The organism is Luteibacter sahnii (genome assembly GCF_034063545.1).
Lineage (GTDB): Bacteria > Pseudomonadota > Gammaproteobacteria > Xanthomonadales > Rhodanobacteraceae > Luteibacter > Luteibacter sahnii.
Genome location: NZ_JAQLOK010000006.1, coordinates 1 through 57671, shown reverse-complemented (window position 1 = coordinate 57671; position 57671 = coordinate 1). Strand labels below are relative to the sequence as shown.

At 67.7% G+C, this 57671-nt stretch carries 40 protein-coding genes (1 of these 40 running past the window's edge); 23 read left to right on the top strand and 17 right to left on the bottom strand.

Going from position 1 to position 57671, the window contains the following annotated elements:
- Positions 1-3356, bottom strand: partial view of an ankyrin repeat domain-containing protein gene (locus tag PI246_RS15095; RefSeq protein WP_320552140.1) — the 5' portion only. Its footprint begins 94 nt before the window's first position; only the first 3356 of its 3450 coding nucleotides appear in the window; it begins with the start codon at positions 3354-3356; the stop codon falls past the left edge of the window.
- Between the two features lie 90 nt (positions 3357-3446).
- Positions 3447-3737: a YcgL domain-containing protein gene (locus tag PI246_RS15090; RefSeq protein ID WP_320552139.1), complete on the bottom strand. Its 291-nt coding sequence runs from the start codon at positions 3735-3737 to the stop codon at positions 3447-3449.
- A gap of 215 nt (positions 3738-3952) precedes the next feature.
- On the opposite strand from PI246_RS15090, the gene PI246_RS15085 reads away from it, so the two are divergent.
- Positions 3953-5377 carry an OmpP1/FadL family transporter gene (locus PI246_RS15085; protein ID WP_320552138.1) on the top strand — a complete coding sequence of 475 codons (1425 nt, stop codon included), beginning with the start codon at positions 3953-3955 and terminating at the stop codon, positions 5375-5377.
- Positions 5378-5618: 241 nt separating this feature from the next.
- Here PI246_RS15085 and PI246_RS15080 read toward each other — a convergent pair whose 3' ends face one another.
- The 3 genes from PI246_RS15080 to trxA form a co-directional block, all read right to left on the bottom strand.
- Positions 5619-6989 (bottom strand): glutamate--cysteine ligase, encoded by a 1371-nt coding sequence (locus PI246_RS15080; RefSeq protein WP_320552137.1) that lies wholly within the window; start codon positions 6987-6989, stop codon positions 5619-5621.
- A gap of 190 nt (positions 6990-7179) precedes the next feature.
- Positions 7180-8988, bottom strand: a complete 1809-nt coding sequence (rho, locus tag PI246_RS15075) for a transcription termination factor Rho (protein ID WP_320552136.1) — start codon at positions 8986-8988, stop codon at positions 7180-7182.
- Between the two features lie 155 nt (positions 8989-9143).
- Entirely contained in the window at positions 9144-9470 is a 327-nt protein-coding gene (gene trxA, locus PI246_RS15070) for a thioredoxin TrxA (protein WP_320552135.1), read from the bottom strand.
- A 435-nt stretch (positions 9471-9905) separates the two neighbouring features.
- Between trxA and PI246_RS15065 the strand changes: the two genes are divergently transcribed.
- From PI246_RS15065 to ung, 5 genes are all read left to right on the top strand, one after another.
- Positions 9906-11627 carry a DEAD/DEAH box helicase gene (locus PI246_RS15065; protein ID WP_320552134.1) on the top strand — a complete coding sequence of 574 codons (1722 nt, stop codon included), beginning with the start codon at positions 9906-9908 and terminating at the stop codon, positions 11625-11627.
- A 135-nt stretch (positions 11628-11762) separates the two neighbouring features.
- On the top strand, positions 11763-12440 hold the full coding sequence (gene ftsE, locus PI246_RS15060) for a cell division ATP-binding protein FtsE (protein ID WP_320552133.1): 678 nt from the start codon (positions 11763-11765) through the stop codon (positions 12438-12440).
- On the top strand, positions 12437-13417 hold the full coding sequence (gene ftsX, locus PI246_RS15055) for a permease-like cell division protein FtsX (RefSeq protein ID WP_320552132.1): 981 nt from the start codon (positions 12437-12439) through the stop codon (positions 13415-13417). The genes ftsE and ftsX overlap by 4 nt, the downstream gene beginning before the upstream one ends.
- A 10-nt stretch (positions 13418-13427) precedes the next feature.
- The gene (locus PI246_RS15050; RefSeq protein ID WP_320552131.1) at positions 13428-14270 is read left to right on the top strand and encodes a response regulator; all 843 of its coding nucleotides are present in this window, start codon (positions 13428-13430) and stop codon (positions 14268-14270) included.
- The gene (gene ung / locus PI246_RS15045) at positions 14267-14971 is read left to right on the top strand and encodes a uracil-DNA glycosylase (RefSeq protein ID WP_320552130.1); all 705 of its coding nucleotides are present in this window, start codon (positions 14267-14269) and stop codon (positions 14969-14971) included. The genes PI246_RS15050 and ung overlap by 4 nt, the downstream gene beginning before the upstream one ends.
- 3 nt (positions 14972-14974) lie before the next feature.
- Here the strand turns inward: ung and PI246_RS15040 are convergent, their stop codons facing one another.
- A complete protein-coding gene (locus PI246_RS15040) occupies positions 14975-16399 on the bottom strand; it encodes a sugar porter family MFS transporter (RefSeq protein ID WP_320552129.1) in 1425 nt (474 codons plus the stop codon).
- A 25-nt stretch (positions 16400-16424) separates the two neighbouring features.
- Positions 16425-17057: a nucleoside/nucleotide kinase family protein gene (locus PI246_RS15035; protein WP_320552128.1), complete on the bottom strand. Its 633-nt coding sequence runs from the start codon at positions 17055-17057 to the stop codon at positions 16425-16427.
- Between the two features lie 230 nt (positions 17058-17287).
- Here PI246_RS15035 and rpoH point away from each other — a divergent pair, with 230 nt between their 5' ends.
- From rpoH to PI246_RS15000, 7 genes are all read left to right on the top strand, one after another.
- Complete coding sequence (gene rpoH, locus PI246_RS15030; protein WP_320552127.1) at positions 17288-18148, top strand: RNA polymerase sigma factor RpoH; 861 nt, start codon at positions 17288-17290, stop codon at positions 18146-18148.
- Positions 18149-18217: 69 nt separating this feature from the next.
- Positions 18218-18901 (top strand): response regulator transcription factor, encoded by a 684-nt coding sequence (locus PI246_RS15025; RefSeq protein WP_320552126.1) that lies wholly within the window; start codon positions 18218-18220, stop codon positions 18899-18901.
- A complete protein-coding gene (locus tag PI246_RS15020; RefSeq protein WP_320552125.1) occupies positions 18885-20270 on the top strand; it encodes a HAMP domain-containing sensor histidine kinase in 1386 nt (461 codons plus the stop codon). Before PI246_RS15025 ends, PI246_RS15020 begins: the two co-directional genes overlap by 17 nt.
- Positions 20271-20406: 136 nt before the next feature.
- Positions 20407-23607: an efflux RND transporter permease subunit gene (locus PI246_RS15015; RefSeq protein ID WP_320552124.1), complete on the top strand. Its 3201-nt coding sequence runs from the start codon at positions 20407-20409 to the stop codon at positions 23605-23607.
- On the top strand, positions 23597-24772 hold the full coding sequence (locus PI246_RS15010) for an efflux RND transporter periplasmic adaptor subunit (RefSeq protein WP_320552123.1): 1176 nt from the start codon (positions 23597-23599) through the stop codon (positions 24770-24772). The genes PI246_RS15015 and PI246_RS15010 overlap by 11 nt, the downstream gene beginning before the upstream one ends.
- Complete coding sequence (locus tag PI246_RS15005) at positions 24759-26192, top strand: efflux transporter outer membrane subunit (RefSeq protein WP_320552122.1); 1434 nt, start codon at positions 24759-24761, stop codon at positions 26190-26192. The genes PI246_RS15010 and PI246_RS15005 overlap by 14 nt, the downstream gene beginning before the upstream one ends.
- A gap of 56 nt (positions 26193-26248) precedes the next feature.
- Positions 26249-27646 (top strand): coniferyl aldehyde dehydrogenase, encoded by a 1398-nt coding sequence (locus PI246_RS15000; protein WP_320552121.1) that lies wholly within the window; start codon positions 26249-26251, stop codon positions 27644-27646.
- Positions 27647-27769: 123 nt separating this feature from the next.
- Here PI246_RS15000 and tal read toward each other — a convergent pair whose 3' ends face one another.
- The 3 genes from tal to PI246_RS14985 all read right to left on the bottom strand — a co-directional run bounded on the left by tal (position 27770) and on the right by PI246_RS14985 (position 32498).
- Complete coding sequence (gene tal / locus PI246_RS14995) at positions 27770-28726, bottom strand: transaldolase (RefSeq protein ID WP_320552120.1); 957 nt, start codon at positions 28724-28726, stop codon at positions 27770-27772.
- 91 nt (positions 28727-28817) lie between these two features.
- Positions 28818-30992 (bottom strand): primosomal protein N', encoded by a 2175-nt coding sequence (locus PI246_RS14990; protein ID WP_320552119.1) that lies wholly within the window; start codon positions 30990-30992, stop codon positions 28818-28820.
- 360 nt (positions 30993-31352) lie between these two features.
- Positions 31353-32498: a DUF3667 domain-containing protein gene (locus PI246_RS14985; protein WP_320552118.1), complete on the bottom strand. Its 1146-nt coding sequence runs from the start codon at positions 32496-32498 to the stop codon at positions 31353-31355.
- 125 nt (positions 32499-32623) lie between these two features.
- On the opposite strand from PI246_RS14985, the gene PI246_RS14980 reads away from it, so the two are divergent.
- Together PI246_RS14980 and sppA are read left to right on the top strand one after the other, a co-directional pair.
- Complete coding sequence (locus PI246_RS14980) at positions 32624-34006, top strand: MATE family efflux transporter (protein ID WP_320552117.1); 1383 nt, start codon at positions 32624-32626, stop codon at positions 34004-34006.
- A 52-nt stretch (positions 34007-34058) separates the two neighbouring features.
- Positions 34059-35975: a signal peptide peptidase SppA gene (gene sppA, locus PI246_RS14975; protein ID WP_320552116.1), complete on the top strand. Its 1917-nt coding sequence runs from the start codon at positions 34059-34061 to the stop codon at positions 35973-35975.
- An 84-nt stretch (positions 35976-36059) separates the two neighbouring features.
- On the opposite strand, the gene PI246_RS14970 is transcribed toward sppA, so the two are convergent.
- Together PI246_RS14970 and PI246_RS14965 are read right to left on the bottom strand one after the other, a co-directional pair.
- Positions 36060-36278, bottom strand: coding sequence for a hypothetical protein (locus tag PI246_RS14970; RefSeq protein ID WP_320552115.1), 219 nt, complete (start codon positions 36276-36278; stop codon positions 36060-36062).
- Positions 36279-36325: 47 nt separating this feature from the next.
- Positions 36326-37126, bottom strand: a complete 801-nt coding sequence (locus PI246_RS14965) for an ABC transporter ATP-binding protein (protein WP_320552114.1) — start codon at positions 37124-37126, stop codon at positions 36326-36328.
- Positions 37127-37175: 49 nt separating this feature from the next.
- Here PI246_RS14965 and PI246_RS14960 point away from each other — a divergent pair, with 49 nt between their 5' ends.
- Positions 37176-37958 (top strand): SDR family oxidoreductase, encoded by a 783-nt coding sequence (locus PI246_RS14960; protein ID WP_320552113.1) that lies wholly within the window; start codon positions 37176-37178, stop codon positions 37956-37958.
- Positions 37959-38019: 61 nt separating this feature from the next.
- On the top strand, positions 38020-39258 hold the full coding sequence (locus PI246_RS14955; protein WP_320552112.1) for an Hsp70 family protein: 1239 nt from the start codon (positions 38020-38022) through the stop codon (positions 39256-39258).
- A gap of 12 nt (positions 39259-39270) precedes the next feature.
- On the opposite strand, the gene PI246_RS14950 is transcribed toward PI246_RS14955, so the two are convergent.
- The gene (locus PI246_RS14950; protein ID WP_320552111.1) at positions 39271-39903 is read right to left on the bottom strand and encodes a DUF4124 domain-containing protein; all 633 of its coding nucleotides are present in this window, start codon (positions 39901-39903) and stop codon (positions 39271-39273) included.
- Positions 39876-40820 carry a DegV family protein gene (locus tag PI246_RS14945; protein ID WP_320552110.1) on the bottom strand — a complete coding sequence of 315 codons (945 nt, stop codon included), beginning with the start codon at positions 40818-40820 and terminating at the stop codon, positions 39876-39878. The genes PI246_RS14950 and PI246_RS14945 overlap by 28 nt, the downstream gene beginning before the upstream one ends.
- Before the next feature lie 184 nt (positions 40821-41004).
- Between PI246_RS14945 and PI246_RS14940 the strand changes: the two genes are divergently transcribed.
- Positions 41005-41808 (top strand): AMP nucleosidase, encoded by an 804-nt coding sequence (locus tag PI246_RS14940; RefSeq protein ID WP_320552109.1) that lies wholly within the window; start codon positions 41005-41007, stop codon positions 41806-41808.
- A 107-nt stretch (positions 41809-41915) separates the two neighbouring features.
- Here the strand turns inward: PI246_RS14940 and PI246_RS14935 are convergent, their stop codons facing one another.
- Positions 41916-45035, bottom strand: coding sequence for a TonB-dependent receptor (locus tag PI246_RS14935; protein ID WP_320552108.1), 3120 nt, complete (start codon positions 45033-45035; stop codon positions 41916-41918).
- A 788-nt stretch (positions 45036-45823) separates the two neighbouring features.
- Positions 45824-48880, bottom strand: a complete 3057-nt coding sequence (locus PI246_RS14930; protein WP_320552107.1) for a TonB-dependent receptor — start codon at positions 48878-48880, stop codon at positions 45824-45826.
- A gap of 465 nt (positions 48881-49345) precedes the next feature.
- On the opposite strand from PI246_RS14930, the gene PI246_RS14925 reads away from it, so the two are divergent.
- A complete protein-coding gene (locus PI246_RS14925; protein ID WP_320552106.1) occupies positions 49346-51004 on the top strand; it encodes a Na+/H+ antiporter in 1659 nt (552 codons plus the stop codon).
- On the opposite strand, the gene PI246_RS14920 is transcribed toward PI246_RS14925, so the two are convergent.
- On the bottom strand, positions 51001-51789 hold the full coding sequence (locus PI246_RS14920) for a TatD family hydrolase (protein WP_320552105.1): 789 nt from the start codon (positions 51787-51789) through the stop codon (positions 51001-51003). The genes PI246_RS14925 and PI246_RS14920 overlap by 4 nt on opposite strands.
- A 372-nt stretch (positions 51790-52161) precedes the next feature.
- On the opposite strand from PI246_RS14920, the gene PI246_RS14915 reads away from it, so the two are divergent.
- From PI246_RS14915 to PI246_RS14900, 4 genes are all read left to right on the top strand, one after another.
- Positions 52162-54093 (top strand): S8 family peptidase, encoded by a 1932-nt coding sequence (locus PI246_RS14915; RefSeq protein ID WP_320552104.1) that lies wholly within the window; start codon positions 52162-52164, stop codon positions 54091-54093.
- 140 nt (positions 54094-54233) lie between these two features.
- Positions 54234-54671 (top strand): post-PEP-CTERM-1 domain-containing protein, encoded by a 438-nt coding sequence (locus tag PI246_RS14910; protein ID WP_320552103.1) that lies wholly within the window; start codon positions 54234-54236, stop codon positions 54669-54671.
- Positions 54668-56614, top strand: coding sequence for a PA domain-containing protein (locus PI246_RS14905; RefSeq protein WP_320552102.1), 1947 nt, complete (start codon positions 54668-54670; stop codon positions 56612-56614). Before PI246_RS14910 ends, PI246_RS14905 begins: the two co-directional genes overlap by 4 nt.
- Positions 56615-56799: 185 nt before the next feature.
- On the top strand, positions 56800-57671 hold an 872-nt coding region (locus PI246_RS14900), incomplete at its 3' end, for an ESPR-type extended signal peptide-containing protein (RefSeq protein WP_320552101.1).

The window sequence follows — 57671 nt, the reverse complement described above, 5'->3', positions numbered from 1 at the left end:
AGATGGCGTGCCACGTCGCCTGCCGTGCGCCCGAAGGCGTCGGCAGCGTGGCGGTTCGCACCGCGATTCAGCAGCACGCGCGCGGGTGCGAGCAGGGCATGCATCGCGCTCGCGTGCAGCGCGCTCACGCCGCGTTGGTCGGCGTGTTCCATCGACGCACCGGCGTCGAGCAGTACCGGCACGAGCGCGCCCAGGTGCGTCGCGTCGGCCGTGCTCCCGGGGCGCATGTGCGAGCCGAGCAAAAGCAAGAGCGGCGTGGCACCGTCCTTGTCGGCCTTGTTGACGTCGGCACCGCGAGCGATCAGCACGTCGAACAGGCGGCGCGCGCGCAGGCTGTCGCTGCTGCCGAAGCTGTACTGCGCCGCCGCGTGGAGCGCGGTGTGGCCATGGGCGTCCTCGGCCTTCGCGTCGGCGTTCGCGGCGAGCAGGCGCTCGGCGATATCCGGGTATCCCATCGCGGCCGCCACCATCAGCGCGGTGGTGCCGCCGGGTAGTCGCTGGTCGACATCGACACCGCGCGAGAGCAGCAGCTCGACGACGCCGTCACGACGCGTGTTGACGGCCGCGGCCAGCGGCGTGATGCCAGACGCCGCCGGGGCGGCCGGATCGGCGCCTGCCTCAAGGAGTCGCGCGGCAACGTCGCGATGTCCCGCGCCGGCCGCGCGAATCAGGGCCGAGGCGCCCTTTTCGTCACGGGTATCCACGAGGAATCCGAGTTCGAGCAGCCGCTCCACCGCGTGCAGGTCGCCCGCGGCCGCGGCGGCCGGGAGGTCGTCGGCGCGCAGTGGGCGGCGCGGCGGCTGCCATGCCGGCCAACTCAACCAGCGCTCGACGTCGCCACGCCCGATACCAAGGCCGTAGGGCGTCTCGCCGTTGACGTCCGCCGCTTCGGGATCGGCGCCGTGCGCCACCAGCGGGCGGACGAGCGGAAGCGTATCGCCGCCATGATCCAGTGCCGCGTGCAACGGGGTGCGGCCGCCGAAGTCGCGCACGTTGGGATTGACGCCACGGGCGAGCAGGGCGGCCAGCACACGCGGCAGGCCGCTCGCCGCCGCCATGTGCATCGGGGTCCGCCCACGCGCATCGGCACCGAACGGATCGGCCCCCCCCTCAAGCATGGTGAGCGCCAGCGCGTCGTCGGCACCGTCCAGACGGCACAGGGCCTGGCCGAGCAGGCCCGCGCCCGCCGGCGAGGCGCCAGCGCGCAGCAACTGGAGCAGGGCGTCGGCGGACTGGGGCAGCTGTTGCAGCAAGGCGTCGAACAGGCGGCGGCCAGACGGTTCGTCACCCTCCGGCGAAGCGAGCCGCGCCTCGGCGGACAGGCCGTGATCGAGCAGCCAGGCCCGCGCCGCGTCCAGCCCTGTGCCGGCCAGATCGACGTAAAGCGTGGCCAGTTCGTGCGAAGGCCATTCGCGCACCTTGGTGGCGAAGGTGGAGGCGACCGCCCAATGGCCGAAGCGAAGCGCGTCATGCAGGTGGTGGGGCGAATCGGCGCCCGCTTCGGGTAGCACCGACTCGCTCAGGGAACTGGGCAGGGGGGTATCCGGGTCGAGCAGCGCGACGAAATCCCAGCGCCCCGCCGCGGCGGCGTGATCGAGCGCGCTGCGTCCGTCGGCGCCGGGGTCTTTCGGCCGGGCGCCGAGCGCGAGCAGCGCGCGTACGGTCGCCGCCTTGGCGCGTGGTGACTGGCAGGCGAGGGTCAGGGCGTCACGGCCGTGCGTATCGCGCGGGGTGGCGTCGGCGGAGGCATCGGCCAGGCATTGCACGATACCGTGGGCTCCCGCCCGCGCGGCTTCCATGAGGGCGGTGGTGCCGTGCCGATCGGCGAGGTTCGGGTTGGCGTTGGCCTGGAGAAGGGCACGGACGATCTGCTCGTGCCCTTCGCCTGCGGCGGCGATCAGGGCGGTGCGGCCGCTGGGGCCGGTCGCGTTGACCGAGCCCTTGTGCCGCATCAGCACCTTGACCCCTTCGGCGTCGTCATCGGCGATGCCCGCCGCGGCGACGATGGCCGGTTCCGCGCCGACGGGCGCCGGTTTGGCACCGTGTTCGAGCAGGAAGCGAACCAGTGTCCAGTTGGCCGCGCGCGCGGCGACGGCCAGCGGCGTATCGCCCGCGGCATTGACGGCATCGACCGGCGCGCCGGCATCGACCAGCATCGCCGCGACCGTCGGTTCGGCGCTCAGCACGGCGCCATGCAGCGCCGTGTTGCCTTCGGCATCGGCGCGCGTGGCGTCGGCACCGTTGGTAAGCAGGGTCAGCACCGCTTCGGGGCGTCCGTGCCAGCTGTCGCGCGAGGCGGCGAGCAGCGCAGTGACGCCATTGTGCGCTCGGTCGACCGTCGCGCCCTTGGCGATCAGGGCGCGCAACAGACGGGTGTCCGGCGACAGCGCGGCGAGGGTGAGTACCGGTCGTTGGTCGCGGTCGCCCGGCTCGGCGGCGGTATCCGGGGCGGCCCCGGCTTCCACAAGCGCGACGGCACGGGCGACGTCACCTTTGCGAATGGCCGTGAGCAACTCGCGTTCGCGCACGCCGGGCAGGCTTTCTTCCTGGCTCAGCACCGGGATCGGTGCGGGAGGCGGCGCGGGCTCGTCCATCGCGAGCGTCGGTTCCCGGCGGGATTCCGCCTCGCGCCGGGGTTCGGCCCGGGCGGTGCGCAGGTGACCCCGGCGGTCGCACAGCAGCGCGCGCAGCGTACGGTTGGCGATGACCATGCAGCCCAGCGGCAGCAGCACCACCGCATAGATGCCCAGGGCGGCGATGCGCATCTCCGGCGGGAGTACCCCGTAGAGGCCGGACAGGGCCACGGCGCAGAACGCGAGTACCAGCAGGCTGAAGGCCGATGGCAGGAAATGGCTGAAGAAGCGATCTTCCGCCGACAGATGGCGGCCGAAGCTGACCGAACGAGCCACGGCGGTGAAGATCCATGAGCCGTTACCGCTGTCTTCGGGGTAGGCGTCGTCCCAGAGGAAGAGCAGGCCGAATGCGGGCCAGGTGCGCCACAGGGCGGCCAGCGCCACCACGAGCGTCGCGGCGAGCAGCAGGGCGGCGCCAAGGCTCGGCGCCTGGGTCAGCTTCAGTAGCGGCCACGCCACAAGCACGAACACCACGAAGGTGTAGCCGGTGAAGATCACCACGTTGGCGGCGCCCCGGCGTAACACCGTGCGCAGGTAGCTGGGCTCCGGATCGAAACCGATCGCGTGGCATACCGCGCCCATGGCCAGGGCGTTGGCGAGCAGCAGGGGGATCAGGGTCAGCGGGGAGGCGGTCAGCCCGGCGCACGCGACGGCGGCGAGGGCGGGAAGGAACCAGGGCAGCGCCTTGATCAGCGGCGGTCGACGACGTTTGGGATTGGCCATGCGCGGGAGTATACGAAGCGAAAACGCGGCAGACGGTAACGCGGTGTTAACCACGCCTGCACGGTCGGGAAATGCACTGAATCGGCCAGGTCAGGGTCGGACCGGATCGATCTCACGGTGATGGTTGGGAAGGTTGCAGACGCTCAGCGTCTCGTGGGGTGGTGTCTGGAGGTGCCAGCCCTGGTCGCGCAGATTGGTGAGCACTTTCTCAGCATCGTCGAGCGGAAGCTTTCGCTGCGGGGTGAGTTCGACCTCGAGCGCGAAGCGGAGGTCGCCCAGCAGGAGGGCCAACGGCGGTGGGAGGAGGTCGAATCCCTCGCGACGGACGAGCCAGACATAGGTGTCGGGCTTGCGCAGGCTGGCGTAGACGAAGCAGTGCATGACGGCAGGTCTCGCGGCGGCTCGGCATCACACCCTACCAAAATCCTGCGCCTGCGTGCGCACTAACCTGTCGGCGGTTTCGGCTTTGTTGCGACTGCACTTGCAAAAAATACGTCAAGTCCTCCAAAGTTCGTCGCCGGTTTGTTAAACGCGCGTATGAAAACAGATAAGTTTTCCCCGCAGCCGACACCCCACGAAAAAAAGCAGGAGCCCTCATGCAGATGAACGTCCGTATTCGCCCGCTGGCCGTCGCCGCGCTTTCGCTGGCCATCGCCGGCGCGCTGGTGGCTCCCCAGGCCGCCCACGCCAGTGCCTTCCAGCTGAAGGAAAACAGCGCCAAGGCTCTCGGTCGCGCATTCGCCGGTTCGGCCGCCGCGGGCGACGACGCCTCGGTCATCGTCAACAATCCGGCCGCGATGTCGCTGCTGCAGGGCAACGTGTTCCAGGCCGACGTCACCGGCATCAACTTCAGCACCAAGTTCCGCGGCACGGCCACCGATGCCCAGGGTCGCCCGATCAGCGGCGGCAACGGCGGCGACGCGGGCACCACCATCCCGGTGCCGGCGCTGTATTTCGCCACCCAGGTGAGCGACAAGTGGCACCTCGGCCTGGCCGCTACCGCGCCGTTCGGCTTCAAGACGGAGTACGACGGCGACTGGAAGGGCCGCTATAACGCGGTGAAGTCCGACTTCAAGTCGTTCGACATCACTCTTTCGGCCTCCTATGACGTGACCGACGACTTCGCGCTCGGCGTCAGCGCCATCGCGCAGAAGACCAGCGCCGAACTGACCAGCGCCATCAACTACAACTCCGTCGGCCTGGGCCTGATCCAGCGTGCCGCCGCCGCCGGCCAGATCTCGCCGGCCGTGGCCCAGGCGCTGGCCACCCAGTACGCGACCATCGTGCAGCCGGGTAGCGACGGCGTCGCCCGCATCAAGGGCGACGACTGGGCCTACGGCTGGCAGGTCGGCGGCCTGTGGAAGCTGACGCCGAACGATCGCCTCTCGCTCGCCTACCGCAGCAAGATCAAGCACACGCTGGAAGGCACCGGCAACTTCACGATGCCGTCGAACGTGACCGCCGTGCTGTCGAACCCGACCGTGGGCGCTCTGCTGGGCAGCGGCCAGCCGCCGTTTACCCACACCGACGGCCAGGCCGGCTTCACCACGCCTGCCGTGGCGACCGCCAGCTTCTGGCACCAGGACACCAAGTTCGGCCTGGGCTTCGATCTGTCGTGGACCAAGTGGGATTCGTTCAAGGACCTCACGGTCAACTACTCGAACCCGAACCAGCCGCCGACCAGCGAAAACTACAGCTGGCGCAACAGCTACTTCCTGTCGGCCGGCGGCGAGTACTACGCCACCGACCGCCTGACGCTGCGCGCCGGTGTGGCCGTGGACAGCACCCCAACCTACGACGACACCCGTTCGCCGCGCGTGCCGGACTCCACCCGCAAGTGGCTGGCCTTCGGTATCGGCTACAAGGCGACCGAGCGCTTTGAAATCAACGCCGGCTACGCGCACATCTTCGTCAACAAGGCGCATATCGGTGGTGTGAGCAGCGCGACCAACGATCGCCTGGTCGGCGAGAACGACGACAAGGGCAACCTGCTCTCGGTCTCGGCCAAGTATCAGTTCTGATCGATTCACCGATCAGTGCCTGAAAGGAAAAACCTCCCCGGCGACGGGGAGGTTTTTTTTAGGTTCTTCACGGAAGTCCGGGAACCCTCCCGGCGGTCGATCTTGTGGCCAGGTCGATGGTTGATCCCGCGAGCCGTGGCGCTGTGGAGACCTGGTAGCGCCAGAGCGCGTTGCACCTGGGCGTTTGGCGGTGAGACCCTGGTGTCCACCCTCGTGGCTCGGGCAGATCCGCCCGGTGCGATCAGTAGGCGTATTCCCCGAACACGGGATCCACGTTGCCGTTCCACTTGCCGTGGAACAACTCCAGCTTGGTGTCCGCCTGGGTCTTGCCCGATAGCGCCATTTCCAGCAGCGGTTCGAGATAGATCGACTCGTCGGCGCCGCGCGAACTGCGTATGTCGCGCCGCTTCAGGCCGTGCTCGGCGATCTTGAGCGATTCCAGCGCGAGCTCGCGTACGCTGTGACCGCGGAATGGCAGGGCAAGGGCATGCCTGGGCACACCGTCGCGCAGGGCGTGGCGCTCCGTCTTGCTGAAGTCCTTGACCAGGTCCCAGGCCGCGTCCAGGGCCACGTCGTCGTACAGCAGGCCGACCCAGTAGGCGGGCAGGGCGCAGAGTTGGTTCCACGGGCTGGCGTCGGCGCCACGCATTTCCAGGTATTGCTTCAGGCGCACCTCGGGGAACGCAGTGGTGAGGTGGTCAGCCCAGTCCTTCATATTGGCCCGCACGCCGGGCAGCGCCGCGAGCTCACCGCGCATGAAGGCTTTGAAGTCCTGCCCGGACAGATCGACATAGCGACCGTCGCGGTAGCTGAAATACATGGGTACGTCGAGGATGTAGTCGACATAGCGCTCGTAGCCGAAACCGTCCTCGAAGACGAAATCGAGCATGCCGGTGCGGTCGGCGTCGGTGTCCGTCCACACGTGGGAGCGATACGACTTGAAGCCGTTCGGCTGGCCCTCGGTGAAGGGTGAGTTGGCGAAGAGCGCGGTGGCGATCGGCTGCAGGGCCAATGCTACGCGGAATTTCTTCACCATGTCCGCTTCGGTCGCGTAGTCGAGGTTGACCTGCACCGTGCAGGTACGGGTCATCATATCCAGGCCCAGCGAGCCGACCTTGGGCATGTACTCGCGCATGATCTTGTAGCGGCCCTTGGGCATCCACGGCATCTGGTCGCGGCGCCACTTGGGCTGGAAGCCCATGCCGAGAAAGCCGATGCCGAACGCGTCGGCCACCGAGCGCACTTCCTGGAGGTGGGTGCTGACCTCGTCGCAGGTCTGGTGGATGGACTCCAGAGGCGCCCCGGAGAGCTCCAGCTGGCCGGCGGGTTCGAGGGTGATGTTGGCCATGCCCTTGGTCAGGGCCACCGGCGTGTCGCCCTCGCGGGCGATATCCCACCCATAGCGCTCGGCCAGCCCTTCCAGGATGGCCCGGATGCCCGGACGCGCGCCTTCGAACGGCGGAGGCGTGAGGTCGTCGGTGTAGAAGCCGAATTTCTCGTGCTCGGTGCCGATCCGCCACCGCTCGCGCGGCTTTTCCCCCTCGGCGAGATAGGCGACGAGGTCGTGACGGTCGCCGATGGGCGTGCTCTTGGCGGCGCTGGGAATGGACACGGAACTTCCTTGGCATGGATCGGCGGGGCCGGAGCCGCACAGATGGGGGCGCGCGCGGGCAAGCAAAAGTGTGGCGAGCGTACCAAATGCAGCGTGTGAACCATGGCAAAGGAACGGGGCGTCGAAAAGCGGAAGGCCGCCCGATGGGGCGGCCTTCCGTCTCGTTCGCTGGGCGGACCGGGTGTGCCGGTCAGCGCTTCATCGAATTGAAGAACTCGTCGTTGGACTTGGTGTTCTTCATCTTGTCGAGCATGAACTCCATCGCGGCCAGCTCATCCATCGGGTGGAGAAGCTTGCGCAGGATCCAGATCTTGGCGAGCAGGTCGGGGTCGATCAGGAGGTCTTCGCGGCGGGTGCCCGAGCGATTGATGTCGATCGCGGGGTAGACGCGCTTCTCGGAAATGCGGCGGGAAAGGTGCACTTCCATGTTGCCGGTGCCCTTGAACTCCTCGTAGATCACCTCGTCCATCTTCGAGCCGGTATCCGTCAGCGCCGTGGCGATGATGGTGAGGCTGCCGCCTTCTTCCACGTTGCGCGCCGCGCCGAAGAAGCGCTTGGGACGCTGCAGGGCGTTGGCGTCGACACCGCCGGTAAGCACCTTGCCGGAGCTGGGCACCACGGTGTTGTAGGCGCGGGCGAGGCGGGTGATGGAGTCGAGCAGGATCACGACGTCCTTCTTGTGCTCGACAAGACGCTTGGCGCGCTCGATCACCATTTCGGCGACCTGCACGTGGCGCACGGCCGGCTCGTCGAAGGTGGAGCTGATCACCTCGGCGCGCACCGTGCGGGCGATTTCCGTGACTTCTTCCGGACGCTCGTCGATCAGTAGCATGATCAGGTGCACGTCGGGATGGTTGTACTGGATGGCCTGGGCGATGTTCTGCAGCATCATCGTCTTACCCGACTTGGGCTGGGAGACGATGAGGCCGCGCTGCCCGCGGCCGATCGGCGCGACGAGGTCGAGGATGCGGCCGGTGATGTCCTCGGTGGACCCATTGCCGCGCTCGAGCTTGAACGCCTTGCGCGGGAACAGCGGGGTGAGGTTTTCGAACAGCAGCTTGTTCTTCGACGCCTCCGGCGGATCGCCGTTGATGTCGTCGACCTTGAGCATGGCGAAATAGCGCTCGCCTTCCTTCGGGTGGCGCACGCGTCCGGTGATGTAGTCGCCCGTACGCAGGTTGAAGCGGCGGATCTGGCTGGGCGACACGTAGATGTCGTCAGGGCCGGCCAGGTAGGACTCGTCGGCCGAGCGCAGGAAGCCGAAGCCGTCCTGGAGGATCTCGAGCACGCCCTCGGCCCAGATGCCGCCGCCGGAGCGGGCGTGGGCCTTGAGAATGTTGAAGACGACGTCCTGCTTGCGCTGGCGGGCCACGCCCTCGCGGATGCCGAGGGACTCGGCGAATTCCAGGAGCTGGATCGAATTCTTGCGCTTGAGCTCGGTCAGGTTGATCAGGCGATCGTTGCTGCCGGCGTCGGCGTTCTCGTCGTCGTCGACGGGATAGCCGTTGTTGTTGCGCGGGTGCTGGTAATTGCCGTTATTGCCGCCGTTGCCGTTTCCGCCCTGGCGCTGCTGGTTGCGCTCGTTGCGACGACGACGGCCGCGACCTTCGCGCTGGTCGTTATTGTTGTTGCTGTTGTTATTGCGGTTGGCGTTCGGGCCCTGGCCCGGATTCTGGCCACCCTGGCCCTGCTGCGGCGACGGCGCCTGCGGATTGGGGTTATGGGCCGCCTGCGGGTTGGGCAGGCTGGGCAGCGGCGCGTAGGGCTGCGGCGGCGCGGTGGGCTGGGACGCCTCGCCCTGCGGAGCCAAGGCAGGCTTGGCGCTTAGTGGCAGTTCGCTCTGCGGCGCGGGTGCCGAGGCCTTCACGGGAGCCGGGGTCTCGACCGCGGGCGCCTCGGCGGCGGGTGCCTTGCGGCGGGTGCGCGGACGCGGTTCGGTCGCAGGCGTATCGCCGGCGCCCTTGGCGTCGATGGAGTCTTTCGTTTCGATATCAGACACGGGCAAACCTCACGGGGCGCCGTTGGAAGAAGAATGGGAAGGGGTTCGCAGCGAGGGGGACAAGGGGTGTCCCGGCGAACCCCTAGAGCCTAGCATCGCGTGAGGCGCATCGTAAAGCGCCCCACGCGGCGGCTGGGGTAACGCGTGAAGAGAGGTCAGATCGACTTTTCGATGAGCTGGGCGAGCTGGCTCTTGCCGACGGCGCCGATCTGGGTGCCGGCGACCTGGCCGCCCTTGAACACCATCAGCGTCGGGATGCCGCGGATGCCGTACTGGCGCGGCGTCTGCTGGTTTTCGTCGATGTTGATCTTCACGATCTTCACCTTGCCCTCGTATTCGCTCGCGAGCTGGTCCAGGACCGGCGCGATCGACTTGCACGGACCGCACCACTCCGCCCAGAAATCGAGGAGGACGGGGGTATCCGATTCGAGGACGTCCTTCGAGAAAGCGGCGTCGGTGGTATGGGTGATCTTGTCGCTCACCGTGGTCTCCAGGGGAAAGTAAAGGGGAAAAAAGGCGGGTTGACGACCCTGGCGCCGGCATCGGCTACACTAAGGCGCCCCCAGTCATGGGTCGAACCGGAACGGAAGGTCGTGGCGATAGACGCCCATGGCCCTCATTCCAACCGAACTAGGGGCGCGATTCAAGCGATTCAAGCGGCCGGCGGATGGTTTCCGTTGACATAGGTAAACCGGTTCACGCAGCCGGTTCACCTATGCCAGCGGAAGCCGTCGGACCGGCGCACACCGCCTCCGGCCACCGTGCGCCGGGTGTTTCGACAGGCCGCCGGCACTGGCAACCGGCCGCTCCCGACTCTCCCGTGACGCCGGCCGGAATTCCCTCCGTCCCGTGGTGCTAGCACGCCGCCGGGATGGCGCCGCATCCCGCGGCGCAAGCTTCCAGGCCTTCATCACACCATGTCCGAAACCGTTCTCACCGACGTCTTCTACGAAAACCTCGATCTTCATCCGCTGCTCAAGCAGGGCCTGGCCGCCGCCGGCATCACCCGCTGCACGCCCATCCAGGCCCTTACCCTCCCGGTGGCGCTCACCGGTCGCGACGTCGCCGGCCAGGCCCAGACGGGCACCGGCAAGACCTTCGCCTTCCTCGTCGCCCTGATCGACCGCCTGCTGAAAAACCCCGCCCACGCCGACCGCAAGGACACCGATCCACGCGCCCTGGTGATCGCGCCCACGCGCGAACTGGCGATCCAGATCGAGAAGGATTTCCGCACCATCGGCAAGGGCATCGGCCTGCGCAGCGCGCTTATCTACGGCGGCGTCGACTACGACAAGCAGCGCCAGCAGCTGCGCGACGGGTGCGACATCATCATCGCCACCCCCGGCCGCCTGCTCGACTACCACAAGCAGAACGTCTTCGGCTTCGGCAGCGTCGAGGTGATGGTCATCGACGAAGCCGATCGCATGTTCGACCTCGGCTTCATCAAGGACGTGCGCTTCATCTTCCGGCGCCTCCCGGCCCGCGAGCAGCGCCAGGTGCTGCTGTTCTCCGCGACCCTGAGCCACCGCGTGCTCGAACTGGCCTACGAGCACATGCATGAGGCCGAAAAGCTCGTCGTTGAGACCGAAAACGTCACGGCCGACCGCGTGCGCCAGGTGATCTATTTTCCCTCCAAGGAAGAAAAGATGCCCTTGCTGCTCAACCTGCTCGAAGAGAGCAAGGCCGAGCGCAGCATCATCTTCGTCAATACCAAGGCTGCGGCCGAGCGCATCACCGACCGCCTGAAGCGGCACAACTTCCGCGTCGGCGCCATTTCCGGCGACGTGCCCCAGGTCAAGCGCCAGAAGCTGCTACAGCGCTTCCAGAACGGCGAGATCGACATGCTCGTGGCCACCGACGTGGCGGCCCGCGGTCTGCACATCCCGGCCGTGAGCCACGTCTTCAACTACGACCTGCCGCAGGATGCCGAAGACTACGTCCATCGCATCGGCCGCACGGCCCGCCTCGGTGCGGAGGGCGACGCGATCAGTTTCGCCTGCGACCTCTACGCGATGGGCCTGCCGGACATCGAGACCTACATCAACCAGAAGATCCCTACCGCCTCGATCGAGGCCCGGATGCTGGTGATGCCGGCGCCGCGCCCTCGCGCCGACGGCGTGCAGGACGAGATCGACGATCCCAACGACACGGGTGGCCACGTGCCCACCCGTGGCGCGCCGCCGGAGAAGGGCGGTCGCGGTGGCCCGCGCGGTGGCCGCGGTCCGCGGTCCGGCGAGCGCTCGGGTGAGCGCGCCGGCAGCCGCGAGCGCACGCCGCGTCCGCCGCGAGCCGACGCCCCCGCGCCGACCGAGGTGCCGGTGAAGACCGTGGTGGTAGCCGAGACGGTGTCCGGCCTTTCGGCCGCCGCCGACGCGATGGCCGCCGAATCGGCCCCGAAGAAGCGGCGTCGCCGCCGTGGCGGCCGCGGTCGTGGGCAGCGCGAGGGTGCCGAAGGCGCCACGGTCGCCCCGACGCCGCGTCCGCAGGGCGAGGCGAAGGCTTCCCCGGCCGCCGCCGCGCAGCGTCCGTCGCGCCAGGTCGCCGCGACGCGTCCGGCCAACGCGCCGACGCCGACCGCTCCGACGAAAGAAAAGGTCGGTTTCTTCCGCCGCCTGGGCCGGCTGTTCGGCGGTCGGTGATCCGGTAGCGGAGGGCGTCCGCGCCACCGGCTTTTCGCGTGCCTTGCGCGCGAAAAGCCCCGGTGCGATGCCACTCCCGCAAAACCCCACGCCATCCCGTATCCTTGGACCCTTCACGGGCCAACGGGTAGTGCGGTGATCGGTTTCGATCTGGTGAGCAAACGATACGAGGGCGACCATCAGGCCCTTACCGACGTGTCGTTCCAGGTGGGGGCGGGCGAGATGGCCTTCGTCACCGGTCATTCGGGCGCCGGCAAGAGCACGTTGCTCAAGCTGCTGGCCATGATCGAGCGTCCCACCAACGGCGTGGTCACCCTCGATGGCCAGAAGCTCAACACCGTCCGCTCGTCCGACATACCCCGCCTGCGCCGCAAGCTCGGCATGGTCTTCCAGGACCATCGCCTGCTGCTGGACCGCAGCGTGTTCGCCAACGTCGAACTGCCCCTGGTGATCGCCGGCGTGTCGCCCGCCGACCGCGGTCGGCGCGTGCGCGCCGCCCTGGAGAAAGTCGGCCTGCTCAGTTACGAAAAGCAGCTGCCCTCGGCGCTCTCCACCGGTGAGCAGCAACGGGTCGGCATCGCCCGCGCGATCGTCGCCAAGCCCGCCGTGCTCATCGCCGACGAGCCCACCGGCAACCTCGATCCGCAACTGGCCCTGGAAATCATGAGCCTGTTCGCGGAGTTCCAGCAGGTCGGCACCGCCGTCCTCGTCGCCAGCCACGATCTCATGCTGATCAAGCGAATGAAGAAACGCGTCGTCGTCCTCGATCACGGCAAGCTGGTGGCCGACGTGCCCGCGACGGAGGTCCTGTGAACGCCGTCCGCGAACCCCGCCGCGCCCCCGAGCCGGACAAGACCCGCCGAAGCGGCCCGCACAAGGTCGGCGCCTGGCGCGAACACCACGCCTGGAGCCTGTCGATCAGCCTGCGCCGGCTCGGCGCCCGTCCGCTGGGCACGTTGCTCACCGTCGCGGTGATGGGCGTGGCCCTCGCCCTGCCGCTCGCCTTTTACCTGCTGCTCGGCAACGTGCAGCGCATGGGAGAGGCTCTGGGGCGCAACCAGACCATCAGCGTGTTCATGAAGCCCGGGCAGAACGCCGGCATGGCCGAAACCGCGGCCTCGGCGCTGCGCGGTCGTCCCGAGGTCGACGAGATCGCCGTGCGCACCCCGAAGGACGGCCTCGACGAACTGGCCGAAGTGCAGGGCTTTTCGGGCGCGCTGCAGTCGCTGGATGCCAATCCGCTGCCGTTCGTGTTGTCGGTCAAGCCCCGGGCGGGGCTGACCGCCGACGAGGTCGCCCGCCTGGTCGACGCGATGAAGAACACCCCTGGCGTCGACATGGTGCAGGACACCGGTTCATGGCGACAGCGCCTCGATGCCCTGCTGGGCGTCGGCACGCGAGCGGTGACCCTACTCGCCCTGCTGCTCGGCATCGCGGCCCTGTTGGTGGTGGGCAACACCATTCGTGTGGACATCATGAGCCGCAGCGAAGAAATCGGTGTGCTGCTGCTGATCGGCGCGAGCCGGCCCTTCGTCCGTCGGCCTTATCTGTATGCGGGCGCGTGGTTGGGTTTCCTGGCCGGCGTGTTCGCCGTGGTGCTGGCCGTGGTGCTCGAACTGGCCATGGCCGGCCCGATCGGGCGGCTCACGGCCGCCTACGACGGAAGCGTGAGTTTCGGGGGCTTGCCGGCCTGGTTGCTGCTGGCCGTGCCGTTTACGTCGGCCGTGCTCGGCTGGGTCGGGGCGCGTCTGGTGAGCGCCCACCTGATCCACCGCATGGCGTCAGCCTGAGGGAGGGCGCATGGCCGCCGACATCCACGTGAACACGAACAAGGGCGCGACGCCGCGCATCCTGGTGGTCGATGGATCGAAGGTGGTGCGCCAGTTGATTTCCCGGGTGGTGCTGGCCGAGGTGCCCGAGGTGGACATCGTCGGCGTCGCCACGGGCGCGGAGGCGCAGGGTGAGTTGCAGCGTGGCGTGTTCGACGTCGTCACCATCGCCCTGCGGCTGTCCGACATGGATGGCCTGGAACTGGCGCGCTACGTTCGCGAGTCGGCTCCCCAGATCTACATGCCCATCGTGGTGGTGTCCGGCGACGTGGAGTCGCGTCTGCAACGTCGCGAGATGGGGGAGTACGTCACCGATTACTTCGACAAGTCGCTCGGTTTTGAGGCCCTGGGTGAATTCATCCGCGGCTACGTCGCCCCGGAGGGCGGTGCCGAAGGCGAGGTGCTCTACGTCGAAGACAGCCGTGTGGTAGCCCTGGCCACGCGCCGCATGATGGAAAAATACGGCCTGACCGTGCATCACGTGATCAGTGCCGAAGAGGCGCTCGCCCATCTTCGCGTGGCGCGCGGCCGGGGCGACGTCGGCGCCGACGTGGTACTCACCGACGTCAGCCTCAAGGGCGAGCTGACCGGCGGCGACCTCGTCGAACGCATCCGCAACGAGTTCGGCTACGGCAAGGGCCGGCTGCCGGTGCTCGTCATGACCGGCGATGAAAACCCGGCCAACCAGGCGGCGCTGCTGCGGACCGGCGCCAACGACCTGGTGGTCAAGCCCGTGGAAGAAAAACTCCTGATCACCAAGCTGCTGTTCCAACTGCGCGTCGCGCGGCACGTGCGCGAAAGGACCCACGCATGAACGACCGCGTCCGGCTGGAGCCGTCGTGGAAAGAACGCATCGGCGCCTACCTCGACCGGCCCCCGATGCAGGCCCTGTCGCATTTCCTGCGGGAGGAGAAAGCGAAGGGCAAGGTCATCTACCCGCCGGGGCCGGAGATCTTCAACGCCTTTACGCACACGCCGTTCGACCGGGTGCGCGTGGTCATCCTCGGCCAGGACCCCTACCACGGTCCAAACCAGGCGCATGGCTTGAGTTTTTCGGTGCGGCCGGGCGTGCGCGTGCCGCCGTCGCTGCAGAACATGTTCAAGGAAATCCACGACAGCCTCGGCATCGCGCCGCCCGACCATGGCTGCCTCACGCCATGGGCCGATCGTGGCGTGTTGCTGCTCAACGCCGTGCTCACGGTGGAGGCGGGCCTGGCCGCGTCGCACCAGGGCAAAGGCTGGGAGGGTTTCACGGACGCGGCCATCGACTCGCTCAACCGCGAACGCGAGGGGCTGGTCTTCCTGCTGTGGGGCAGCCATGCACAGAAAAAAGGGCAGCTCATCGACGGCACGCGGCACTGCGTGCTGCGCAGCGTGCATCCATCGCCGTTGTCGGCGCATCGCGGCTTCATGGGCTGCGGGCACTTCGCCAGGGCCAACGCTTACCTGGTCTCGCGCGGCGAACCGCCGATCGACTGGTCGCTGCCGCGCCGGGCCGACTTGCCGCACGTGTAGGCGTCAGCGCGTCGGCGCGAGCCGCTTCCGCTGGTACGGATAAAAGCGATGTTCGCGCAACTCGTGTTCGATCTCTTCCAGGCTCTTGCCCATCGTCTCGGGCACGAGGAAGTAGATGAACACCAGTGAGCCCAGCGAAATCACGGCATAGAGCCAGAACGTGTGCGTCGCGCCCAGCCAGGTCACCAGCGAGAGCGTGGTGAGCGTCACCGCCAGGTCGAAGATCCAGTGGCTGAACGCGCCCAGGCTCGCGCCCTTGCCGCGTACGAACAGGGGGTAGACCTCCGCGTTGACCAGCCAGATGCACACGCCGAAACCGCCGCAGTTGAGCATCATGTAGGCGGCCAGGCAGCCCACCGTCACCCAGCGGCTGACGTCGTTCGTGGGGCCCTGGCCCTGGAACAGCCAGCCCATCACGACCAGGGCCACGATGGAGCCGGGGATCATCCAAAGCAGGTAGGTGCGTCGGCCGATGCGGTCGACGAGTACGCTGCCGATCACCGTCATGATCACCACCAGCACGGTGCTCGCGCCGGTGCCCAGCACGGCGGCCTGGTCGGAGAAGCCCGCCTTGGTGAGGATGGTGGGCGCGTAGTAGATGAGCGCGTTGTTGCCGGTGATCTGCGAGAACATCGAAATGCCCGCGCCGACGATCACCGCGGGACGGATCCACGGCTTGGCGAGATCCTTCCAGTGGCCGGTCGGTTCTTTCTGCGCCACGGTCTGGATCTCGGCGACCTCCGCCCGCGCGGCCGCGGCGTTGCCGCGCACCCGTTCGAGCACGCGCAGGGCTTCATCCTTGCGCTGCTCGGCAACGAGCCAGCGCGGGCTCTCCGGGAGAAATGCCATGCCGCCCAGCAGCACCACCGCCGGCACCACGCCGAGCCCGAACATCCAGCGCCAGTGCTCGCCGAGCGCGAAGCCGGTGAAATAGGCCACCGTGATGCCGAACACCACCATGAACTGGAAAAGCACCACCATCTTGCCGCGGTGCTTCGGCGGGGCCACCTCGGCGATGTACACCGGAATGATCTGGGTGGAACTGCCCGCGGACAGGCCGAGCACGAAGCGGGCGGCGATCAGCCAGCCCACGCTCGGCGCCAGGGCCGAGGCGATCGAGCCGATGGCGAAGATCGTGCCCACGAAGATCACCATGCGCCGGCGCCCCAGCCGGTCGGAGAACGGCCCCGTGGCGAGGCAGCCGAACAGCGCGCCGAAGATGATCGCACCGGTGACCAACTGCTTGGTGGTGTCGTCGAGGGCGAACTGCCGCCCCAGGCCGAGCAGGGCCACGCCGATCACGCCGGTGTCGTAGCCGAAAAGAAGGCCGCCGAGGGCCGCGATCACCGCGATGCCGACGACGATGCCGGTGGAGGCCGGGGCGGAAGCGGCGGAAGCCGCCGATGGGTCTGGAGTTACCGCGTGCATGCAAGGCTCCCGGGTGGCTGAGGTGTCATGGCACCGAACGGGCATCGAGACGGACACGCGTGTCCGCCCGGTGCGCCGTCGCGGCGATGCGACGGGCGTTCGGCTCGTCGGTCCGTTCGATCCAGTCGAGCGCGGCCTGGCGGTCACGCCCGTAGCGCATGTGCCGTTCGAGCAGTTGGGCGCGCCGTGGGGCGTCATCCACGTCGACGAACCACACCTCGTCGAGCAGCCCGCGCACGCCGGCCCAGGGGCCGTCGTCCATCAGGAGGTAGTTGCCCTCGGTGATGACCAACGGGACCGCCGCCGGGACGGCGATCTCGCCGGCGATGGGCTCGTCGAACTCACGATGGAACGCCGGCGCGTAGACCGTCTCGCCGGGCACCGGGGAGCGCAGGCGGCGGAGCAGGGCGACGTAGCCGGCGGCATCGAAGGTATCCGGCGCGCCCTTGCGCGTGTCGCGGCCGAGGCGGGCCAGCTCCGCGTTGGCGAGGTGGAACCCGTCCATCGGCACGCCTACAGCCCGGGCGCCCAAGGCCCCCAGAAGCCATCCGGTCAGGGTCGATTTACCCGCGCCGGGGAGGCCGGCGATGCCGAGGAGGCGGCGACCTCCCTGAGCGAGAAGGGCATCGAGCCGGTCGCGTGCGTTTGGATCGATCATAAGGCCGACCGTAGCACCGCGCCGGGTGTGCCGTCGATGAAGTCGATCAGACGCCGCCGTCATGTCGGCAAGGGTATATTCCTCCTGAACCAGTCAGTACAGCTATTGACCCCGAAGGGCTATTTCTGTACTATGTCGTACAGATAAAGCCGAAGCGAACTTCGGCCGGGGTTAGCAGTCTCACATCGGGACTGCTAATCTGCCCCAAGACCTTTCAGGAGGCTCCACACATGTCCCAAGCCCTCGCCACCCGTAACTACGGGCTCCCGAGCGTCGTCGGCAGTCTGGATTCCTACATCGCGGCCGTCCATCGCATCCCGGTGCTCAGCCTTGACGAGGAGCAGACGCTGGCGCGGCAGTTCCACGACGACGCCGATCTGGACGCCGCCAAGAAGCTGGTGATGTCGCACCTGCGTTTCGTGGTCCACGTGGCCCGCGGCTACAACGGCTACGGACTGCAGCTGTCCGACCTCATCCAGGAAGGCAACATCGGCCTGATGAAGGCGGTGAAGCGTTTCGACCCGGACCAGGGCGTGCGCCTGGTGAGCTTCGCGGTGCACTGGATCCGTGCCGAGATGCACGAGTTCATCCTGCGCAACTGGCGCATCGTCAAGGTGGCGACCACCAAGGCGCAGCGCAAGCTGTTCTTCAACCTGCGCAAGAGCAAGAAGCGCCTGGGCTGGATGAACGCCGAGGAAGTCCGTGTGGTTGCCAACGACCTGGGTGTGCCGGAAGCCACCGTACGCGAGATGGAATCGCGCCTGTCCGGTCGCGATGTGGGCTTCGAGGCTCCGGCCGACGCCGACGATGACGACAAGCCGGCCCCGGCCGCGTTCCTGGTCGACGAAGGCGCCGACCCGTACGACAACCTCGCCGAGGCCGACGCGTCCAGCAACCAGATGGGTGCCCTGTCGTCGGCCCTTGCCAACCTCGACAACCGGTCGCGTGACATCATCCAGCGCCGCTGGCTGGCCGAAGACAACAAGGCCACCCTCCAGGACCTCGCCGACGAGTACGGCGTGTCCGCCGAGCGCATTCGCCAGATCGAGGCGAACGCGATGAAGAAGATGCGCGTGGCCATCGCCGCCTGATCGGCGGAAGGCGTACTATCCGGCAACGGCCCCCTCGGGGGCCGTTTTCCGTTGGCAGGAGACATCAGGATGCCCAGGGCCCTGGTCATCGAAGACGATGAAGTGACCGCCCGCGATATCGTCGCGGAACTGGACGCACACGGCGTCACCGCCGACTGGGTGGCGAACGGCCGCGAGGGGCTGGCGCGCGCGCTTGCCGATGGCTACGACATCATCACCCTCGATCGCATGCTGCCCGGCATGGATGGCATCGACGTGGTGTCCGAGCTGCGCAAGCGCGCGGTCGACACGCCGGTGCTCATGATCAGCGCGCTCTCCGACGTCGACGAACGCGTGCGCGGCCTGCGCGCCGGAGGCGACGACTACCTCACCAAGCCGTTCTCGCCCGACGAACTCGCCGCGCGCGCCGAGGTGCTGCTGCGCCGCCGACAGCGAGCCGGTCGGGACGAGGTGCGCCTGCGCGTGGGCGATCTCGAGCTCGACCTCGTCCGGCACAACGCCCTGCGCCATGGCCAACCGCTGACGTTGCTGCCCACCGAATTCCGCCTGCTCGAGTTCCTCATGCGCAACGCGGGCCAGGTGGTCACGCGGCAGATGATTTTCGAGCACGTGTGGGGATTCCATTTCGACCCCGGCACCAACGTGATCGACGTACACATCGGCCGCCTCCGCCGCAAGATCGACGGGACGGGGCAGGCGCCGCTCATCCGCACCGTGCGCGGCTCGGGGTACACCCTTGCGGCCGCTGACTGACGCCTGGCGCTCCGCCACCTCGCGCCTGATCATCATCTACGGCGCGCTGTTCGCGATATGGTGCGTCGTGCTGCTGGGCGTGGTCCAGTGGGAAGCCTCGCGTTACCTGTCGAGCGTGGTCGACCAGATGCTCGCCGCTCGCATCCGTTACCTGGAGCGAACCGAGCCGGCGCGGCTTCGCGATACCGTGGACGCCGCGGGAGCGATCGACTCGCAGGGCTACATGTGGGCGGGCCTGTTCGACGCCCAGGGCCACCGGCTGGCCGGCAGCATCGCGCACATGCCCCGGGAGCTCACCGAAGACGGCGTGGCCCGTCCGCTCAATGCGGGGGTGGCCGATCTCACCCGTGTCGGGGATGCGCAGGCGCACCATGGCACGGCCCGGACCCGCGCCGTGGCGCGCACGCTGCCCAATGGCGATCGCCTGGTCGTCGCGAAGGAAAGCACGGCCATCGACGGCATCGGCGTGATCATCCGCCGCGGCGTGCTCTGGGGACTCACCCTTACCCTGATCCCCGGCCTGCTCGGCGGCATCCTTATCGCTCGCGGGCCCGCTCGCCGCGTGCGCGCGATCCAGCAAGCGATGGCGCCGATCCGCGAGGGTAACCTCAGCGTGCGGCTGCCCGTGGGACGGGCGAGCGATGAAGTGGATCTCCTCGCCGCCACCGTCAATGCCACGCTGGACGAGATCGAGCGGTTGCTGGGCGAGGTCAAGGGTGTCACCGACAACATCGCCCACGACCTGCGCACGCCGCTGACGCGCATGCGCACGCGCCTGTACCGCCTGCAGCAGCAGTTCGAGGGGCGTCCCGAAGCCGCGCAACTCGACGACTGCGTCGCGGAGATCGACACCGTGCTGGCGCGTTTCCGGGCGCTGTTGCGCGTGTCGGAGCTCGAGGACCGCCAGCGCAGCGCGTGCTTCGAACACATGGATCTCGGCCTCGTGCTGCGTGACGTCTACGATTTCTACGCGCCCGTGGCCGAAGACCGGCGCCAGGTGTTCGAGCTCGATATCGGCCCGTTGCCGTCGCTGCGTGGCGATCGGCAGCTGATGTTCGAAGCGCTCGCCAACCTGGTGGGCAACGCCATCAAGTTCACGCCCGACGGCGGAGCCATCCACCTCGTGGCCCTCACGGCGTCGACGGGCGACGCGCGCATCGACGTCGCCGATACGGGCCCCGGCATCCCGCCCGACGAGCGCGAAGCGGTGTTCCGGCGGTTCTATCGCAGCGACGATACCCGTTCCAAGCCCGGCTGCGGCCTCGGACTGGCCATCGTCAGCGCGATCGTGCGCCTGCACGGCTATTCGTTGTCGGTGGGCGGCAATGAGCGGGGCGCGGTGTTTTCCGTCACCTGTCCGGCGGCCTGAAACGGACGGCCAAATCGCTGGCGCACATGGGTTTTTCGGCCTGACGGTCGATAACTAAACAAATCTTAACTACGACCACGGGTTCTTGCGCGCGAAAATTCGCGGCGACGCAACATCGCGCACGGAATCCGTCTCCATGATTGGCATCGTCCGGATCGCTCTCACGCGGCCGTATACCTTCGTCGTCCTCGCCCTGCTGATCCTGATCGTGGGACCGCTGGCGGCGATGCGCACGCCGACGGACATCTTCCCCGACATCCGGATTCCGGTCATTGCCGTGGTGTGGCAATACAACGGCCTGCCACCCGACCAGATGGCCGGCCGCGTCGCATCGCCGTTCGAGCGTGTGCTCACCACCACCGTGAACGACGTGGAACACATCGAGGCCACGTCGATCCAGGGCTTCGGCATCATCAAGATCTTCTTCCAGCCCACGGTGGATATCCGCACGGCGAACGCGCAGGTCACCGCCGTCGCGCAGACGCTGCTCAAGCAGTTGCCGCCGGGCACCACGCCGCCGCTGATCCTCAACTACAACGCCTCGACGGTGCCGATCATCCAGCTCGCGCTGTCGGGCAAGGGCTTGACCGAACAGAACCTCGCCGACCTAGGCCTGAACATCATCCGTCCGCAGTTGACGTCGGTGCCGGGCGCCGCGATTCCGTATCCCTTCGGCGGCAAGACCCGCCAGGTGCAGATCGACATCGATCCGCCGGCGTTGCAGGCGCGCGGTCTTTCCGCGCAGGACGTCGCCAATGCCCTCGCGGCGCAGAACCTCATCACGCCGGTGGGTACGCAGAAGATCGGCAGCTACGAGTACACCCTGCAACTGAACAACTCACCGTCCGACATCGAGGCGCTGGGCAACCTCCCGGTCAAGAGCGTCAACGGCGCGACGGTGTTCATCCGCGACGTGGCCCACGTGCGCGACGGCTCGCCGCCGCAGACCAACATCGTGCACGTGGACGGCAACCGTTCGGTGCTGATGACCGTGCTGAAGAACGGCTCCGCCTCCACGCTCGCGATCATCCAGGGCATCAAGGATCGCGTGAAGGCGATGAAGGACGCCTTGCCCGACACGCTGGAGGTCGCGCCCATCGGCGACCAGTCGCTGTTCGTCAGCGGCGCCATCGCCGGCGTGGCCCGCGAAGGCGCCATCGCCGCGGCGCTCACCAGCCTGATGATCCTGCTGTTCCTGGGCAGCTGGCGCTCCACGGTCATCATCGCCACCTCGATTCCGCTGGCGATCCTGGGCTCCATCGCCTTGCTTTCGGCCTTCGGCGAAACGATGAACATCATGACCCTCGGCGGCCTCGCGCTCGCGGTGGGTATCCTCGTCGACGATGCCACGGTGACCATCGAGAACATCAACTGGCACCTGGAGCACGGCAAGGACGTGGAGACCGCGATCCTCGACGGTGCGGCCCAGATCGTGACGCCGGCCTTCGTCTCGCTGCTGTGCATCTGCATCGTGTTCGTGCCGATGTTCTTCCTCGAAGGCGTGGCCCGGTTCCTCTTCGTGCCGATGGCCGAAGCGGTGATGTTCGCGATGATCTGTTCGTTCATCCTCTCGCGCACGCTGGTGCCGACGATGGCGAAATACCTGCTCAAGCCGCACACGCACCAGGATCCGCACGGCGATCACGGCGCGCCGTCGCGCCATCCGCTGGTGCGTTTCCAGCGCGCGTTCGAGGCGCGCTTCGAACGCATCCGCGAGAGCTACCACGGCCTGCTCGCCCTCGCGCTGGCGCACCGCAAGGGCTTCACCATCGGCTTCATGGCGTTCGTGCTGCTGTCGTTCCTGTTGGTGCCGATGCTGGGCCGGAACTTCTTCCCCTCGGTCGACTCGGGCCAGATCCTCATGCATGTGCGCGCGCCGGTCGGCACCCGCGTGGAGGAAACGGCCAACCTCTTCGCCGCCATCACCAAGCAGGTGCGCCGGATCATCCCGCCCGACGAATTGGGCGCCGTGGTGGACAACATCGGCCTGTCGTCGTCGGGCATCAACAACACCTACAACAACACCGGCACGATCGGCTCGCAGGACGGCGACATGCAGATCTCGCTGAAGGAAGATCACCGGCCCACGGCGGACTACGTGCGCCAATTGCGCGAAACGCTGCCGCGCCGTTTCCCCACGGCGACGTTCTCGTTTCCTCCAGCCGACATCATCAGCCAGATCCTCAACTTCGGTTCGCCGGCGCCGATCGACCTGCAGATCCGCGGACCCAACGTCGCCGCGAATTTCGCCTATGCCTCGAGCCTGCTGCGGGACATCCGCCGGGTGCCCGGCGTGGTCGACGCGCGCATCCAGCAGTCGCGGTCCAACCCGGGCTTCGACGTCGACGTGGATCGCAGCCGCGCGCAACAGGTGGGTATCAGCGAACGTGACGTCACCAGCAGCCTTGGCGTCAACCTGGCTGGCTCCAGCCAGATCGCGCCGACCTTCTGGCTCAATCCGCAGAACGGCGTGTCGTATCCCATTGTGATGCAGACACCGCAATACAGCATCGACAGCCTGCCCGACCTGGCCAACGTGCCGGTCAGCCCCAGCGCGGGCACCGGCGGGTCGCAGATCCTCGGCGGCCTGGCGAGCTTTCGACGCACCGCCACGAGCGCCGTGGTGAGCCAGTACAACATCCAATCGATGGTGGAGATCTTCGCCACCACGCAGGATCGGGACCTGGGCGCCGTGGCGGCCGATATCCAGCGCATCCTCGACGCGCACAAGAAGACGTTGCCCAAGGCCTCCAGCACCGCGCTGCTGGGCCAGGTGCAGACGATGAACAGCGCCTTCGCCGGCCTGATCTTCGGCCTGCTCGGCGCCATCGTGCTGATCTACCTTCTGATCGTGGTGAACTTCCAGTCGTGGAGCGATCCGTTCGTGATCGTCACCGCGCTGCCGGCCGCGATCGCCGGCATCGTGTGGATGCTGTTCGCCACGCACACCACGCTGTCGGTGCCGGCCCTGACCGGTGCCATCATGTGCATGGGCGTGGCCACGGCCAACTCGATCCTCGTGGTCAGTTTCTGCCGCGAGCGACTGGCCGAGACCGGTGACGCCACGCAGGCGGCGCTCGAGGGCGGCTTCGTGCGTTTCCGTCCCGTGCTGATGACGGCGCTGGCGATGATCATCGGCATGGCGCCGATGGCGCTCGGGCTGGGCGAGGGTGGCGAGCAGAACGCGCCGCTGGGCCGCGCCGTGATCGGCGGGCTCATCTTCGCCACCACGGCCACGCTGTTCTTCGTGCCCATCGTCTTCAGTCTCATCCATGGCCGTCGCGGCCACACCGCTTCCCACCCGGCGAACGTTTCCGGAGAGCCCCATGTCGTCTGACACCCTGCACACCCCGCCGCCGCGCCGGCTCCGCCTGGCCGGCATCATCGCCGCGATCGTCGTGCTCGCGGTGGTCGTCGCGGGCATCGCCACCCGCGCCAGCGACGCGCACAAGCTCCGCGCGTGGACCGACGACCAGGCCGTGCCCACGGTCAACCTGGTGGCCGCCGAAGGCGGTCAGGGCGGTGGGCACCTCAACCTTCCCGGTCGCCTGGAGGCTTACGCGCGTGCACCGATCTTCGCTCGCACCAGCGGATACCTGAAATCGTGGAAGGCCGACATCGGCACCAAGGTGAAGGCGGGCGACGTACTGGCCGAGATCGAAACGCCGGACCTCGACCAACAACTGCTCCAGGCCAGGGCCGACCTCGCCAGCGCTCGCGCCAACGAGGCCCTTGCCCAAACCACCGCGAAGCGCTGGCAGGCGATGCGCGACTCCGACTCTGTGTCCAGGCAGGAAGTCGACGAAAAGACAGGCGACTACGAGGCCAAGCGGGCGCTGGCCCAGGCCGCCCAGGCCAACCTCGAGCGGATCCAGGCATTGAAGGGTTACGCCCGCCTGGTCGCGCCCTTCGATGGCACCGTGACGGCGCGCGAGACCGACGTCGGCGCGCTGGTCAACGCCGGCGGCGGCGGGCAGGAACTGTTCGTGGTGTCGGACACCCGCAAGCTGCGGATGTACGTCAACGTGCCCCAGAACTACGCGCCGTCGGTGCGCACCGGCGCCACGGTCGACCTCACCGTGCCCGAATACCCCGGCCAGACCTTCAAGGGCACCGTGGAAAGCACGTCCGAGGCGATCAACGCTGCCTCAGGCACCACGCTGGTGCAGGTAGCGGTGGACAACGCCGACGGCAAGCTACTGCCGGGCGGCTACGCGAGCGTGACCTTCGACCTTCCGGCGAACGCCGCCCTGGTCAGCGTTCCGGCCAGTGCGCTCGTCTTCGACGAAAAAGGCTTGCGGGTGGCCGTGGTCGACCCGCAGAACAAGGTGCGGTTCAAGACCGTGACCATCGCCCGCGACTTCGGCAAGACGGTGCAACTCGCGTCGGGCCTCTCGGCGGGCGAGCGGCTGATCGAAAGTCCGCCCGACGGCCTGGCCGATGGCGACAGCGTGCGCGTGAACGCCACGGCCCCGACGAGCGACGACCATGCCAAGGCGTAACGGATCGCCGCGCCTTCGCACGGCGGCGGCGTGCGTGCTGTCGCTCGGCCTTGCGGCATGTTCGCTGGCGCCGACCTACAAGGCACCACAGGTGCCGGTCGCGGCACACTACGCCAACGCCGATTCGCCCTGGGTGACGGCGACGCCGGCCGATCACATCGACCGCGACGCCTGGTGGACGGTCTACGGCGACGCGCGCCTGAACGACCTGCAGGCCCGCCTGATCGCCAGCAACGCCTCGCTCGCCGCCGCGCTGGCCCACTACCGGCAGGCCGAAGCCTTCACCCGCCAGGTGCGTTCGGGCCTCTTCCCCACCGTGGGCCTGAATGCCAACGGCCAGCGTGACCGCGAATCCGACACGCGTCCGCTGCGCGGCGCCACGTCGCCGACCTATTACAACTCGTACACCCTTGGCGCCCAGTTCGACTACGAAGTCGACTTGTGGGGGCGCGTACGCGATACCGTCGCCGCCGGCACGGCCGAACAGGCCGCCTCGCTCGCCGACCTGGCGTCCGCCCGTCTGAGCCTGCAGGCGCAGCTGGCCGACAGTTATCTTCAGCTCAACGGTTTCGACCGGCAGATCGCGGTGCTCGACGAAAGCATCGACGCCTTCGGCAAGGCCCTGCAACTCACCCAGTCGCGGCACGACGGCGGTATCGCCTCCGGGCTCGACGTCGCCCGCGCGCAGACGCAGGTGTCGAACGCCCGGTCGCAGCTTACTCAGGCGCGGGCGCAGCGTGCGATCGTGCTGCACGCGATCGCCGTGCTTGTGGGCGACTCGGCGTCGACGTTCCAGCTCGCCACCGACGACACGAAGGTCGGCGTGCCGACCCTCCCCCTCGCGGTGCCGTCGACCCTGTTGCAGCGGCGTCCTGACGTTGCCGCCGCCGAGCGCCGCACCGCGGCCGCCAACGCTCGCATCGGCATCGCGCGGTCGGCGTTCTTCCCGCGGCTCACCCTCGATGGCCAGGGTGGCTGGCAGAGCTCGCGCTGGGGCGACATCGCCACCGCACCGAACCGCTTCTGGTCGATCGGTCCGTCGTTGCTGCTCACCGCCTTCGACGGGGGGCTGCGCAAGGCGCAGGTGGCGTCGGCCAAGGCCGCCACCGACGAAGCGGGCGCCCGGTACCGCGACGTCGTGCTCAACGCCTTCGCCCAGGTCGAAGACAACCTCACGTTGCTGCGCGATCTGGGCACGGCGCTGACCGATCAACGCGCGGCCGCCGAGGCGGCGCAGCGTTCGGTCGATCTCTCGCTCAATCGTTACCGCGAGGGCGCCGTCGGTTACCTCGACGTGGTGCAGGCACAGACCACGGCGCTTGACGCCAAGCGTAGCGTAATCGACCTGGAGACGCGGCAGCTGCGCGCGAGCGTGCAACTGATCCGCGCCCTGGGCGGCGGTTGGTCGGCGGGCGCCTGAGCAGGGCGGCCGTCGGCCGGGATCGCGAGGCCGCGGATCGGTGCTAGCCTTCGCGCATGCACGATATCCTCGCCCGCCAGCGTCACGCCCAGCAAAGCGACGGTCCGCCCAGCGCGGCGCTTCGCATCGACCGTCTCGACCGGGCCATCGGCCTCCTCGTCGATCATGCCGACGAGATCGCCCACGCGTTGCGCGACGACTTCGGCCATCGGTCGGTCGAAGGCTCGCTGGTCACCGACGTGGCGGCGTCGATCGAACCGCTGAAACACGCGCGTTCCCACGTGCGCTCGTGGATGCGGCGCGAACGCCGCCGCGTGTCGCCATCCGCGCTGGGCCTGCTCGGCGCGCGAGCATGGGTGGACTACCAGCCCAAGGGCGTGGTCGGCGTGGTGTCGCCGTGGAACTTCCCGTTCAACCTGACGTTCGCGCCGCTGGCCGGCATCCTCGCCGCGGGCAACCGCGCGATGATCAAGCCGTCGGAATTCACGCCGCGGTCGTCCGAGCTCATGCGCCGCCTGATCGCGCAGGCGTTCGACGCCAGCGAGGTCGCCGTGGTCGTCGGCGGGCCGGAGGTCGGGCAGGCGTTCACGGCGCTGCCGTTCGACCATCTCCTGTTCACCGGCGCGACCTCCGTTGCCCGTCACGTGATGCGCGCGGCGTCGGAACACCTGGTGCCCGTCACGCTCGAACTCGGCGGCAAGTCGCCCGCCATCGTCGCGCGTGACGCGGATCCCGACCTCGCGGCGGCCCGGCTCATGTTCGGCAAGACGCTCAACGCCGGCCAGGTCTGCGTGTCGCCCGACTACGCCCTGGTGCCCCGCGAACGCGTGGACGCCTTCGTGGCGGCGCTTGAACGCGCGGTCAGGCGTATGTTTCCCACCTTGCGCGACAACCCCGATTACACCGCGATCGTCAACGAGCGCCATCACGGCCGCCTGCGTGGCCTGCTCGACGACGCCGAGCGCCAGGGCGCGACGCTGCGCTGGCTGCACCCGCAACACGACATGCTGGGCGCGCAACGCATCGCGCCGGTCGCGATCGTCGGTGTCCACGACGGCATGGCGGTGATGCAGGACGAAATCTTCGGACCGCTGCTGCCCGTGCTGCCCTATGACGGCATCGACGACGCGATCGCCCAGGTCAACGGCCGCCCACGGCCGCTCGCGCTTTACTACTTCGGCGACGACGCGGCCGAGCAGGAGCGCGTGCTGTCACGTGTCACCGCCGGTGGCGTCACCCTCAACGACACCGTGATGCACCTGACGATGGACGACCTGCCGTTCGGCGGCATTGGTCCGTCCGGCATGGGGGCGTACCACGGCATCGATGGCTTTCGCACGTTCAGCCATGCGCGCGGCGTCTACCGCCAGGCACGCCTGGACGTCACCCGTCTGATACGTCCGCCCTATGGCCCGCTGATACGGCGCATCCTGCGCACCCGCATCAAGAGATAAACGCGTTTGGCTTCGCGCGAGCGCAACGCCGGAAGCGAAGCGGGCGCGGTACCGGCCCACGCCGCCCCAACGCAAAGGGGCCGCCGAAGCGACCCCTTTGCGTAACCCGTGAAGCGATCCGCCTTACAGCTTCGCGCCCAGCAGTTCCTCGAGCTTGCGCTGATCCACGGCGAACTTACGGATGCCCTCGGCGAGCTTGTCCGTGGCCATCGCGTCTTCGTTGTGGCCCCAGCGGAACTTGGCCTCGGTGAGCTTTTCCTTCGGCGGCTCGGCCTTCGCGCCGGTGTCCTTCAGTGCCTGCGACAGGTCGGCGTCGGTGCCGTCCAGTTCCTTGAGCAGTTCCGGCGAGATGGTCAGGCGGTCGCAACCGGCGAGGGCCTGGATCTGTCCGATGTTGCGGAAGCTCGCGCCCATCACCACGGTCTTGTAGCCGTGGGTCTTGTAGTAGTCGTAGATGCGGCGCACCGATTTCACGCCCGGGTCTTCCTCCGGGGCGTAGACCTTCGTGTCGGTGTTGGCGACATACCAGTCGAAGATGCGGCCCACGAACGGCGAGATGAGGAACGCGCCGGCCTCGGCGCAGGCCACGGCCTGCTCGAAGCTGAAGAGCAGGGTCATGTTGCAGTTGATGCCTTCCTTCTGCAGCTTCTCGGCGGCCTTGATGCCTTCCCACGTCGATGCCAGCTTGATCAGCACGCGCTTGGGATCGACGCCGACGTCCTTGTACATCCCGATCAGGCGCTTGGCCTTGGCGATGGACGCGTCTTCATCGAACGACAGGCGCGCGTCGACTTCGGTCGACACGTAGCCCGGCACGATCTTGAGGATCTCGCGGCCGACGAGTACCGCAAGGCGGTCGCCCGCGTCGACGAGCTGCTGGCTGCGATCGTTGCTCTGCTGCTTCGCCCAGGTCACGGCCTCGTCGATGTACTGGGCGTACTCGGGAATGCCGGCCGCCTTCAGCAGCAGCGACGGGTTGGTCGTCGCATCTTCCGGCTTGAAGGTCTTCATGGCGGACATGTCGCCGGTATCGGCGACGACCTTGGTCATGGAGCGAAGTTGTTCGAGCTGGCTGGTCACGTTGTCGATTTCCGTTACCTGGGGAGAAGGGCATTGTCGCGCCGTGGGGCGGCGGCGAACAGGGAGCGTCCGATCTTACGGGGTCAAGCGTTCAATAGAGGTCGATGGGGTCGACATCAAGTGACCAGCGCACTTTTCGCGCGCTTGGCAAGGTCGTGAGCGCGTGTTGCCACGGGCGCAGGAACGCATGCAGCACGGGCCGCGAGTGCGCCTCCACGAGGATCTGTCCACGATGGCGTCCCGCGCGCAGGGGCATCGGGGCGGGCATGGGGCCGGCCACGCGCAGGTCGCCCGGTTCGCCGATGGCGGCGTGGGCCTCGGCGAGGAAGGCGTCGACCTCCCCCCGGCCATGGGCCTCGGCGCGTAGCAGCACCTGGTGACCGTAGGGGGGCAGGTCGAGCAGGCGGCGCTCCGCGAGCAGGCTCGAGGCCACCGCCGCGTAGCCGCCGCGGAGCAGGGCGTGCAGCATCGGGTGGTCGGGGTGGTGGGTCTGCAGCAGCACGCTGCCGGGCTTGTCGGCCCGGCCCGCCCGCCCGGCCACCTGCACCACCAGCTGGGCCAGCCGCTCGCTCGCCCGGAAGTCGACGCTGTGCAGGCCCTCGTCGACCCCGACGATGGCCACCAGGGTCAGGTTGGGCAGGTCGTGTCCCTTGGCCAGCATCTGCGTGCCGACGAGAATCGCCGGTCGACCCTCGCGCAGGCGCTCCATGATCTCGCCGAAGGCGTCGCGGCGGCGGGTGGTCTCGCGGTCGATACGCACCACCTCCACCCCGGGAAATCGCTCGGCGAGGGCTTCCTCCAGCCGTTCGGTTCCCTGGCCCTGCGGACTGAGGCTGGCGGAGCCGCAGGAGGGGCATGCGGCGGGAATGCCGAGCACGTTGTCGCAATGGTGGCAGATCAACCGCCGCCGACCGGCATGCAGGGTCATCGGCCGGTCGCAACGGGGGCAGTCGGCATGCCATCCGCAGTCGTGGCAAAGCAGCACAGGTGCGTAGCCGCGGCGGTTACGGAACACCAGCGCCTGTTCGCCTCGACCGACGCACTCGGCCACGGCGCTGAGCAGCGTCGGCGACAGGCCGTGGTCGAGCCGCTGCGCGCGCATGTCAACGATGCGTACCTGGGTGGCGCGCGTCGCGCCCGGACGGGCGCGAAGCAGCAGCTGCCGGTAGCGCCCGGCTTCGACGTTGCCCAGCGTCTCCAGCGACGGCGTGGCCGAGCCCAGCACCACCGGTACTCCGTGCGCGCGCGCCCTGACGAGCGCGAGATCGCGGGCGTGGTAGCGGAAGCCGTCCTGTTGCTTGTAGGACGCGTCGTGTTCTTCGTCGACGATGATCAGCCCCGCGCGTGGCAGCGGGGTGAACACCGCCGACCGCGTGCCCAGCACCACCTTGGCGGTGCCGTTGCGCGCGCGCAGCCAGGCCCTGGCGCGCTCGCCCTCGGCGAGGTTGGAGTGCAGCACCTCGATGGTGACCCCCAGCCGCTCGCGCAGCCGGCGCACGGTCTGGGGCGCCAGGCCGATCTCCGGCACCAGAAGCAGCGTCTGCCGACCCTGGGCGAGGGCACGTTCGATCAGGGCGAGGTAGACCTCGGTCTTGCCGCTGCCGGTGACGCCGTCCAGCAGATAGGGCTGGAAGTGGTCCAGGCCCTCGGCGACCGCCGCGACCGCCGCCGCCTGCTCGTCGCTGAGCCTCGGTCCCGGCGACGGATCGGCGGGCGGCAGGGGTTCATCCCATTCGTTTTTCTCGACCAGTCCCGCCTCGAGCAGGCGCCGGGCCGCGGGCCGCCATTCGGGCAGGGCCAGGCCGAGTTCGTCGGCGGCGCGCGGCCCGTGTTGCAGGGCGTCGAGCAGGGCCGCCGAACTGCCGCGTCGCGTGCCAGCCTCGTGGCTTTCGCGCCCGTGCGGGGTGAGCGACCAGACTTCGCGTCCGGTGGCCGGCAACGGTCGCGGCTCGCGCAGGGCCAGCGGCAGGGCGTTGGCGAACGCCTCGCCCGGCGCACCGGCCCAGTAGTCGGCGGCCCAGGACAGCGTGGCAAGCAGCTCGGCGTCGAGCAGGGGCGACGCGTCGAGCACCTCTAGGGCCCGCTTGAGCCGACGGGCGCCTACCGCCGGCTCGGCGGCCGGATCGATGACGATGCCGACCATCTCGCCCTTGCCGAACGGCACGCGGACGCGGGAACCCGCCTCGGCGATCCGCCCCTCGGGAGGGAGGTAGTCGAAAAGGGTCAGCAGGGGTACCGGAAGGGCGACGCGGAGGACGGGGTTCATGCCAGCCCTAGTTTATAGGGCTATGCCGATAACGCCGATCAATGATTAACCCCAGGGACATGGGCTTGGGCTCACAAGACACCTCCAGAAAGAGGAATGAAAGGTAAGTGCCCGCCCTCGGACGCTTTTCCGGCTTATCCACAGGAGCTGTGGATAAGTCTGTGGATGAGGGTCGGATGGGAGGGTTCCAGACCGCACGGTTGGGCCCTGCGGGTTAGCTTGCGTACATTTTAACCAAGCTGAAATATTCCATGTTTTCATGTACTTGGAAATGCGTTGCTAAACGGGCTCACAACAACTCCGCAAAACCTTGACAAACGCGAAGGGGCTCCGCCTGCCTGTGCACAACCCTCGGTACGGTCAATGGGCGAGCCCGATGAACATGGCCACCGTGAGGGCAAATCCAAGGAGCCAGAAATAGACCAGGCCTATCAATATGTACTTCAGGATAGTCATGCTCCATCCCTGTCGGTACACCCGTTTCTGCATCAGCAACAGGTAGGCCGGCATCCACAGGAACACGGCCCACTGCACCAGCGCGATGCCTTTCCCGGCGATCGGCACATGCGGTGCCAGGGCCCCCCGGGCCAGGCCCAGCAGCACCAGCACCATCAACGACAGGAACAGAAACGCGTGGCTGTGCAGCGCGACGATGATGTGTTCCATGTAAAGCCGGCGGCGCAGCAGGTAGAACAGCTTCAGCACCAGCGCGAACACCGGCACCATCACGAACATCGTCTGCGGCAGCACCCCGAAGACGCCTTCGATGATCCGGTGCAGCGCCTCGGTCCCCGTCTCGCCGCCCGCGGCCACCTGGTTGACGTTGGTCTTGAGCCGGGCGAGCGACTGATCCAGCCGTGCGTTCATCGACGCGGGCAACCAGCCGATCGAGACGTGCCAGTCGCCGTCGAGCATGGCCTGGTCTTCTTCCGTGTCGGCCTTGACCAGGGGCGTACCGGGGCTGGCCGAGGGATCCTTCAGTTCGGCCAGACGTGCGTCGGCCTGGGCGCGGATGGCCTTCTCGCCGGTACGGAAGCCGGCCCTGGCGGCCTCGGGAAGGTTCGGTTCCTGCGCGGCCTTGCGCAGGCTCGCGGCCTGGGTCGCATACAGGCGTTCGACCTCGGCAGTCGTGGTGGCTTTGGCGAACGGCCCGGTCTCGTTGCCGATGCCGTGGAAGCCCGCGGCGGTGTCGTTGATCACCCCGTGCACGAAGAAAAACGCTAGCAGGCAGAAGACGAACATGAGCCGGAATGGGGCGATGTAACGCACCCGGCGTCCGGCGAAATACTCCAGGGTAAGAAAGCCCGGACGGGTGAACAGCGGCGGCACCGTGTGCACGATGCGCTCGTCCATGTGAAAGAAGATGTCGCCCGCGTCTTCAAGCATGTGCGACATCGGGCGCAGCACGCTGTGCACCGACTGACCGCACTCGTGGCAGAACTCGCCCTGCAACGCCACGCCGCAATTGGCGCAGTAGCGCGCCGGCGCCGGTTCCAGCTCCTTCATCGCCTGATACCCCTGTGTTTTCCCCGCGCGGATGATGGCACGGCCGGCGTACCGCGGGGAGCGTCGCGGGGCGTTTTTCCCGCGTACCGGCTACAATGGACGGCCTTTTCCGTGCGTTTTCTGCCATGTCCATCGACCGCGCCCGCGCGCGTCGCGAGATCGGCGCCACCTTCCGCCTGGCGCTGCCCATGATCGCGGCGCAGCTTTCCGCCATCGGCACCAACGTCGTCGACGCCGTGCTCGCCGGCCACCAGGGCGCGCATACCCAGGCGGCGGTGGTGACCGGCGCGAACATATGGGTGCTGGCCATTGTCACCGGCATCGGCACGATGATGGCCGTACCGCCCACGGTCGCCCAGCTCGACGGCGCCGGACGCCGTGGCGAGGTGGGGGCCACCTTCCACCAGGCGCTCTACATCGCCTGGGGCCTGGGTCTCCTGCTCGGCATCGGCGTGTGGCACGCGTCGCCGCTGATGGCGGTGTTCGGCGTGGTGGAATCCATGCGCCACGACGTCACCGCCTTCCTGCACGCCATCGCCTTCGCGGCGCCGGCGCTCACCACCTATTTCGCGCTGCGCGGGTTGTCGGAGGGGCTGTCCATGCCCCGGCCCTCGATGTACTTCAGTTTTGGCGGGCTGGTGGTGCTGGCGCCGCTGGGCTACGTGCTGATGTACGGCAAGCTGGGGTTTGCACCGATGGGCGCGCGCGGCAGCGGCATCGCCACGGCCATCGTGCTCTGGCTCGAAATGCTGGGTTTCGGCATCTACGTGCTGCGCCACCGCAACTACCGCGACCTCGGCCTGCGCGAGCGCATGGCCCGGCCCGATCCGAAGCAGATCCTCCAGCTGTTGCACGTCGGCGTGCCCATGGCGGTGACCTTGCTGATGGAGGCGGGTCTCTTCGTCGCGGTCGCCTTGTTGATCGGTCGCCTGGGCGAGACCGTGACGGCCAGCCACCACGTGGCCCTCAACGTGGCCTCGGTGGCGTTCATGATCCCGCTTGGCCTGTCGATGGCGATCACCGTGCGCGTGGGCAACGCCGTGGGGCGCCGCGACGCGCTGGCCGTGCGCTACGCGGGGCTGTCGGGCATTTCGCTGGTGCTGGTGACGCAGTTCCTGTCCTCGGGCGCCATGCTGCTGTTCGCCCGGCCGATCGCCGCGCTCTACACCAACGATCCGGCGGTGATCGACATGGCCTCCCGGCTGCTCGTGCTGGCGGGCTTCTTCCAGTTCTCCGACGGCATCCAGGTCGCCTCCAACGGCGCGCTGCGCGGCATGAAAGACACCCGGGTGCCGATGGTCATCACCCTGTTCGCCTATTGGGGCGTGGGCATGCCGGTGGGCTGGTGGCTGGCGTTCGGGCATGATCTCGGCGCACGGGGCATGTGGATGGGGTTGATCGCCGGTCTGAGCATGGCGGCCATCCTCCTCTTCGCCCGCTTCTGGCGATCCAGCGCCAGCGGACGTTGGCCGGACGACTCGGCCGCGCCCCTGCCTTTACACACGTGATGCTCATGGGCCGACGCGCTACGCTCGGCCCAACCTTCAAGGAATACGCTCCATGCCGGATCGCCTCGACGCTACGCCCCCGCCGCTGCCGGCATCCCCCAGGCCCGTGCCGCCCCGGCGTCGCGGTGGTTTCGGCGGGTTCCTGCGCTCGCTGGGCCGCGGCATCAATCTCGTGCGACTGTTCGTCCTGAACGTGTTTTTCTTCGGACTGCTCGCGGTGTTCCTTATCGCGATCTACGCAGGCAGCCGCACCCATGCCGTCGACGACAAGACCGTGCTCGTGCTGGCGCCCGAGGGCCAACTGGTGGAGCAGTACAGCGCCGATCCGCTGTCGCGGGCCATGGGCAAGCTGTCCGGCGATGGCGTGAAACAGGTGCAGGTGCGTGACCTGGTCCGTGCCATCGACGCCGCGGCGACCGACGCGCGGGTGACCCGCATCGTGCTGCGCCCGGACAAACTCGGCGCCGGCGGCTTCGCGGCCCTGCGCGAGGTGGGTGCCGCGCTCGATCGCTTCCGTGCCGCGGGCAAGCCCGTGCTGGTGTGGGCGTCGAGCATGGAGCAGGGGCAGTATTACCTCGCCGCCCATGCCGACAAGATCTACATCGATCCGCAGGGCGGCGTTATGGCCACCGGCCTCGCCAATTATCGCCTGTTCTACAAGGATCTCCTGGACCGCCTCGGCGTACAGGTGCACCTGTTCCGCGTGGGCCAGTTCAAGAGCGCGGCCGAACCGTTCATCCTCGACCATGCCTCGCCGGAGTCGAAGGAAGCCGACGGTTACTGGCTGGGTGGTCTGTGGAACACCTGGATCAACGAGGTCGCCACGCTGCGGCATATCGACCCGGCCGCGCTGCGCGCCGATGTCGACGGCTTCGCCGAGCGCGTTCAGAACGCCAAGGGCAACCTCGCCGATCTGGCGAAGGACGAAAAACTCGTCGACGGCATCGCCACCGAGCAGCAATTCGTGCGCATGCTGCGCGACGAGGGCGTCCCGGCGGGCAAGAAAGACCAGGGCTTCCGCCAGGTCGATCTCTCTGGCTATTTGGCCGCGACAGGCCTGGCCAACGCCGACGTGCTGCAGACCTCGCCGGGCGTCACCGTGGTGGTGGCCGAGGGCGAGATCACCGGCGGCAAGCAACCGCAGGGTTCGATCGGCGGCGAGTCCACCGCCGCTTTGATCCGCGCCGCGCGCCAGGACCACCGCACCCGTGCGCTGGTGCTGCGGGTGAACTCGCCCGGCGGCGAAGTGTATGCGGCCGAGCAGATCCGTCGCGAGGTGGAACTGACCCGCGCGGCCGGCATTCCGGTGGTGGTGTCCATGGGCGACGTGGCCGCGAGCGGCGGCTACTGGATCTCGATGAACGCCAATCGCATCTACGCCGAGCCCAACACGATCACCGGCTCGATCGGCATCTTCGGCATGTTCTACACCGTACCCGATACGCTGGCGAAGATCGGCGTGAAGAGCGACGGCGTGAGCACCGGCGGCCTCGCCGGGGCCTTCGACATTACGCGCCCGCTCGATCCCCGGGTTGGCGTGCTGATCCAGAGCATCATCGACAAGGGCTACCGTGACTTCGTCGGTGGCGTGGCCAAGGCACGCGGCAAGACGTTCCCCGCGATCGATGCGATCGCCCAGGGCCGCGTCTGGACCGGCGAACAGGCCATGCAGCGCGGGCTTGTCGACAAGCTTGGCGGCCTGGACGACGCGATCCGCGATGCCGCACAGGAGGCGCACCTGGGCAAAGACGTAAACGTGCGTTACGCCGAGAAGCCGATGGGTGCGTTCGAGCGTTTCCTCACCAACGTCGGCGACAGCGACGAAGCCCGGGTGGCCATGTCGTTCGGCATTCGCCTGCCGACGTGGGTGGCGCAGCTGCCGCGCATGGCGCCGGAATTCGCGCTGTTCCGCACCGCCCAGGCGGGCAAGCCGAATGTCTACGCGTACTGCTTCTGCTCGCCGCGTTGATCCGGGCATCGTCCCTTGGCGGCAGCGGCGTCGTTCGCGCCGCTGCAGACGGAGGGTTCGCGGGCGTAGCCCGTTTCTGAACGCCTACTGCTCCTGCGCTTCGATCGCCTTGCGCTGATCCTCCGCCTGGCGGTCGACCGTTTTCTGCACGTCCCGGGCCTTCTGCTCCTGGGCTTTCATGCCGTCCCACGGTGTCGTTACGGCGGCCGCCGCCTTCGGCGTGGGCGGCTGCTCGGGTTGCGGCGGCTTGGAGCAGGCCAGGCAGGCCAGGGCGAGAAACGACGGCAGCACGAAGCGTTTCATGGCGGTGATCTCCATGGGGAACCCGCAGTCTCTATCTCCGGGGCCGCTCAGCGCAATCGCGCGCCGTAGAAACCGTCGGCTTCATCCACGCGCGTCGGCCAGCCGAACAGCGCGGAGAGCCGTTCGTCGGCGATGAGCCGGGCTTTCGGCCCCTCATCGAACAGACGCCCGTCCCGAAGCATCACCACGTGCCCGATCTCCGGCACGATCTCTTCTACGTGGTGGGTGACGAGCAGCAGCGTGGTGCCCTCGCGGGCGAGCTGGCGCAGCAGGTCGAGAAAACGTCGGCGCGTGCCCGGGTCCAGCCCCGCGCAGGGTTCGTCCAGGAGCAGCGCGCGCGGCGAGTGCGCGAGCGCCCGTGCGATCAGCACCCGGCGCGCCTCGCCAGTCGACAGCGTGGCGACGTCGCGGTCGGCCAGGTGCCTGGCCTGCACGCGGTCGAGCGCCTGCATCGCACACTCGCGCATCGCCGCGTCGACCGCGTGATCGAGGCCGAGCGTCAGCGCGGCGAAAAAACCGGAGAGCACCGCGTTCAGTGCCGTTTCGTGCGTGGCCTCGAACTCACGCCGCAGGTCCGACGACACCACGCCGAGCAGTGCCCGCAGCTCGGCCACGCTCCAACGCTCGCGACCGAACACGCGCAGCACGGGGGAGCCGTCGTCGTGCACGAGCGGGTAGATTCGTCGTTCGATCAGCTTCACCAGTGTCGACTTGCCGGAGCCGTTCGGTCCGAGGATCGCGGTGTGCTGGCCCTGCGCGATGGCGAGGGAGATGTCGTCGAGCAGCGCCCGGTCGTCGCGGCGTACCGTCGCGCGATCGACGACCAGCAGGGGCGTGCGGATGTCCATCCGTCGAGCTTAACCCGATGTACCATGACGCGGACATCCGGAGCCTTCCATGCATCCACGACTCTCCCACTGGCGGCTCGATGGCCGCACCGCGCTGGTGACCGGCGCAAGCAAGGGCATCGGTTACGCCTGCGCCCGCGAACTGGCCGCGCTCGGTGCCGACGTGCTGCTCATCGCGCGCGACGGCGACGCGCTTGAAGAGGTGTGCGACGAACTGTCCGAGGAATGTCCCGACGTCGAGGTCATGGGCATGGCCGCGGACCTCACCGATGCCGAAGACCGGCTCGCCGTGTTCGACTGGATCGCCGACCTCGACGTCGAGCTGTCGCTGCTGGTGAACAACGTGGGCGGCAACCTCGTGAAGCCCACGCTCGACTACACGTCGGACGACTACCGCGGCATTTTCGAGCTCAACGTGTTTTCCGCTTACGAGATGTGCCGCCTCGCGCAGCCGCATCTCGTGCAGCATGCGAACGCCGCCATCGTCAACGTGGGCTCGGTCTCGGGCATCGTGCACGTACGCACGGGTTCGCCCTATGGGATGACCAAGGCGGCGCTGCACCAGCTCACCCGCAACCTCGCCTGCGAATGGGCCGAGGACGGCATCCGGGTCAACGGCGTCGCACCGTGGTACATCCGCACCCAGCGCAGCGAGCCCGCGCTGGCCGATGCCGAATACCTCGACGAGGTGCTCGACCGCACGCCCATGGGGCGCATCGGCGAGCCCGAGGAGGTTGCCGGCGTGGTCGCCTTCCTCTGCCTGCCGGCCTCCGGTTACGTCACCGGCGAGATCGTCGCGGTCGACGGCGGTTTCCTGCGTTACGGCTTCTGAAGTGGACACGGCGGGACGGGGCGGTCAGAATCGCCCGCCCCGTAGGCTATCCCCCACCGGCATGAACATCGGTATCGACTTCGGCACGAGTTATTCCGCCGCCGCGACCTTCGTCGGCGGCACGCTCACGCCGATCCGCTTCGGCGGCGCGGGCCAGTTCCGCAGCGCCGTGTTCTTCCCCGAGGTAGTGCCCGATCCGGCCGACATGCGGCGTCGCCGCGCCGAGTCGGCGGCCGCCACCGTCGAGGGGTTCCGCGACGCGTTGTTCGGCGAGGAGGCCGTGGAGGCCTACCTCGAATACGGCGACGGCAACCTCATCGAATCGCCGAAGTCGATGTTCGGCTACCGGATGGACCCGCAGGTACGCCGGGTGATCGTGCACATCGCTACCTACATCCTCGAACACATCCGGCTTGCCGCCAGCGAGCAGCTGGGTGAGACGGTGCGCACGGCGGTGATTGGACGTCCGGTGCATTTCCGCAGTTCGATGGGCGACAAGGGGTCGGAGCAAGCGGTGGCGATCATCCGCGAAGCCGCCACCGCCGCGGGCTTCACGCAGGTGTCGTTTCTCGAAGAGCCCGCCGCCGCCGCGATGCATTACCACAAGCAGCTGGCGACCCGCCAAACCGCGCTGATCGTCGACATCGGCGGCGGCACCACCGACGTCGCGTTCGCCGAGTTGGGCGGCGACACCCTGCCGCGCATCCTGCGCACGTGGGGCCTGGCCAAGGGCGGCACCGACCTGGACGTCAACCTGAGCATGCGAAGCTTCATGCCGCTCATGGGCAACAACGTCACGCGCGTGCCGGTGCACCATTTCGTCGAGGCGGCGAGCGTGCACAACCTGCCCAAGCAGCGCGAGTTCCGCCGGCAGGATTACCGCTTCATCGACGAGCCCTGGCAGTCGCGCCTGCGCGCCCTGCAGGAGCCCGGCGCCACCACGCGCCTGAACCAGACCGCCGAACGCAGCAAGATCGACCTATCCAGCGGCGACGCGACGCAGGCCGACCTCGGTTTCCTCGAGCGTGGGCTGGGCGCGGCGGTCACGCGGGATGACCTCGACCAGGCGGCCGAGCCCTTCGTCGAGCGGGTGCAGCGCCTGCTCGCCGAGGTGCGCGACGCGTGGCCCGGGGAGCCTGCGAGCATTTTCCTCACCGGTGGCACCTCCCGTTCACCGATCGTGAAGGAGGCCGTGCGGGCGAGCTTTCCCGACATTCCCCTCGTGCACGGGGATCCGTCGCTGGGCGTCGTCTCGGGACTGGCGGTGGCGGCCACCGAACTGGCGCCACCGTCCACCTGATCCGCCGGGCGCTCAGGGACAGGCGCGCAGCTGGTCGCGCAACTGCGCGTCCTTCGCGTCGAGCGGGGCGCGCTGGCTTTTGAAGGCATTGCGTATCGCACGCTGGTTCGCCTCGGCCTCGTCGCGCAGCGCCGCACAGGTCTCCGCGCCGCTGAGCCGCCGGCAGCGGTCTTGCACCCAGACATAGTTGCCTTGCGTGGCCGAGGCGTAGTCGGTATGCCGGTTGAGTTCGGGGGCGGACCCGGCGGGCACGTCGGCCGCCAGGGGACCGGACACGGCGCCCAGCACGCCCAAGGGCGCCAGGTAAAGCGCCGGATCGCCGTTGTCGCTGAGATAGGGTTTGCCGTCGGTGGCGCGCACGCACCCAAACAGCCGGGGCAGCGGCGGCATGGGCCGCGCGGGCGCCGGGTCGGACAGGCGCTCCGGCGCGTCGACAGCCGCCGTCCGCGGCGCCGGTGTGGATGCCGCGGGCGCGGGATCGTCCAGGTGGATCACCGCCTGGCGTTGACCGCGCGCGCAGGGCGACTGCTGGTAGACGGTCTGCCCGTTCGCCAGGCACTTGTAGACCGTCGCGGCCGACACACCGGCGACCCCGTCGGCGACCGCGATGGCGGCGATCAGAACGAGGCGGTATGGTCTTCGCATGCCAGCCCCACCGTCAGCGCGCCTTCGCCGACGTTGACCATGCCGGTGATGCCCATGGGGGTTTCGAGCATCTCCACGCCCGCGTCGGCGCAAGCGCGCACCAGTGCCGCGTAGCCGGGCAGGTCGCGCATCACGTCCAGGTCGCCGCCGTAGCTGAGCGACAACGACGGCACCAGGAGCCCCGCCTGCACCCGACGGGCCGCGTAGTCGAACAGCGACTGGGCGCCCTGCTCGAAGCCGCGCACCTTGCCCACGGGGCCGGTCTCACCGCGATGCGCCCGGAGGATGGGCTTGATGTCCAGCGCCGTGCCGAGCATCGAGGTGAACAGGCTGACGCTGCGATCGCCCTTGCTGCGCGCCCGCGAGCGCAGGTAATTCAGGTCGCGCGGCAGCAGGTAGCCGTAGCTGGCGTCGGCCACGCGCGCCGCGCGCTCGCGCACCTCGGCGGGCGAGCGGCCCTCACGGATCATCCGGGCGGTCTCGGCCACCATCGGGCCGGCCCCCGCGAAGATGTTGCGCGAGTCCACCACACGCATCAGGAACGGCCCGGAGCGCCCGGCCGCCTCGCGGATGGGGCGGTAGTTCTTGAGGATGGCGAAACTGGCCCGGATCACGGTGTCGTGGATCGGGCTACGGGTGGCCATGATGGTGAGGCAAACCACGCAGTCGTATTCCCCGACCATGCGTTCGAGGAACAGCTGCTGGACGTCCTCGGCGGTGGCCGGTTCGGTGTCCGCCGCATGGCTGCGGTCACCCAGCTTGCGCGCGATGAAGCGGGCGATCTCCGCCGGCGCGCGGTCGTCGAGGAAAGACTCCCCGTTGACGTTGACCTTGATCGGCATCACGGTGATGCCGTTGTCTTCGATGAAACCCTGCGGCACGTCGCACGCCGCGTCGATCGCCATGCCGATGCGCATCCGGCACCCTCCCCGTAGACGACACCCGGATGCGCCCTTCGCGCCCGGCCACGTGCCTGGCACGGATGCTACACTCGCACGAATCACTTGGCACCTCGCCGGCGTGGCGTCGCCGGTAACCCCGCCGTCGGCCACCCATCCAGGGCGATACCCGGCCGCCGGCGCCAGCGCGTTCCGGATTCCCATGAAAACCAAGCTCGAGATCGTCTCCAACTGGCTGCCGCGCTACACCGGCACGCCCCTGGAGGCCTTCGGCCAGCACATCCTGCTGACCAACTTCGGCCACTACGTCGAACGCTTCGCCCAGGACCACGGCGTGGAGGTGCGCGGCCGTGACCGGCCCATGCCCAACGCCACCGCCGACGGCATCACGCTGATCAACTTCGGCATGGGCAGCCCCAATGCCGCCACGGTCATGGACCTGCTCAGCGTCATCGAGCCCATGGCGGTGCTGTTCCTGGGCAAGTGCGGCGGCCTCAAGCGCAAGAACGCCATCGGCGACCTGATCCTGCCGATCGCGGCGATCCGTGGCGAGGGCACGTCCAACGACTACCTGCTGCCGGAGGTGCCGGCACTGCCCGCGTTCCAGTTGCAGCGCGCGGTGTCGACGATGATCCGCGACCTGGGCCACGACTACTGGACGGGCACCGTCTACACCACCAACCGGCGCGTGTGGGAGCACGACGAGGGCTTCAAGGACTACCTGCGCCGCACGCGCAGCATGGCCATCGACATGGAAACCGCCACGATCTTCGCGGCGGGCTTCGCCAACCACATCCCCTGCGGCGCCCTGCTGCTGGTCTCCGACCAGCCGATGATCCCCGAGGGCGTGAAGACCGAAACCAGCGATGCGGCGGTCACGGCCAACTTCGTCGAGCGCCACATCAAGATCGGCGTCGAGGCGCTGAAGCTGGTCCGCCGCCACGGTCGCAGCGTGAAGCACCTGCGCTTTGCCGACGACGCCGACGGCGACGCGTCGATCCTCTGAGCCTGGCGCAAAAAAAGACCGCCCGTGGGAGCGGGCGGTAGTTCCGGGGAAATTTGCGAAGGTGGCGCGCCGTCACGGCGCGCCCCTCGGTCTTGTTGTGATGCGGATCAGAGCGAGAAGTCGTACTCGGCCGACAACTGCACGTAACGCGGCGTCTGGAAGCCGGTCGGGATCTTGTACGTGCTGCCCGACAACGACGCACCGCTGCCGTCTTCGCCCACTTCGTTGATCGTGGTGGTGTGCTGCTTGTTGAAGATGTTGAAGACGTTCGCCGACACCGTCAGGCCCTTCGCCCAGGCGGGCTTGTAGGACGCGTTCAGGTCGATGTTCCAGTAGGTCGGCGTGCGGCCGACCGAGCCGCGCTTCATCACCATGCCGTCGCAGTACAGGTAGGCACCCGAACCGTAGCCGCCGTTGACCTGGCCGTCGATCGGATTCAGGCCGTAGCAGTTCTCCGGACGACCGGTCTGGAACACGCCGTTGGCGCCCACCATCCATTCGTCGGTGATCTGCCACGCGCCGTACACCTTGAGGGTGTGCTTACGGTCGTTGGGCAGGTAGCCGTTGGTGCCGGCCATGATTTCCGGATAGTCGAACAGCTCGGTGGTGCCGGTGTCGGCCTGGCCGTTGCTCGAGTCCACGCCGCCTTCGGAGTTGCCGCGCAGGTGCGACCAGACGTACGACGCCTTGAGGTACCACACGTTGTCGAAGTTGCGTTCGGCGGTGAGCTGCAAGGCCTCGTACGAGCGCTTGTAGCTGGGCTCGCCGATGTCGTTGCCGGACAGGTTGATGTTGTAGAGCGTGCCGGTGGCGTCGAGCGGCGTGCGCAGCGTGACCTTGCTGCCCGGGTTGAAGATGTAGCAGCCCGGGATGTTGGAGAACGGCGGCGTCAGGCTCGTCGTGTCCAGGTTGGTGCCGTAGGTGGCATTGGCGTACTTGGCGATCGGGCGGAAGTCGCACGAGTCGTCGATGCCCGTGAGGATCTTGCGGTAGATCGCCTTGGCGCCGAGCGTCCAGTCACCCACCTGCTGCTGGGCGCCGAGGATGAACTCACGCTGCTTGAACGGCTTGAGGTCCTGGGTGGCGACCGACTGCGGGTTCGGTACCACGCCGGCCTCGCCGTTCTGGTACACCGGCTGCGTGCGCGCCGGGAAGGCGGCGGCGTAGCCGGGCGGCAGGGGGCCGAGGCCGATCGGTGCGCCGGTCTGCGGGTCGGTGCCCTGGTAGCTGAAGTACTGCTGCTGGTAGATCGACGCCGAGGCGCCGCGCAACGCGACGTTGCCGTCCAGCGGCAGCGAGTAGTCGCCGGCGCTGCCGTAGATCTTCAGCGTGGAGTCGCCGTGCACGTCCCACGAGAAGCCCAGGCGCGGCTGCCAGCTGTGCACCTGCTTGACGTAGGTCTGGCCGAGGCTGTTGGTGTTCTCGAAGCCGTCGTTGCGCACGCCGATGCGCGCCATGAAGTTGTCGGTGACGTGCCACTCGTCCTGCAGGTAGTACGACTTCTGCGTGATCCCCACCTGGGCACCCGTGGCGAAGATCGTCTGCTGCACGACGTTGTCCGACGGCGCCGTGGTCGGGGCGTAGCCGAGGATGCTCTGCGGGATCGACGAGTAGGTATAGAGCGCACCGCCCTCGTAGGACGTGCCGGTCGAGGTCGCGAAGTGATCCCGTGCCCAGCCCGCCTTCAGGTCGTGATCGCCGAGGTGGTACTCGAAGTCGATGCGGCCGGCGTTGCGCTTGTCTTCGCCGTCGGGCGTATTGAGCGAGCCCGCGAAGCCGCAGTGCGGCAGGGCCGGCGCGCTGCCGCTGGTCACCGGCGTACGGTTGTCGGTGATGCCCGGGCAACCCGGCGAGTTGGCGGCGTCGAAGATGTTGCCGTCGTACGTTTCGACGATGCCATTGGCGGCGGTGGCGAAATTGGTGCGGCGGCTCTTGTTCTTACCGTACTGCGCGGTGATCGTGAAGTCGTCGGTGACGTAGCTGGTGTACTTCAGAATGTTGGTCATGCCGCCGGTCTTGTCGTAGACCTGGCCGAGGTAATCGCCCCGCTGCGGCTGGTTGTTCGCATCGTACGAGTAGCCGTAGACGCGCTGCGACTCGGTCTGCGTGTCGCTGAAGCCGGTGTATTCGAGGATGTTGCTGTCGTTGATGTTCCAGTCGAGCTTGACCAGGTAGGTCGGCGCCTTGAACGTGGTGCGGTTGTAATTGCCCGAGCCGTCGGCGGGGCCGTAGTACGAATCGTTGGTGCGCGTGCCGCCGACGAGGGCGAACATGAACAGCTTGTCCTTGATCAGCGGGCCGCCGAGCCAGGCGTTCCAGCGCTGGCCGAAGTCGGTCGCGCCGCCGCTGTTGTTGTTGCCGATCAGGAAGTTCTGGTTATGGCGGTCGTTGCGGTACAGCGTGCCGTTGTTGAGGTAGACGTTCGGCTGCTGCGACTGGAGCTGGTACGGGTTCCAGGTGTAGTCGACGCCGCCCTTCCACTCGTTCGTGCCGCGCTTGGTGTTGACCGAGATCACGCCGCCGGTGGAGTTGCCGTAGAGCGCGTCGTAGCCGCCGTCCTGCACTTCCTGCGAGTCGATCGCTTCGAACGGCACCTGCGAATAACGCAGGCCCTGGAAGAAGTTGGTCAGGTTGAAGCCGTTGACGTAGTAGCTGTTCTCGGCCACCGAGGCGCCGCCGAACGAGGCGAGGTTGCCGAACGCGGCGTCGCCACGGGTGGCACCCGGCGCGAGCAGGGCGACCGCGGTCTGGTTACGCGCGATCGGCAGGGCCTTGATCTGGTCGGAGGTCAGCACGGTAGTCGTCTGCGCCGAGGCCACGTCGATCGGCGGCAGGGCGTTGGCGCGCACCGACACCGTGCCAAGGTCCTGCGCGCTGGCGGCGGACGCGCCGGCCGCGCTGGATGCGAGGTTCAGGTTGAAGCCCTGGCCGGCGACGACCTGCACTTCGCGGGTCTGCGTCTGGCCGTTCGTGCCGGAGGTCACCTTGTAGGTGCCCGGCGGCAGCGACACGATGTTGAAGCGTCCATCGCTGCCCACGGTGGCGGAGCGGCTCACGCCGTTGCCCGTGTTGGTGGCCGTGATGGTGGCACCCGGTTGGGCGGTGCCGAACACGCTGCCTGAGGTGCTTTGCGCCATGACCTGGCCGGACACGACGCCCAGGCCCAAAGCGATGGCGAAAGCAAGGGAACGCCGCGCGGCGCTCCGGTACGAATAACGCGAATCCATGAATCGTCTCCCCGAAAATTGGTGCAAGTCACCGCGCATACCCGGCAAGGTGCGCGGCAGTGTTCTCGTCTGGCCGTCCCAAGCCCCCTCGCGGCATGGCTGCGCTCCACGCGTGCCGCCGCCCGTGCCGGTTAACGAAACCGAAACAAGCGTGCTGAAGCTACGCGCGGTGGTGGGAGCGACTCAATGCCAGAAGCATGAACGAAAGAGATTGCGGGGATTGCGCAGTATCCGTTCGCAAGGGTGACCGCCCTTTTTTTGCGGCGTTACGTAAGCCCATGCGTGAAGCCCCGGCGAAAAGCCAAGGAATTGCCCCGTGGCTTAACCCTATGATGAAACAAGTTTCATCATCGAAATTAGTTATTGCGGTGGGTGTTCGACGAAAAGCCGGTGTTCTTGCGGTGTTCCCGACAAAAAGTTCGTCACGGACGTCCGGGGACCCTCCCGGCGACCTTATGGCGCGGAGGGTGGTTCGATCCCGCGAGCCGTGGCGCTGTGGCGATCTAGTAGGGCCAGAGCGCGTTGCACCTGGGCGTTTCGTGGGGAGACCTTGGTGTCCACCCTCGAGGCGAAGTTCCGTACAAGGGAGCGGTCGTCCTTGTCGAACGCGGGGGACTGTCCGGGCAGCGAGAGTGGACACCGAAGGCTCCGACCTCACCGTCCGAGCCGGCCGCGCGGCCTGCATCCATGCGACATCCCCGCACTTGCGCGACCAACTCAAAAAAAGGCCGCCCGTGATGGGCGGCCAATATCTGGGGAAACGTACTGCGTTTTTTCGTTATGCGATGTCAGAGCGTGAAGTCGTAACGGGCGCCGAACCGGACGTAGCGTGGATCCTGGAAGGAGCGGGCACGCTTGTAGTTGGGGTTGGGCAGGCCGGACGCCGTCTCTCCGGTTTCGAAATACTGGGTCGCGCGCTGCTTGCCCAGGATGTTGAAGACGTCCATCGTGAACGACAGCTTGTGATCGGCGAATGCCGGCTTCCAGGCCGCGCTCATGTCGAGCGTGTAGGTCCACGGCGTGCGGCCGAACGTGCCACGCTTGGCCGGTTCGCCGTTGCACCAGAAGTAGTTGTTCTTGTAGTTGAACGGGTCGCCACCCGCCGAGCTCGGGCGCAGCCCCAAACAACTGACCGGGTAGCCCGACGCGATGCGGGTCACCGTGGAGAACTGCCACTCGTCGGTCGGCGCGAACGTGCCGTACACGCGCAACTGGTGCTTCTGGTCGTTCGGCAGGTCGCCGTTCGTGTTCTCCATGATCTCCGGGAAGTCCCAGCTCTCGGTGGTCGACACGTCCGCCTGCACGATATTGGAATCAAGCTGGCCTTCGGAGTTGCCGAAGCTGCGCGAGTACGTGTAGTCGACCTTGCCATACCACTTGTCGCTGAACTGGTGCTCCAGGTACAGGTCGATCATGTAGTAAGAACGCTTCGCCTTGGGCTCGCCGATGTCGGCGGCGGTCAGCGGCACGCTGAGGTACTGGCCCGGGGTCGGTGCCAGCGTGAAGGTATTGGCGCGACCCGGGTTGAACAGCCAGCAACCCGTGCTGGCGGCGATACCGGCGGCCACCTGGGCGCTGAGGCCGTTGCGATCGCCCCAGGCCTGAAGCGGACGCGGATCGCAGGTGTCGTCGATCAGGCTGCGCAGCCGGCGATACATCGCCTTGGCGCCGCCCGTCCAGTTGTCACCCAACTGCTTGTCGAAGCCCAGGATGTACTCGTCCTGGTAGTACGAATGCAGCTTCTGGGCCGACACGGTCTTGGCGTCGGGCGGGGTGCCGTTCGCGCCGTTGTTGAAATAGACGCCCGACCACGGGCCCTGGCCCAGGCCGGTCGGCACGCCGGTCACCGGATCGATGCCGGTGAAGCTGAAGTACTGGGACGGGTAGCTGGACGGGCCGGCACCACGCACCGCGACGGAGGTGGGCAGGCCCAGGTGATAGCGACCCGCGTTGGCGTAGATCTTCAACGTGCTGTCGCCATAGACGTCCCACGACGCGCCCAGTCGCGGATCCAGCTGGTGGCGGGCGTTCGCGTAAGCCTGACCCGCGCCGTTGTAGTTCGTGAACTGCTCGTTGCGCAGGCCGATGTAGCCATGCCAGCGATCGGTGATCTGCCAGTTGTCTTCGACGAACTGCGAACGCTGGTTGGTGCGGGCCGAGGTGCCCGTCGAGAGCGCGGTGGACTCCACGAAGTAGCCGTTCGGGAAATCGGCGGGGTTGTAGAGGGCGGGACTCAGGCCGAGGCTCGTGAGTCGGTCGCGGATCGCCTGTCCGTCACCCAGGTCGTTATAGTTGTAACCCGTGCCACCAACGGGCACCGCACCCCAGGTCGCGCGGAGCACGTAGTTATCCATGCCGGCGCGCAGATCGTGGTCGCCCAGGCGATACTCGATCGACGCGCTCCAGCCGCGCGTGCTGTCCTTGGATCCCGGCAAAAGGGACGTCGTCGCGCCGACGGTACAGCCGGTCTGCGGGTTGCCGGCGAACGCGACGCGGTTATCCGTGATGCTCGGGCACGCCGTGCCGGAGGCCGACGTTACCGTCTGCTGATGGTCCGAGTTCGAGCGCCCGTACATCGCGCTGAGGGTGAGGTCATCGGTGATATAGCCGGTGTAGTGGCCGATGTACGTCTGGCCGCCCGGCGTACCGTTGGTCTGGGTGCCGTTGTAGTTCTTGGTGTACTGGTGGCCGAGATACGGACCGCGACCCGTGGTGTAGTTGTAGGCGTAGATCGACGAGTCGGTGGTCTCGGTATCGCCGATGCCGGTGAACTCGAGGATGTTGTTATCGGTGATGTTCCAGTCGATCTTGCCCAGCCAGCGGCTGATCTTGCTGGTGTCGCGCTCATCGTCGCTGACGGTGGTTGGGCCGGTGTATTTGCCGGTCTGCTTGATCCAGTCGGCGGCGGCGAAGAAGAACAGCTTGTCCTTGATCAGGGCGCCACCGAGCGAGCCGGAGTACTGCAGGTTGTCCTGGTCGCGCTGCGCGTAGAGGTTGCCGCGTTGATACGGGGTGCCGTCGCGGAGGTTGACGTTGCGCGGCTGCTGCTGCAGCTGGCTCGGCGACCACAGCACCTGGATGTCGCCCTTCCATTCGTTCGAACCGCGCTTGGACACGACGTTGATCACGCCGCCGGTCGAACGGCCGTATTCCGCGCCGTAGCCGCCGATGAGCACCTGCTCCTGGTCGATGGCGTCGTAGGGCAGCTGGCGCGAACTCACGCCCGTGAGCGGGTTCGTCGCCTGGAAGCCGTTGATGTAGTAGGCGTTCTCCGAGGCCGATGAACCGCCGAAGGACAGCGCGTTGCCGTAGCCGCGGGCTGCCGGCGTGGTGCCGGGGGCGAGCAGCGCGACCGAGCTGATCGACGTGCGTGCGATGGGCAGCTTGTTGAGCTGGTCGGCGGTGAGCACGGTGCGCGAGTCGACCGAGCTGACGTCGATGCTGGGCAGGGCGTTGGCGGTGACCTGCACGCCGCCCAGATCCGTCGGGCTGGCTGAGGCCGTGGCGGCCGCGAACGACACCTCGGTGCCCTGGGCGATCTGCGTGGATACATTCTTGTGCGAGTCGACAACGGCGCCGTTGTGCATCAGGCTGACCGTGTAGTTGCCGATGGGCATCGAGTTCGCGCGATAGCGGCCGCTGGCGTCGACGGTGATGTCGCGGCGCAGGCCGGTGTCGGTGTTTTCGATGTGCACGACGTCACCCGGCGTGGCCGAGCCGAAGATCGAGCCGGTGGCGTTGCTCTGTGCGGCGGCGCTGCCGGCGCCACCGATGGCGACGGCGATGGCGGTGGCGAGGACGAGTCGTCGCCGGTGGCGAGCGAGCGGACGTGTGATGGACTGCATGGGACCTACCCTCCTGGAAACGTGTGGACGAAGCGACCCGCATCCGCGCGGCACGCGGACGTTCCACCCTCGCGGGCGGGACGGGTCACGGGGTTGGAAAAGCGTCTCAAGCGCCGTTCGCCTCTTCGTGGGCACACGGCGTAAGACGTCAAGGCAAGCGGACGGGCGCGCCCTGTGCGGTGGGTAGGAGCCAAAGCGGGTGTGGCATGTCGGTTCTCCCCAAAACGAGCAAACGCCGGATGGCGAAAGCCGGTTAGCGTGTTCACCTGCCCCTGGAACACGCGTGGCCGACGGCACCGAATCGATGCGTGAAAATAACGTAAACCCCTGTTACTCAAGGGAACAATAAGAATAAGTCCTAGGCAGGTTCTTGCGCCTCATGGCAAGATATTGCGATATCTCGCGACGTCGCGGCCTTGCGCGTGTTCCTTGCCGGATCGACTCACTCCGCTTAGCGTCAGGCGCATGGAACTCGTCATCACCCTTCTCGTGCTGTTGCTCGTCGTGGCCTTGTCCGGTGCGCTCGTGCGCGTGCTGCCGTTCCGGTTGCCGCTGCCGCTGATACAGATCGGCCTGGGTGCCTTTCTCGCCCGGCCGCTGGGCGTGCGTCTGGACTTCGACCACGAACTGTTCTTCCTGCTGTTTATCCCTCCGCTGCTGTTCGCCGACGGCGCCCGGATTCCCAAGCGTGAGTTGTTCCACCTGCGCGGACCGATCCTCGCGCTGGCGGTGGGCCTGGTGTTCTTCACCATCGTGGGCATCGGCTACTTCGTGCACTGGATGATTCCGCCGGTGCCGCTCGCGGTGGCGTTCGCGCTCGCCGCGGTGCTCTCGCCGACCGATGCGGTGGCGGTGTCGTCGATCACCGGCGGCACGAAACTGCCGCCTCGCCTGGAGCACATTCTTTCCGGCGAGGCGTTGCTCAACGACGCATCGGGCCTGGTGGCGCTGCAGTTCGCCGTGGCCGCCGAACTCACGGGTCGTTTCTCGCTGCCGGGCGCGGCGCTGGATTTTTGCCTGATGTCGGCCGGCGGTATCGCCGCGGGTATCCTCGTGGGCCGCACCTTCGTGTTGTTCCGCCGGCGGCTGGTGCGCTGGAGCGACGAGGTCGATCCGGCGAGCCAGGTGGTGATGCTCCTGCTGTTGCCCTTCGCGGCCTACCTGCTTGCCGAACACTTCGGCGCGTCGGGCATCCTCGCCGCCGTCGCCGCGGGCATGACGCTGAGTTTTACCGACGTCGGCAAAGGCAGCTACGTGGCGACGCGCATGCAGACCATGGCGGTGTGGTCGATGGTCGAGTTCACCTTCAACGGCCTCATCTTCCTCCTGCTCGGCATGCAGCTGCCCGGCATCGTCGGTGGCGCGAAGCTCGATCTGGCCCAGGCGGGCGGGGGCGAGCTGTGGTATCTCGCCGGCTACGTCGTGGCGATTACCCTGGCCCTCGTGGTGCTGCGCTTCGTCTGGGTGTGGGTGTCGCTGCGTTTTTCCTTCGTGCGTGCACTGCGCAAGGGCGAGACGCGTCCCAAGGTCGGCACGCGGCTGGTCTGGACGACGGCGCTCGCGGGCGTGCGTGGCGCCATCACGATGGCGGGCGTGTTGTCGCTGCCCCTGATGAAAGACGAGGGCGTGCCGTTTCCCACGCGCGAGCTGATGATCTTCCTCGCTTCGGGTGTGATCCTGTGCACGCTGGTGTTGGGCGCCATCGGGCTGCCGTTGCTGGTCCGCGGCCTTCGGTTGCCCGGTGAAGACCCGCGCATACGCGAAGAGCGCAAGGCACGCGCGCTTGCCGCCGAGGCCGCGTTGCGCGGTATCGGCGAACACCACAAGCGCGTCGAGGCGGAAGGTGACGAGCATGCCATCGCGCTGGCGTCGCGCGTGGCGGCGCGGATCATGGGCGACTACCAGCAGCGCCTGGAAGCCGCCGGCGAGGAAGGCGAGGTACCCGAACGGGCGCGCGCCGAAGCCGGCACTGAACGCACGCTGCGTCTGGTCGCCTTACGCGCCGAACGCGACGAGCTGCGCGCGTTGCGCCGTCGCCACGAGATCAACGACGAAACGCTGCGTACGCTCGTGCACGAAATCGATCTGGCCGAAGCGGCGCTTGTCGGTCTGCACCCCGGCTAGGCCAGGCCGAAGAATCGTTCGGCCGTGCGCGTGGTCGATTCGGCCAAGGCCTCCGGCGATTCGCCGCGATCGCGCGCGACCTCATCGCGGATGTGCGCGAGGTACATCGGTTCGTTGCGCCGGTCCTTGGGCATCGGGCGTAGCGTGCGAGGCAGCAGGTAAGGCGCATCTGTCTCGATCATCAGCCGGTCCGACGGGACGCGCTTCACGAGCTCGCGCAGGTGTGCGCCGCGGCGTTCGTCGCAGATCCATCCGGTGATGCCGATGTGGCAGTCCAGGTCGAGGTAATCGCGCAGGGCATCGCCGTCGTCGGTGAAACAATGCACCACCGCGGCCGGCACCCGGTCGCGATAGTGCCGCAGGATGGCGATGAAATCGGGGTGCGCGTCGCGCTGGTGCAGGAACAGCGGCTTGCCCACCTCGACCGCGATCGCCAGCTGACGTTCGAACACGTCGCGCTGTACGTCCCGGGGCGAATAGTTGCGGTTGTAATCGAGCCCCGTCTCGCCGACCGCGCGGACCTCGGGTTCGGCCACGAGCTGGCGCAGCACCTGGTCGGTGGCCTCGTCGTAGTCGATCGCATGGTGCGGGTGCACCCCGGCGGTGGCGAACAACCGCCCCCCGCTGCGCCGGGCCAACGCCAGGGCCTGCTCGCTGCCCTCGCGCGACGCGCCGGTCACCACCATGCGTCTTACCCCGTGGGCGCAGGCCCTTTCGAGCACGGCGTCAAAATCCTGACGAAAGGAATCGTGGGTGAGGTTCGCGCCGATGTCGATCAAGTCCATGATTTGCTTTGCTTTGGGACGAGGGTTGGAAGGGCGTTCGCGCGCGTTATCCGCGCGCAACATTATGAATTTAAACGCATAGATGCTTGTGCATCGAGTCTTTACGCAACTTTTCGCCTAGGCCATCCGGAAACGAAAAAAGTTACCGTCAAAAGATTGACGTTCGTATTTTCGTGCTGTTAGGTTCCAGAGACGGTCGTCATGAAGACGACGTCCAGGGAGCGCGTGCAGGGGAAGAAGACCTTTCGGCAGGGGTTGCCCAAGCGGGCATCCAAGGGAAGGCGACCGGCAACCGGTCGTCTGCCATCAGCACCAGCAGCAGGGGTAGTGCATATGGTAATTCGCAATCGCGCGAGGATGCTTGTCGCCTCGATGTTTCTGGGCCTCGTGCCCGCCGCCGCATTCGGGGCCGACACGGCGTCCGTCGGCAAGATCAACGTCTCGAACCTTCGTGCGCCGGGCGGCTACGACCGCTTCATCGTCACCTACCGTGACGGCACCCGCGAACGCACCAGTGCGTCCGCCGCGACCCAGGCGGTCTCGGCCGCGCTGTCGCGAACCTCGGCCACGAGTGCCTCTCTTCGCGCAGGCCAGGGCATGGCGGCCATACAGGCGACCTACGCACGCAAGCTCGCCACCGGCGCCGACCTGGTGCGCACCTCCCGCAAGCTCTCGCGGACCGACGCCGATGCGCTGATCCGCCAGATCGCCGCCGATCCGGCGGTGCGCCACGTCGAGGCGGACATCATCATGCGCCCGGGCGATGACATCCGCGCGACGGCGGTCAGCCCGTTCGTCCCCAACGACGCCAACTACCAGCGCTACCAGTGGCACCTGCGCCCGGCCGACGGCACGTCCGAAAAGATCGGCAGCGACACCACGTCGTTCGCCAACCTCGGCGGCAGCAACGTGGCCAACGCCTGGAACCTCGCCGACGGCGAGGGCGTGGTCGTGGCCGTGCTCGACACCGGCATCACCCAGCACCCCGACCTCGACACCTCGCTCGCCGACGCGGGTTACGACTTCATCACCGACGCGTTCTACTCCGGGCGCAGCACCGACGGGCGCGTACCCGGCGGTTGGGATCCGGGCGACTGGACCACCGAAGACAAATACCTCGCCGCCAACGGCGGTTGCATCGACCCGTCGCAGGGCGACCAGCAGGAAGACTCCAGCTGGCACGGCACGCACGTGTCCGGCACGGTCGCCGAGCTTACGAACAACGGTACCGGCATGGCCGGTACCGCGTACCGCGCCAGAATCCTCCCGGTGCGCGTGCTGGGCCATTGCGGCGGCCTGAGTTCCGACATCGCGGACGCGATCGTCTGGGCCGCCGGCGGTCATGTCGACGGCGTGCCCGACAACAGTCACCCGGCGCAGGTCATTAACATGAGCCTCGGCGGCCGCGGCACCTGTGCCGCTGGCGACGTCACCGCCGATGCGATCGCCATGGCGGTCTCCCGTGGCACCACCGTCGTGGTATCGGCCGGCAACTCCAACGCCGACGCCGCCAACTACTCCCCGGCGGGCTGCCCGGGTGCGATCGCGGTCGCGGCCAACGGCATCGCGGGCAAACGCACCTTCTATTCGAACTACGGATCCACCGTGGCGCTGTCGTCGCCCGGCGGCGGCGTCTATGCGAACGACGGATCGTCGGGCACGCAGATCTACGCCGGTTTCGTCTGGCAGGCGATCAACGACGGCGCGCATGAACCGGGCGCCCCGGGTTACGGCGGCTTGGCTGGCACCTCGCAGGCCGCGCCGCATGTCAGCGGCACCGTGGCGCTGATGCTGTCGGCGATGAAGGGCGCGGGTCTGGCCGCACCGACGCCGGCCCAGGTCCGCAGCCTGCTCACGTCCTCGGCCAAGCCGTTTGCGTCCACGCCGGACAAACCGATCGGCAGCGGCATCGTCGACGCCTACGCCGCGATCAACAAGGCGCTGGGCAACGGGGGCGGCGATCCGGGCGAACCCGGCGACGCCACTGTGCTCGCCAACGGCGTGCCGATGACCGGCCAGCGCGGCGCGGCCGGCACGACGGTCGCCTATCGCATCGACGTACCCGAGGGCGCTCGAAATCTCGCGCTTCGCACCTACGGCGGTAGCGGTGACGTCTCGATCTACGTGAAGGCGGGTGCGATGGCGTCGTCCTCGAGCTACGACTTCACGTCGGCGAAGCCGTCGATCAACAGCGAAACGGTCATCGTCGCCCGACCGGCGGCAGGCACGTGGTACGTCACCGTCGACGCCGGCGGCAAGGCATTCGCCAACGTCACCGTGCAGGCCAGCTTCACCCGGCCATGAGCGACACCGGTCGGCGGGTTCGCCCGTCGACCGCGGCCGCGCGAGGGGACGTGGCCGCGATGTCTTGCGCCGGCGAGGGGGTCTTCGCCGGTGGGCGTGCAGGGAGGGGTCCCGACGCCGCAATGAGGGAGGTAAAGGTAATGACTTCACGAACAGTGGCACAGGCCGTCGGCCTCGTGCTGACGGGCATGTTCATCTCCGTGGGAGCGGCGCACGCCGCCGACACCCCGTCCGCGCCCACCGCGCCGCGCGCCGTAAGCGCCGGCGTCCAGGTCGCCATCGACCCGGTCACGCACCAGTTGCGGGCGCCGACCGACGCCGAGCGCGCCGCCTACGCCAAGGCATTCCAGGAGCGCCAGAGTCGCATCTCGGCCTTCGCCACGCAGCCGCGCACGCGGGCCGACGCGACCAAGACGTTGCGCACCGTCGATTTCGGCAACGGCATGCGCGGCAAGGCCGTCAAGCTGCCGCAGGAAATGATGAGCAGCGTGGTCGCCACGCGTAACGCGGACGGCACGATCAGCATCCATCACGACGGCGACGACAGCGCCGCGAAGGCACCGGAGGCCACCCGATGAATCGTCGCGGACTTCTCTACACCGCCCTGCTCGCGGCCGGACTGCTCGGCGCGATCAACGCGAGTGCCGCCCAGATCAAGATCGTCAACCAGGACGTCGGCACCGGCCAGGGCTTCGACGACCGGACGCCGGCCACGCCGATCGGCGGCAATCCCGGCACCACGTTCGGCCAGCAGGCGTTCAACGTCTTCCTGTTCGCCGCCGAGATCCATGGCGCCTACCTCAAGAGCAACGTCACCATCGTCAACAACGCGACCTTCGAGCCGCTGGAATGCGATGCCACCGGTGGCGTGCTCGGTTCGTCCGGACCGGTGTCGGTCTTCACCTTCGATAACGCCACCGGCAACGTCCCGGCCAATACCTGGGTGACCGGCGCCGAAGCCGACTCGATCGCCGGTGAAGACGGCGACCCGGGCAATGCGGACATCCAGAGCCAGTTCAACGGTGCGCTCGGTTCGCCCGGCTGCATCGAGGGCTCCAAGTGGTACATGGGCCTCGATCATCAGGTGCCCTCGGGCCAGATCGACTTCCTCAACGTGGTGCTGCACGAGATGTCGCACGGCCTGGGTTTCCTCGGCCTGGACAGCCTTTCCACCGGCCAGCCGTTCCAGGGCAAGCCGGACATCTACAGCTACTACGTCAAGTACAAGGGTACGCCCTGGTACAGCCTCACCGATGCGCAGCGTGTGTCGGCCTCCACCGACGATGGCAACCTCGCCTTCACCGGCGCGACCGTGATCGCCGAAGCGCCGCTCGCGCTGGCGCAACCCGACGTCTATCGCGTCAGCGCGCCGGCCGCCGCCGTGGGTGATTATCCTTACGCGCAAGCGAGCTTCGGCCCGCTCGCCACCGCCTCCAACTTCGCCGGCAGCGTCGTCCGCGCCGTGCCGAACGATGGCTGCTCGGCGATCACCAACGCCGCCGACATCGCGGGCAAGGTCGCGCTCATCGATCGCGGCAGCTGCGATTTCACGGTGAAGGCGCTCGCCGCGCAGACCGCCGGCGCCAGTGCCGTGCTGCTGGCCAACAACCAGGCCGCGGCGGTCACGCCCGGCGGCACTCCCGCCTCGCCGGTCAACATCCCGGTGATCCTGGTCAACCAGACCGCGGGCAATACGCTCAAGGCCAACCTCTCCGGCCTCACCGGCGCGGTTGGCAAGGGCAACGGCCTGGCGGGTACCAACGCCGACGGCGTGCAGATCTACGCGCCCGCGCAGCTGGCGCCGGGTTCGTCATTCTCGCACTACGACACCCGTCTTACCCCGAACGCGATCATGGAGTACGCGATCAGCCAGGATCTGCGCGGCGAGATCGACCTCGACCTGGGTCCGGCGCTGTTCAAGGACATCGGCTGGGGCATCGACTACAGCAACCAGTTGCTGCTGACCTGCGATACCGGCATCCCGCGCGTCGTGCCGGGCGGCATGATTATCGGCGCCAACGTGATCGCCAACGCGAAAATCCTCGCTGGCAGCGCCGCCGACGTGGGCGCGTACAGCACCGCGGTACGTAACTACGCCTCGCAGCTCGCGGCGAACGGCCTGGTGACCGCCGACCAGGCCAGCAGCCTCAACGCGTGCCTGTCCGACGATCAGGTCAAGGCCCAATACGCCGCCTGGGGTCCGCCCTCGGCACCGTCCGCCATCGCGCTGGGCAACAACACGGCGTTGAACGGACAGAAGGGTGCTGCCGGTGCCACCACGGCGTATTCGCTCGACGTGCCGGCCAACGCGAAGTCGCTGAGCCTGCGCACCTTCGGCGGCACGGGCGACGTGTCGATCAGCGTGACCGACCCCTCGGGCAAGGTGACCACGCCGGCGAATCGTCCGGGCAACTCCGAGATGTATACGGCCACGAAGCCGGCTTCTGGCACGTGGACGCTCACCGTGAAGGGCGAGAAGGCCTACACGAACGTGAGCGTGCTCGGTACGTACGTGAAGTAAACGCGCCACGCGAAGGGGCCCCGCCGGACGGGGCCTCTTCCGCCGCCTTCGGCGGCAAGGGGCAAAGGGGAACGGTTCTGGACGGCATGTCCGCCGCGCGAAGGCGACGGACCGGCGGCGGGCCGCGCACGGCGCGGCACGCGCATCTATTCGCTCATGAGCGGGCACTGGGAGGAAATTTTGTCGTGAATACCATCTATAGCAAGGTTTGGAACAAGTCGCTGGGCATGCTCGTCGTCGCCTCGGAATTCGCCCGGGCCAACGGCAAGGGCGGCTCCACCCGTCGCACGCGTGCCGCGATGGCGGCGCTACCCCTGGCCGCCGGCATGCTGCTGGCGCTGGGTAGCGCGCCGGCGCAGGCGGGCGACGGCAGCAACGTGTGCGGTGGATACCTGCTTGGCTTGCAGGGCAAGTCGCCCGTCGCCAACGGCAAGGATGCGTTCGCCTGCGGTACGTCGGCCAAGGCCGGTGGTGCCTACAGCACCGCCGTAGGCACGAAGGCCCGCACCAACGACAACGGCACCGCGCTCGGCTATGACGCTCAGGCCACGGGCGCATGGTCGACGGCGTTGGGACAGTCCTCTCGTGCGAGCGGTACCGATAGCGTCGCCGTCGGTGAGTCATCGGTGGCAAGCGGTTCAGCCAGCGCCGCGTTCGGTACCGACGCGCAGGCGACGGCGAAGAATTCGGTGGCGCTGGGCGAAAGCTCCATCGCCAACCGCGCGAACACGGTCTCGATCGGTTCGGTCAATGCCGAACGTCAGCTGACGAATCTCGCGGACGGTACGCAGGCGACCGATGCGGTCAACAAGCGCCAACTCGATACGGTTTCCGGTAACGTGGCGGGCGTGTCGACGCGTGTGGACACGCTGTCGCGATCGGTCGACGCGGTGTCGGGTCAGGTGGGGCAGTTGAGCGACGACGTGGCCGATGTCGCGCGCTATCACCAGGCCACCGGCCTCGGCGATGGCACCGACGACGCGCAGGCGATCGGCCAGTACGCGACGGCGTCGGGCTCGGGATCGTTCGCAGGTGCCGACGGCGCCAGCGCGTTCGG

Bases quoted from the DNA above. Each gene is read 5' to 3' on its own strand.
- PI246_RS15090 (WP_320552139.1), bottom strand. From the start codon at position 3,737: ATGCACTGCTTCGTCTACGCCAGCCTGCGCAAGCCCGACACCTATGTC.
- PI246_RS15085 (WP_320552138.1), top strand. From the start codon at position 3,953: ATGCAGATGAACGTCCGTATTCGCCCGCTGGCCGTCGCCGCGCTTTCG.
- PI246_RS15065 (WP_320552134.1), top strand. From the start codon at position 9,906: ATGTCCGAAACCGTTCTCACCGACGTCTTCTACGAAAACCTCGATCTT.
- PI246_RS15050 (WP_320552131.1), top strand. From the start codon at position 13,428: ATGGCCGCCGACATCCACGTGAACACGAACAAGGGCGCGACGCCGCGC.
- ung (WP_320552130.1), top strand. From the start codon at position 14,267: ATGAACGACCGCGTCCGGCTGGAGCCGTCGTGGAAAGAACGCATCGGC.
- PI246_RS15040 (WP_320552129.1), bottom strand. From the start codon at position 16,399: ATGCACGCGGTAACTCCAGACCCATCGGCGGCTTCCGCCGCTTCCGCC.
- PI246_RS15035 (WP_320552128.1), bottom strand. From the start codon at position 17,057: ATGATCGATCCAAACGCACGCGACCGGCTCGATGCCCTTCTCGCTCAG.
- rpoH (WP_320552127.1), top strand. From the start codon at position 17,288: ATGTCCCAAGCCCTCGCCACCCGTAACTACGGGCTCCCGAGCGTCGTC.
- PI246_RS15025 (WP_320552126.1), top strand. From the start codon at position 18,218: ATGCCCAGGGCCCTGGTCATCGAAGACGATGAAGTGACCGCCCGCGAT.
- PI246_RS15015 (WP_320552124.1), top strand. From the start codon at position 20,407: ATGATTGGCATCGTCCGGATCGCTCTCACGCGGCCGTATACCTTCGTC.
- PI246_RS15010 (WP_320552123.1), top strand. From the start codon at position 23,597: ATGTCGTCTGACACCCTGCACACCCCGCCGCCGCGCCGGCTCCGCCTG.
- PI246_RS15005 (WP_320552122.1), top strand. From the start codon at position 24,759: ATGCCAAGGCGTAACGGATCGCCGCGCCTTCGCACGGCGGCGGCGTGC.
- PI246_RS15000 (WP_320552121.1), top strand. From the start codon at position 26,249: ATGCACGATATCCTCGCCCGCCAGCGTCACGCCCAGCAAAGCGACGGT.
- PI246_RS14990 (WP_320552119.1), bottom strand. From the start codon at position 30,992: ATGAACCCCGTCCTCCGCGTCGCCCTTCCGGTACCCCTGCTGACCCTT.
- PI246_RS14985 (WP_320552118.1), bottom strand. From the start codon at position 32,498: ATGAAGGAGCTGGAACCGGCGCCGGCGCGCTACTGCGCCAATTGCGGC.
- PI246_RS14980 (WP_320552117.1), top strand. From the start codon at position 32,624: ATGTCCATCGACCGCGCCCGCGCGCGTCGCGAGATCGGCGCCACCTTC.
- sppA (WP_320552116.1), top strand. From the start codon at position 34,059: ATGCCGGATCGCCTCGACGCTACGCCCCCGCCGCTGCCGGCATCCCCC.
- PI246_RS14970 (WP_320552115.1), bottom strand. From the start codon at position 36,278: ATGAAACGCTTCGTGCTGCCGTCGTTTCTCGCCCTGGCCTGCCTGGCC.
- PI246_RS14965 (WP_320552114.1), bottom strand. From the start codon at position 37,126: ATGGACATCCGCACGCCCCTGCTGGTCGTCGATCGCGCGACGGTACGC.
- PI246_RS14960 (WP_320552113.1), top strand. From the start codon at position 37,176: ATGCATCCACGACTCTCCCACTGGCGGCTCGATGGCCGCACCGCGCTG.
- PI246_RS14955 (WP_320552112.1), top strand. From the start codon at position 38,020: ATGAACATCGGTATCGACTTCGGCACGAGTTATTCCGCCGCCGCGACC.
- PI246_RS14950 (WP_320552111.1), bottom strand. From the start codon at position 39,903: ATGCGAAGACCATACCGCCTCGTTCTGATCGCCGCCATCGCGGTCGCC.
- PI246_RS14945 (WP_320552110.1), bottom strand. From the start codon at position 40,820: ATGCGCATCGGCATGGCGATCGACGCGGCGTGCGACGTGCCGCAGGGT.
- PI246_RS14940 (WP_320552109.1), top strand. From the start codon at position 41,005: ATGAAAACCAAGCTCGAGATCGTCTCCAACTGGCTGCCGCGCTACACC.
- PI246_RS14935 (WP_320552108.1), bottom strand. From the start codon at position 45,035: ATGGATTCGCGTTATTCGTACCGGAGCGCCGCGCGGCGTTCCCTTGCT.
- PI246_RS14930 (WP_320552107.1), bottom strand. From the start codon at position 48,880: ATGCAGTCCATCACACGTCCGCTCGCTCGCCACCGGCGACGACTCGTC.
- PI246_RS14925 (WP_320552106.1), top strand. From the start codon at position 49,346: ATGGAACTCGTCATCACCCTTCTCGTGCTGTTGCTCGTCGTGGCCTTG.
- PI246_RS14920 (WP_320552105.1), bottom strand. From the start codon at position 51,789: ATGGACTTGATCGACATCGGCGCGAACCTCACCCACGATTCCTTTCGT.
- PI246_RS14915 (WP_320552104.1), top strand. From the start codon at position 52,162: ATGTTTCTGGGCCTCGTGCCCGCCGCCGCATTCGGGGCCGACACGGCG.
- PI246_RS14910 (WP_320552103.1), top strand. From the start codon at position 54,234: ATGACTTCACGAACAGTGGCACAGGCCGTCGGCCTCGTGCTGACGGGC.
- PI246_RS14905 (WP_320552102.1), top strand. From the start codon at position 54,668: ATGAATCGTCGCGGACTTCTCTACACCGCCCTGCTCGCGGCCGGACTG.